This window comes from Saccharopolyspora flava, from assembly GCF_900116135.1.
Taxonomy (GTDB): Bacteria; Actinomycetota; Actinomycetes; order Mycobacteriales; family Pseudonocardiaceae; genus Saccharopolyspora; species Saccharopolyspora flava.
This window is the reverse complement of the sequence record NZ_FOZX01000004.1, coordinates 338,516-394,933: the sequence shown is the minus strand read 5'-3', so window position 1 is coordinate 394,933 and position 56,418 is coordinate 338,516. Positions and strand designations below refer to the sequence as shown.

Here is a 56,418-nt window from a genome sequence, read left to right as displayed (position 1 = left end):
CCCCGACGACGTCCTCACCCCGGAGCTCGTCAACGAGGTGTGGGTTCCGGCCTGAGCTCAGGAGTGCTGGAGGGCCTTGAACTCCGGGAGCCAGGCGTAGTTGGGGACGGCGGAGCCGTCGGGTCCGGGACGGATCGTGGCCGAGGCGTAGACGCTGTTGAGCAGCCACGGGGTGCTCTCGGCGTTGAAGTCGGCGCCGGACATCGCCTCGTCCTGGCCGATGCCGTAGGTGGCGACCGCGAGCCTGCCGGTGGCCCGGAACTCGGCCATCTGATCGGTGAGGTAGTGCTTGTTGTTCTCGAACCACGGGCTGGTGCGCAGGAACGCGTACCAGCGCTCCTTCGGGAACGGGTCCCGCAGCGCGTTGCGGATGACCTGCCAGACCGGGGTGTCGCGGGGAATCTCGTACTCGTCGGCGTAGGCGGTCGAGACCGGGTCCTCCAGGTGGTCCTTCCACAGGTGCACCAGGGAGAACTCGGTGACGAGGAAGCGCTTGTCCCCCAGCCTCGGCAGCACGTAGTCGAGGTAGGCCCGGGCGCCGTCGGGTGCGGCGACGTGCGGGTGGATGTCGGTGCCGGCGATCTCCGGCGTCTCGCGGACGAAGCGCATCCAGCGGTCGGTGCCGCTGTTGACCCACTTGCCGGGCTCGTCGAGGTGGTTCAGCGCCCCCATGTGCAGGACCGTCTTGCCGCCGTTCGGGAAGTTCCGCGTCCGGTAGTCGATGACGTGGCGGGCGATCGTCTCGTAGAAGTCGTTGATGGCCCCGTTGGTCCAGTCGTCCTCGGGGCACTCGATGAACGGCTCGTTGCCGATCACCAGGATATCGACCTGGTCCATCACCACCGACAGCACCGCGTCGACCCGGCGAAGGTCGGCGTCCATCTCCGGCGTGCCGGGGCGCGGGATCCGGTCGTGGCCATCGCGCGGGAAGTAGGGGAACTTCAACGACAGCACGGTCCGCAGGTCGCGGCGGCCCGCCTCCAGCAGCGTCTTGATCGCCCGGTGGGCCGCGGGCTCCTGCTCGTCGAACTCGGGCATCGCGGCGAACCCGCGGACCCACGTCGCCTCGGCCTCGCGCAGCTGAGCCCAGGTCATCATGCTCGGGTCCCCGTTGAAGTTCGCCCCCAGCGCCCCGTTCGGTTGCTCACCCGAGCGCAACCCCACCACCGCGGCGTTCCGCCGCACCCCCGGGCCGCCGCACGCGGACGCGGCCGCAACCCCCGCCACCGCGGACAACCGGATCAAACCCCGACGCGACAGTGATCCCATACCCCCACGTATACGCCCCTCACCCCCTCCCCACCCCGCGAATCACCAAACTCCCCGGTCAACACCCCACCCCGAACCCCCGGGTCAAAAACCGCAACATTCATCGGGTCGAAAACCGCGGTTTTTGACCGGTCGAAAACCCCGGTTTTCGACTTGAGTCGCCCGTTCGTGCGAAGTCTGGCGGGGGTGGGATCGTCGAGCGCGGAGACCCTTAACGATCGTTCAGTAATCGGATAGAGTGCGTTCCCACCTGCGTCGATGGCACCGAAGGTCCAAACCGGCACTGGCGGGGACCGATCCGATCGGTTCTCATCCCAGGCGATCGGACACGTCGAGGAGGCGCGCATGGCACCGTTGCCACCGGTCGCGTTCGCGACCGAATCCGTGCTCGCGTGGCAGCGGGTCATCTCGTCGTCGTTCGTGCCGCTGACCGTCGACGACCTCAGCGACGGCCGGTTCGCCGGAACCATCCGCGGCCGCGTCCTCGACGACGTCTTCTTCGCCCGCCTGCGGGTCACGCCGCACGAGGTGCACCGCACCCGGGCGCTCATCGACGCCTCGCAGCGGCTGTTCTACAAGGTGACGCTGATGCTGGAGGGCACCGGCGAGCTCGTCCAGGACACCCGCCGCGCGCTGATGCTGCCCGGCAGCGTCAGCGTCTACGACACCGCGCGGCCCTACGACCTGCGCTTCGCCGACCCGATCGACGCGGTCGTCGTGATGTTCCCGCGCGACCTCGTCGACCCCAGCCCCGATCACGTCCGCGCCATCACCGCCACCTCGCTCGGCCCCGAGGAAGCGCTGACCAGGCTCGTCGCCCCGCTGCTGACCGAGATCGCGCACGACTTCACCGCGCTGGAAGGACCCGCCTCCACCCGGGTGGTGCGCACCGCCGTCGAGCTCATCTCGGCGCTGCTGAGCACCGCCGCGCTCGCCCGCACCGACGACCACGACCGGGAGCACCTGTCGCTCATGCTGCGCATCCGCGAGTACATCCTGGACAACCTCGGCGACAGCGAGCTGAACCCGGAGGGCATCGCCCGCGCCGTGTTCATCTCCACCCGCCACCTGCACGCGCTGTTCCACCAGCAGGGCACCACCGTGTCGGCCTGGATCCGGGAGCAGCGGCTGGAGGCGATCCGCCGCGACCTCGCCGACCCGCTGCACGCGCACCGGCCGATCTCGGAGATCGCCACCACCTGGGGTTATCCGGACGCCTCGCACTTCTCGCGGACCTTCCGGCAGCAGACCGGCGTGGCGCCCAGCGCCTACCGCCGCGCCGCGCTGGAAGAAGCGCGGCGCGGCGGCGGGGATCAGCGGGTCAGCACCGGGTAGTCGAGGACGACGGCGCCCCCGGTGGCGTAGTTGGGCACGTCGGCCTGCACCGCCTGCCCCTCCGGGGAGGCCAGCGCGGCGGCCATCGTGGCCGCGTCCGGGAAGTCGGCCTCGAACAGCGCGAAGTACGGGCTCTCCGGCTCGGCGTGGACCTCGAAGGTGTAGCGGTGGTCCAGCATTCCCGGCAGCTTCGCCGCCAGCGGCAGGTGCGTGCCCTCGTAGTGCGCCTTGAACGCCTCCGGGTCGGTCGGGTGCGGGTACAGGACGAGGAGCTTGTGCATCAGGAGGCCTTTCCGTCGGTGGGGTCGGTGCCGAGCGCGGCGTGCCGGGCGATCGCGGCGTCCACCCGGTCGACGGTGGCGAGCATGTCGCCGTTGCGGTGCGGGTAGCTGAAGTTCTCGGTGAACTCGTCGCACAGGGTGCGCATCTGGGACATGGCGCCGAGCAGCTTCTGCAGTTGCGGCGGCGTCGGGGTGGCGATCATGGTGTTGACCCAGGTGGACAGGCCGTCGACGCGTTCCCGGCGGCGCAGCGCGACCTTCTGCGCGAAGCGCTCGTCGACCACGCCGTCCTCGATGATGGCGTCGGCGGCGACCTGCGCCTCGAACGAGGCGGAGTTGGCGCCCTGCCCGGTCACCGGGTCCACAGTGGAGTGCGCGTCGCCCAGCGACAGCACCACGGTTCCGTCCGGCAGCAGGCGGTAGTCCTCGCGCACCACCGGGCGGACCGCGCCCTGCAGCACGTCACCGGGGCGCATCAGCCGGAACCGCGACTCGTCGATGCGCTCGTAGACCGTCGGGTGGTGCTCCTTGAGCTTGTCGAGGGTGAGCCTGCGGTAGGCCTCGGGATCGTCGGATTCCTTCTGCGTCATCAGGATTTCCAGGTCGCCGCCCGGGACGTTCTCGCAGAGCAGCGCGCTGGCCCAGCCGTCGAAGGTGGTGATCGGCAGGTCCAGCAGCTCGCCGTGACCCGGCGAGATCGACATGGTCACCGCGCGCGGTTCGGTCTGCGCCACGCCGTCCCAGAAGCCGACCGCCAGGTGCCGCTGCGGCGCGGCGTAGGGCGAGACGTCGGGGCGTTCGCCGAAGTACTCGGCGAAGGAGCGCTTGCCCGCGGCGACGACGATGAGGTCGTGGTGGCGGGCCAGCTGCTCGAAGTCGCTGGGTTCGATCGAGCGCTGCTCGATGGTGCCGCCGCGCTCCTCGTACTCGGCCATCAGGCGCGGCAGGTAGATGCGGTAGTCCAGGACGCGCGAGGGCCGCAGGAAGTCGCCGCGGAACACCGGAGGCCCGTCGGGGACGTTGAGGTGGTGGTAGTGGACCTGGTACCCGTACTCCTCGGCCGGCCAGAAGTTCACGCCCATCGCCTCTTCGCGGGCGATGGTGGGCGCGTGGTGCGAGACGCTGTTCTGCGGTCGTCCCGACGCGACCTGCTCGGCGGTCTGGTTGGTGTAGATGCGGGTGCTCACCCCGGCCTGCTGGAGCAGCAGCGCGAGGTGCAGTCCCGCGGTTCCGGCTCCGATGATTCCGATGTTCGGCATCTGCGTCTCCTCGTTGAGGCGTGCCTTCGTCGCGGTCATGGTGGCCCGGTTCGCGCGATCGCGGAAGTGCGCCGGGCCGCCGTTCGCTCAGGGGCGGCTCTGCTGCGCCGGGTGTCAAGGTGGCACCCCGGACGGGCTCGGCGCTGTCCTCCCCGCGCACGGCTCTGTGCAACCCGGGCACGGCGGTCTGCGGCCGTTGCCCGGCCTCGCGCGGGTTCCTACCGTCGATCGGTACCGGAGCGGCCCCGTCCCGGGCCGCCACGACCTGGGAGCGATCGACGATGACCGCAGCCTCGGCCGACAGTGCTGTGCAGGACCTGCGCGGGTGCCTGGGACGGTTCGCCACCGGGGTGGCCGTGGTGACCTTCGACGGCCTCGCCGACGGGCGGGTGAAGCGGCACGGGTTGACGATCAACTCGTTCACCTCGGTCTCGCTGGACCCGCCGCTGGTGCTGGTCGCGATCCAGCGCTCGGTGCGCGCCCACGCCCTGCTGGCCGGGCGGCCGTTCGCGGTCAACGTCCTGGCGGCCGAGCAGCGCGACCTCGCGGTGCACTTCGCGGGCCGCCCCAACGCCGAACCCGGCTGGGTCGAAGGGCATCACGCTCCCCGGCTGGCGGGGACGGCGTCCTGGTTCGAGTGCACCCCGTGGGCCGAGCACGACGGCGGCGACCACACCCTGTTCCTCGGCAAGGTCGAGCGCTTCGACCTGCGGCCGGGCCCCTGCCTCGGCTTCGCCGACGGCACCTTCTTCACCCTCCCGGACAGCCCGAAGCTCACCGGAGGGCAGTTTTAGCCACAACTGCCCGGGATATAGGGGCGGTTTTGGCGAAAACTGTCCCGCTCCGGGGATCTTGGTATCGGGACAGTTCTGGCAAAAACTGTCGTGCTCCAGGGCCCCGGCGGTCCGGAGGGGCGTGCTCAGAGGTGGTGGCGCCGGGATCGCGCCTCCTTCTCGTAGTGATCTCGGGCCGCTCGGGTGGTGGCGCGGGTGGCGACCTCGGCGACCGGGACGTCCCACCACGCCTCCGGCGGCGGGGCCTGCTTTGCCGGGTCGGTCTCGACGTGGATCGCGGTGGGGCGCGGATCCGAGCGGGAGGCGCGCAGCGCACTGCGCAGCTCGTCGTTGGTCTCGGCGCGCAGCACGCGCATCCCGAGGCTCTCGGCGTTGGCGGCCAGGTCGACCGGCAGCGGTGCGCCGGTGAAACCGCCGTCGGCGGCGCGGTAGCGGTAGGCGGTGCCGAAGCGCTCGGCGCCGACGGATTCCGAGAGCCCGCCGATCGAGGCGTAGCCGTGGTTCTGCACCAGCACCACGTTGATCTTGATGCCCTCCTGCACGGCGGTGACCAGCTCGGTCGGCATCATCAGGTACGTCCCGTCGCCGACCAGCGCGAACACCTCGCGTGCGGGGTCGGCCAGGCGGGCGCCGATCGCGGCCGGGATCTCGTATCCCATGCAGGAGTAACCGTATTCGACGTGGTACTGCCGAGGGTCCTTGGCGCGCCACAGCTTGTGGAGGTCGCCGGGCATCGACCCGGCCGCGTTGATCACCACGTCCCGCTCGTCCAGCACCTCGTCGAGCGCGCCGATCACCTCGGCCTGACCGGGCCTCTCGTCACCGGCTCCCCGGGTCACCGACTCGACGACCGCGGCCCACCTCCGCGCTCCGGCGCGGGCCCGCTCGGCGTGGTCGGCGGCCACGCGGTGGTCTCCCAGGGCGCGGGCGAGTTCGCGCAGGCTCGTGCGGGCGTCGCCGACGACCGGGAGGGCGGCCTGCTTGCAGGCGTCGGTCGCGGCGATGTTGACGTTGACGAACCGCACGCCGGGATCGGCGAACAGGGTGCCGGAGGCCGTGGTGAAGTCCGAGTAGCGGGTCCCCACCCCGACGACAAGATCCGCGTCGCGGGCCAGTTCGTCGGCGATCGCGGTGCCGGTGTGCCCGATCGCGCCCATCGCGCACGGGTGGTCGTGGCGCAGCGAACCCCGCCCGGCCTGGGTCTCGGCGACCGGGATTCCCGTGCTGCCGGCGAGTTCGGCGAGGTCGTGCTCGGCGCCGCTGTGGTGCACTCCCCCGCCCGCGATGATCAGCGGCCTGCGGGCGCCCCGGATCGCCTCGGCGGCCTCCGACACCGACTCGGGATCGGCGGCCGGGCGGTGCACCCGCCACACGCGCTCGGCGAAGAACTCCTCCGGCCAGTCGAACGCCTCGGCCTGCACGTCCTGCGGCAGCGCGAGGGTCACCGCGCCGGTCGCCACCGGGTCGGTGAGCACCCGCACGGCCTCCAGCGCCGAGGGCATCAGCGCCTCGGGGCGCCAGACGCGGTCGAAGTAGCGGGAGACCGGGCGCAGGCAGTCGTTGACCGAGATGTCGCGCGCGTGCGGCACTTCCAGCTGCTGCAGCACCGGATCGGCGGGCCGGGTGGCGAAGACGTCGCCGGGGAGCAGCAGCACCGGCAGGTGGTTGATGGTGGCCAGCGCCGCGCCGGTGACCAGGTTCGTCGCGCCCGGGCCGATGGAGGTCGTCACGGCGAAGGTCGACATCCGGTTGCGCTGCCGAGCGAAGCCGACCGCGGCGTGCACCATCGACTGCTCGTTGCGCCCCTGCAGGTAGGGCATCTCGTCGCCGGACTCCAGCAGGGCCTGCCCGATCCCGGCGACGTTGCCGTGCCCGAAGATGCCCCAGCAGCCCTCGATCAACCGCTGCCGCACGCCGTCGCGCTCGGTGTGCTGGCGGGCCAGGAACCGCAGCAGCGCCTGCGCGACGGTCAGCCTCCGCGTCGTCATCGTTCCTCCACTTCGGACGGATCCCGGTAGAACGGCAGGCGGGCGTCGACCGGCTGGTCGGCCCAGGTCTCGCGCACCCACGCGTGCGCGGGGTCGTCGCAGATCAGCCAGGCGCGCTCGGGCGAGGGACCGGCCATGACGTTGAGGTAGTACATGTCGTAGCCGGGCACCGCCATCGACGGGCCGTGCCAGCCGTCCGGGATCAGCACGACGTCGCCGCTGCGCACCTCGGCGAGCACGTCGGTGTCGCTGCCCGGGCCCGACGGGGACACCCGCTGGTAGCCGATGCCGGGTGTGCCGCGGACTTCGGCGATCTCGAAGTAGTAGATCTCCTCCAGCCGCGACTCGCCCGCGCGGTCCTCGTCGTGCTTGTGCGGCGGGAACGACGACCAGTTGCCCGCCGGGGTCAGCACCTCGACCGCGATCAGCCGGTCGGCCTCGAAGACGTGCGCGGCGCCGAAGTTGTTGACCTGCCTGCTGGCCTGCCCGGCGCCCCGCAGCTCCACCGGCACACCGGAGGCGGGACCGTAGCGCGCGGGCAGCCGGTTCCGGCAACGCGCCCCGGTCAGCGCGAACCGGCCGCCGGTCCCGCTGTCGATGCGCACCCGGGCGTCCCGGGGCGCGTAGGCGAAGTCGCTGACGCCGGCGAACACGCTCGCCCTCCCGGCCAGCTCGAACGTCCGGTCGTCGCAGGTCACCGAGCAGGAACCGCTGAGCGGCAGCACGATCCACTCGCTGTCGCCGGTGTCGAAGGTGTGCGAGCGCCCGGGCGGCAGGTCCAGCACGCGCAGCGAGCAGTGGTCCCACCCGGCCGTGCCCGGGTCGACGCAGGTGCGGTACTCCTCGCGCGCCGTTTCCCCGTCGACGAGGTGAAATCGCTTGTCGCTCACCGGTTCTCCCTTCCGCGCAGCAGGTCGACCGCGGCGTCGACCGCGCCCGCGACGTCGTCGTCGTGCGGGTAGAGCAGGCCGCGTCCCACGACGAGCCCGCGCACGTTGGGCAGTTGCAGCGCCGCGTCCCAGCGGCGCCGGGTGGCCGCGGGGTCGTCGGGGACCTCGCCGCCCAGCAGCACCGTCGGCAGCGTGGTGGCCTCCAGCGCCCGCCCGATCTGGTCGAGCTCGTCGACCACCGGCACCTTCAGCCAGGTGTAGGCCGAGGTGCCGCCGAGGCCGGAGGCGATGGCGATCGAGCGCGCCACCGCCTCGGCCGACAGGTCGTTGCGCACCCGGCCGCCGACGCGCCGGGCCAGGAAGGGTTCGACCATCGCGACCAGACCGCGCGCGGCGAGCTCGTTGACCGCGTTCGCCGCGCCCTGCGCGGTGTTCAGCGATCCCGGGTCGTCGAGGTCGATCCGCAGCAGCAGCTTGCCCGCGTCGAACCGCATCCGGTGCAGGTCCTCGGCGCGGTGGCCGGTGAACCGGTCGTCGAGCTCGAACGTCGAACCCACCAGGCCTCCCCGGTTCATCGAGCCGATGACGACCTTGTTCTCCAGCTCCCCGAGCAGCAGCAGGTCCTCCAGCACGTCGGCGGTACCCAGGACCCCGTCCACGCCCGGGCGCCGCAGCGCGGTGCGCACCCGGTCCAGCAGGTCCGCGCGGTTGGCCATCGCCATCGGGTTCCCGCCCGCCGCCAGCGCTCCGCGCGCGGGGTGGTCGGCGGCCACGATCAGCACGCGACCGGACTCGCCCAGCAGCGGCCGCCTGACCCGGGCCGCGGCGGCCTCGGCGATCATCTCGGGATGTCTGGCACGGGTCTCGATCAGCTCGGCGAGGGTCAACCCGTCCACCCTGGTCATGCGCTCAACGCCGGGTTCTGCGCCAGAACCTCCTCGACCTCGTGCGCGTAGGGCATCGCCGAGGAGCACGCGAGCCGGCCGGCGACCAGCGCACCGGCGGCGTTGGCGAAGCGCGTGGTGCGCGCCAGCGGCCAGTCGTGCAGCAGCCCGTGGCACAGCGCGCCGCCGAAGGCGTCCCCGGCGCCGAGCCCGTTGACCACGTCGACCGGGACCGGTGGCGCGACCGTGCTCTCCTCGCGCGTGCGCGCGAGGACGCCGCGCGGGCCCTGCTTGACCACCGCCAGCTCGACGCCGAGGTCCAGCAGGAGTTCGGCGGCCCGCTCCGGGTCGCGGGTGCCGACCGCGACCTCCACCTCGTCGAGGTTGCCGACCGCGACCGTGACGTGCTCCAGCGCCTCCCGGTACCAGCGGCGCGCGGCCCCGCTGTCGGGCCAGAACATCGGCCGCCAGTCCAGGTCGAAGACGGTGGTCCCGCGCTCGGCCCGGTGCCGCAGCGCCGCCAGCGTCGCGCTGCGGCTGGGTTCCTCGGCCAGGCCGGTGCCGGTCATCCAGAAGATCCGCGCGTCGGCGATCGCGGGCAGGTCCAGCTCGTCGGCGTGGATCTCCAGGTCGGGGGCCTTGGGGCGGCGGTAGAAGTACAGCGGGAAGTCGTCCGGCGGGAACAGCTCGCAGAAGGTGACCGGCGTCGGGTACTGCTCGACGGCGCTCACCCACCGGTCGTCGACGTCGAAACCGCGCAGCGCCTGGTGGACGTACTCGCCGAACGGGTCGGCCCCGGTGCGGCTGATCACGGCGCTGCGGTGACCGAGCCGGGCGGCGGCCACCGCGACGTTGGTGGCGGTGCCTCCGAGGTACTTGCCGAAGGATTCCACCTGCGGCAGCGGAACTCCGGTCTGCAGCGGGTAGATGTCGACCCCGATCCTGCCCATCGTGATCACGGTGAACCGTTCGCTCATCGCACGAACCCTCCGTCGGGTCAGCGGCCGCGCCGCGGCCGGAGCACGGACGGTTCCTTGTCTACGGGTGCGTCAGATCACTGTCAACGATTTGTCAGCACATACGGACTTAGTGACGTCGTGGGTTCTTGCTAGTGTTGCGCGGTGACCGCCGTGCGACACCGATCCCAGGAACCGCAGTGGGATCCGGCCAAGCAGATCTCGGTCGACCACCGCAGCCCCGTCCCGCTGTACTTCCAGGTGGCCAGCCAGATCGAGGAGGCCATCGCCTCCGGAGCGCTGCCGGTGGGCGCGCGCCTGGACAACGAGATCGAGCTGGCGGGCAACCTCGGGCTCTCCCGGCCCACCATCCGCCAGGCCATCGGCTCGCTGGTCGACAAGGGGCTCGTGGTCCGCAAGCGCGGCGCGGGAACCCAGGTGGTGTTCAACCACGTCAAGCGCTCGCTGCAGCTCAGCAGCCTGCACGACGACCTCACCGCGCTCGACGCCGCGCCCTCCACCCGCGTGCTGGTCAACGAGCTGCGCACGCCTCCCCCGGAGGCGGCCCGCGCGCTGGGACTGTCCGAACAGGACCAGGTCCTGCACCTGGAGCGGGTCCGGCACGCCCGCGGCGAGCCGATCGCCCGGCTGCGCAACTACCTCCCGGCCGGCCTGCTGGCCCCGACCGACGAGGACCTCACCGACCGGGGCCTCTACCAGCTGCTGCGCGCCGCGGGCGTCCACCTGCACGCCGCGCAGCAGACCATCGGCGCGCGCACCGCCACCGACGAGGAGGCCGCGCTGCTCGACGAGCCCACCGGGGCCGCGCTGCTGACCATGCAGCGCATCACCCACGACCACACCGGCGCCATCGTCGAGTTCGGCACCCACACCTACCGCGCCTCGCGCTACACCTTCGACCTCACCCTCCGCGGCGACACCTGAGCCCCGGGCGCTCGCTCGGCGGCCCGTCTAGCGGGCGCCGCCGAACGGCGCAGGGCGTTGCGGCAACTCCCCGAACGCACGCGTGCGGGAAGCGTCATGCACACTGATCGCGCCGGTGCCCGAGTTCGCGGGCGCGGCTGCCGAGGAGGAGCTTGTTGCTGTGACCGACGTGCCCGAGGAGGAGCCCCGCGTTCCGCTGCGCGACCAGGTCCACGACGAGCTGCAGGCCCGCATCAGCGACGGCCGGTTGCGTCCCGGCGACCGGCTCTTCGAGCAGGAGCTGGCCATCGAGTTCGGCGTGTCCCGCGTGCCGGTGCGGGAGGCGATCCGGATGCTGCAGAGCGCCGGGATGGTCGAGGTCCGGCCGCGGCGGCGCGGCGTGTTCGTGCGCAGCCTGGACCGCCAGCAGCTGGAGGAGCTCTTCGACGTCCGCGAGGCGCTGGAGGCGCTGGCCGCCCGGCTCGCCGCCGAGCGCAGCGAGTCAGCCGACGTCGAGCACCTGGGCGAGCTGGTCGCGCGCGCCCGGGAGGCGCTGGACGATCAGGACACCGACGCCATGTCGGAGGCCAACACCGAGTTCCACGACAAGCTCGTCGCGCTGTCCCGCAACGAGCTCCTCGCTTCGATGCTCGAACCGCTGCACGGCAGGCTCGCCGCGCTGTTCCGGTTGAACCTGGAGCCGGCGCGGGTCTGCCGCGAGCACGAGGAGCTCTACGCCGCCATAGCGTCCGGCGACGCCGAGCGGGCCGCCGAGCTCGCTCGCGGGCACGTGCGCGCGAGCCGCACGATGGTGCTCGAGCGCATGGTGCTCTGACCGCTTCGCCGAACCCTTGACCTGCGGAACTCCACCGCCGTAGGTTACGTATACATTTGAATATACTTTTGCATCGTGGAATTTCAGGGGAGGTAGCGCGGTGGCTCAGCCCTACGATCTGGTCTTCCGGGCTCGGCGGCTCATCGGACCGAACGGCGAGACCTCGGGCAGCGTCGGCATCCGCGACGGCCGCATCGCCGTCGTCGACGCGCACGACGCCGACCTGGCGGCCGAGCGCGTCGTCGAGCTCGCCGACGACGAGGTGCTGCTGCCCGGCCTGGTCGACACGCACGTGCACGTCAACGACCCGGGCCGGACCGAGTGGGAGGGCTTCGAGACCGCCACCCGGGCGGCCGCCGCGGGCGGCGTGACCACCATCGTCGACATGCCGCTCAACAGCCTGCCGCCGACGGTCGACGCGGACGCGCTCGAGGTCAAGCGCACGACCGCCGCGCCGCAGGCGCACGTGGACGTCGGCTTCTGGGGCGGCGCGATCCCCGGCAAGCTCGACGAGCTGCGGGGTCTGCACGAGGCCGGGGTGTTCGGCTTCAAGTGCTTCCTGCTGCACTCCGGGGTCGACGAGTTCCCGCCGCTGAACTCCGCCGAGCTCGACACCGCGCTGCGCGAGCTGGCCTCCTTCGACGCGATGATGATCGTGCACGCCGAGGACTCCGAGGCCATCGAGCAGGCGCCGACCCCGCACGGCGAGGATTACGGCGACTTCCTGGCCTCCCGCCCCAAGGGCGCCGAGAACCTCGCGATCGCGCAGGTCATCGAGCTGGCCCGGCGGATCGGGGCGCGCGTGCACATCCTGCACCTGGCCTCCGCCGACGCGCTGCCGCTGATCGCCTCGGCCCGCGCCGACGGCGTCCGCGTCACCGTCGAGACCTGCCCGCACTACCTGAGCTTCACCGCCGAGGAGATCCCCGACGGCGCCACCCAGTTCAAGTGCTGCCCGCCGATCCGCGAGGCCGCCAACCGCGAACTGCTGTGGAAGGCCCTGGCCGACGGCACCATCGACTGCGTGGTCAGCGACCACTCCCCCTGCACGCCCGAGCTCAAGCGCCTCGACATCGGCGACTTCGGCGTGGCCTGGGGCGGGGTGTCGAGCCTGCAGCTGGGCCTGCCGGCGATCTGGACGCAGGCACGCCAGCGCGGGTACTCGCTGGCGGACGTGGTGAGCTGGATGGCGCGCAAGCCCGCCGAACTCGCCGGGATGCGCACCAAGGGCTCCATCGCCGTGGGCAACGACGCCGACCTGTGCGTGTTCGCCCCGGACGACGCCTTCGTCGTCGACGTCGCCAAGCTGGAGCACCGCAACCCGGTCTCGGCCTACCACGGCCGCCCGCTGGCCGGCGTCGTCCGCAGCACCTGGCTGCGCGGCACCCAGATCGCCGGTGACGGCGCCGACACCCCCCCCGAGGCGAGCTCCTCACCCGCGGCGAGGTGTGACCCTCACCAGACGACAGTTCTGGTGAAAACCGCCCCCTGCCAACGCTCACCGTGACAACGACCGTTGGCAGGGGGCAGTTTTAGTGAGAACTGTCCAGGCAAAACGGACATGATCATGGGGCAATTCAGGCAAAAACTGTCCCCACAGGAGGGACGCACCCCACGCGACGCGAAGCCGGGCCCCGAGGATCGGGACCCGGCTTCGCCGCGCTCAAGGCCGTCAGGACGGCGGCCAGTTGGTGAACTCCTTCGGGCGCGGGGGCGCGTAGGTGCGGACCTTGGAGGTCTTCAGGCCGAGCCGGACCAGGGATTCCGCGATCGTCACCGCCGCCGTGACGCCGTCGACCACCGGGACGCCGGTGCGCTGCACGACCTGCTCGGAGAGCCCCGCCATGCCTCCGCAGCCCAGGCAGATCGCCTCCGCGCGGTCCTCGCGCACCGCGCGCACCGCCTCCTCGGCGATGGCCTCCACCGCGGCCCGCGGGTCGCGCTCCAGGTCCAGCACCGCCAGCCCGCTGGCGCGCACCGACGCGCACCGGTCGCTGAGACCCGCTGCGCGCAGCCGGTCCTCGATCAGCGGGACCGTGCGGTCGAGGCTGGTCACGACCGAGTAGGTGCGGCCCACGAACTGCGCGGTGGTGGCCGCGGCCTCGGTGATGTCCACGACCGGCACGTCGAAGAGCTCCTGCAGCCCTTCCCTGCCGTGCTCGCCGTAGCCCGCCTGGATGATCGCGTCGAACGGCTCGGGGTAGGCGCGCACCGCCTCCATCACCGCGACGGCCGCGAGGTAGCTCTCGTAGTTGCCCTCGACCGATACCGCGCCGAAAGACGGTGTCAGCGGCACGATCTCGGTTCCGGGGGCGGCCACCGAGGCCGCCTGCTCCCCGATCGACTCGGTGATGGAGGTGGTCGTGTTGACGTTCACGACGAGGATGCGCATGGACTCGACTTTCTCGAAATGAGCTTGCTGCGGCGGATCATTCGGCCGCGACGGCGATGGACTCGCCGTCCACGTCCCGGGCGTCGGGTCTGCGGTCACCGATGATCGCGTAGATGATGGCGCCCAGGATCGCCCCGATGAACCAGGAGAACCCGCCGACCGCGCTGAACGCCGGGACCAGCGCCAGCACCACCGCGATCGCCGCGGCCGGCACGAACGCCCACACCGCCTTCGGGTTGTAGCCGCCGGAGTAGTGGTACTCGCCGTCGGCGGCCTCGGTGTAGAGCTCGGGGACGTTCACGCGGGTCTTCCGGATCAGCCAGTAGTCGGCCATGATCACGCCGAACAGCGGGCCGAGCAGGGCTCCGAGGCCGCCCAGGAAGTAGTTCACCACGACCGGGCTGTCGTAGAGGTTCCAGGGCAGGATGACCAGGCCGATGATCGCGCTGACCACGCCCGCGCGGCGGAAGTTCAGGTGCTTCGGGAACAGGTTGACCAGCACGTAGATCGGGGCGACGAAGTTCGCCAGCAGGTTCACCGCGATGGTGAGCACGATCAGCGCGAGCGAGGCCAGCGCCAGCAGGTAGGTGTTCGGGATCGTCTGCACGATGTCGGTCGGGCTGGTGATCACCCGTCCGTTGATCTTGAACTGGGCTCCGCTGAGCACCACCACGATCCCGGCGAAGAACAGCATGTTCACCGGGATGCCGACCAGGTTGCCGAGCACGATCGACCGGCGGCTCTTGGCCGAGCGGGTGAAGTCGCAGAAGTTGAGCACGAAGGTGCCGTAGATGACGACCCACAGCGCGGCGCCCTGCAGGATCCGCAGCCACATCGCGCCCCCGGTCAGCGGCTGCGCGGTGGACATCGAGATGGAGAAGTCGGCGCGGGCGAACATCCAGATCGCCAGGCCCAGCATGGTGATCAGCGTCGTCGGCGCGGCCACCGCCATGTACCTGCGGATGACGTGCATGCCGTAGCTGACGATGAGGACCTGCACCGCCCACAGCGCCAGGAACGTGATCCAGCCGAGCAGCGAAAGACCCAGCACCGACTGGCCTTCCAGCGATTTCAGGCCCGGGAACAGCGCCACCAGCAACGCGTCGAGCACCGAGGAGGCGAGGTAGGTCTGGATGCCGAACCAGGCGATCGCCACGACGCCGCGCACCGCGGCCGGGATCTGCGCACCCCGGGTGCCGAAGGCGATGCGGCTCATCACCGGGAACGGGACGCCGGCCTTGTGCCCCATGTAGCCCGACATCGTCAGCAGCAGGAACAGCAGCGCGGAGGCCAGCACGAAGGCGGCCAGGATGCCCCAGACGTTGAGCCCGAGCGCGAACAGCCCGATCGCGAAGGCGTAGTTGCCGAGGCTGTGAACGTCGTTGGCCCACAACGTGAAGACGTTGTAGGCGCCCCAGCGGCGGCCGTCCTTCTTGGTCGGGGCGAGGTCGTAGCTGTACAACCGCTCGCTCGAGGCGGGAGGGATGTCCAGACCGGATCTGTCGTTCGTGGCAGTCACTAGCCGCCTCCTAAGCCCCCACTCCGCGACACCGACGGAATGGGCTCAGTTTCGCGATGCGAAAGTATACGTGAGAGTTGGGAAGACCGTAAGCGGTGTTCACGACCTCGTCAACACTCCCCGAACGATCAGTCGGGTGTGATCTCCTCCGCTCCCGCCGGGGCTTCCGCGCGACGCCGCCGTTGCTTATCCTGCAGCCAACCCCGGTTTTGTATACATGGATTGTGCAGGTCATGGGCCTGCACTGGGGTCGGGGTGGTTGTCGAGGAGGAGCCAGCTTGAACTCGCCGTCGTACTTCGCGCCTGCCGGTGGGTTGCCGCCGCAGACCGATCTGCTCACCGACCGGGCGATCGTGACCGAGGCCTACACCGTGATCCCGCGCGGCGTGCTGCGCGACATCGTGACCAGCAACTTCCCCGGCTGGAGCGCCACGCGCGCCTGGATCCTGGCCAAGCCCGTGACCGGGTTCGCCACGACCTTCGCCCAGAACATCGTCGAAGTCGCCCCCGGCGGCGGCAGCGAGCACCCCGAGCCCGAGGCCGGTGTCGAGTCCGTCGTGTTCCTCATGACCGGAACGTTGCGGCTCACCGTCGACGGCGTGGTGCATGTGGTCGAGCCCGGTGGGTACGCCTACCTCGCCCCCGGCGCGACCTGGTCGCTGACCAACCCCGGCACGGGCCACGCCACGTTCAACTGGGTCCGCAAGCCCTACGAATTCGTCGACGGCATCGACGTGCCCGCCTCGTTCGTCACCCGCGAACAGGACATCACCCCGACCCCCATGCCCGACACCGACGGCACCTGGGCCACCACCCGCTTCGTCGACCCCGACGACCTCGCCCACGACATGCACGTCAACATCGTCACCTTCCAACCCGGCGGCACCATCCCCTTCGCCGAAACCCACGTCATGGAACACGGCCTCTACGTCCTGCAAGGCAAAGCCGTCTACCGCCTCAACAACGACTGGGTCGAAGTCCAAGCAGGCGACTACATGTGGCTCCGCCCCTTCTGCCCCCAAGCCTGCTACGCAGGCGGCCCCCACCCCTTCCGCTACCTCCTCTACAAAGACGTCAACCGCCAAATCCGCCTCACCTAACCCCACCCCCCAACACCATCACCCCCAGGGACAGGGCAGTTTTCATGAAAACTGTCCCGTCCCTGGTGAGGGGAAGTTTTCATGAAAACTGTCTCGTTCGTGGGGTGGTGACAGTTTTCATGAAAACTGACACCACCCCACCCACACGACGCTCGTGACCAGCACAAACAGGCCACGGACCCGGGTTGGGTCACCCACTCACCTTCCGAGGGGGAGGGAAGTTTTTCATGAAAACTGTCACCACCGTCTCGATCGTGGGTGGGTGCAGTTTTCATGAAAACTGTGTCCTCTCAGGGGAGTTGTTGGGGTCGGGGGTTAGTCGAGGACTGCGGTGACTTCGAGTTCCGCGAGGTGTTCGGGGACGTCGAGGGCAGTGGTGCCGAAGAGGGAGGCCGGGGGTTTCGCCGCGGTGCCGAGGGATTCGGCGGCGCGGGTGATCCCGTCGACGACCTCCGGCATCTTCTCCGGGCTCCAGTCGACGACGTGCAGGGTCAGCTTGGCGACGTCGTCGAAGGTGGCGCCCGCGGCGGCCAGGGCCTTGGCGGCGTTGCGGTAGCACTGCGCGATCTGCTCGGCGAGATCCCCTTCCCCGACGACCGCGCCGTGCTCGTCCCAGGCGACCTGGCCGGAGATGAACACCAGCTTCGACCCGGTGGCGATCGAGACGTGCCGGTAGAGGTCGACCTCGGGCAGTCCCGGGGCGTTGGTGGTGGTGATGGCCATGCCGTTCCTCCGTGCTCTCTTGTGGTTACCGGGAAACCGTAGGAGAGTGTGCGCTGACGTGGAAGAACGCACTTTTTCGTAACCGAGGAACCTCATGGTGACCAAGCAGTTCAGCGGCTCGGCCGACGAAGCGGATCTCCGGCGAGCGGACTCGCTGGCGCGGGAGATCTTCTCCGACGTCGCCAACAAGTGGGCGCTGCTCATCATCGAAGCGCTCGGCGAGCGGACGCTGCGGTTCAGCGAGCTGCGCACCGCCGTCGAGGGCATCAGCCACAAGATGCTCACCCAGAACCTGCGGATGCTCGAGCGCAACGGGCTCGTCGGCCGCACGGTGCACCCGACGGTGCCGCCGCGCGTCGACTACGCCCTCACCGAACCCGGCCGGGGCCTGCTGGTCACGGTCGACGCCATGTGCGAGTGGACGCATCGGCGCCTCGCCGACATCGACGAGGCGCGCCGCCGCTTCGGCGGGTGAGTCAGAACGTGTCGGTGCTGAAGCGGACCTCGCTGGTGAGGGGGCGCCGCGAACGCGGGATCGAGTCGGCGACGAGCAGGTAGGAGTTCTTCACCAAGTCCCGCAGGAGATCGTCGTCGACCTCCTCGCCCGGCCAGACGCTGATCCAGTGCCGCTTGTTGAGGTGGTACCCGGTGGTGATGTCGTCGTAGCGCTGGACGAGGGCGGTGACGTCCTCCGGCGCGCACTTCACGGTGGCCAGCGGCGTGCCGCGCAGCTGCATGCTCAGCAGGAACATCTTGCCGCCGACCTTGTACACCTCGCAGTCGGGCCCGAACGGGTGCTCCAGCTCCGCTGCGAGCAGACCGCCGGCCGCCTCCTCCGCGACGTCCTGCAACCGCTGCGCCTCCACGCGTGTCCTCCTCGCCACCGTTCGTTACCGCATCGGGTCCGTTCGTGCGGTCTTCGCCCGCTCTCGTCCCACTGCGCTGGTCCCGGAATCGGGAATAAGCTTAGTTTCAGACCTTGGAGCGGGAGATCCGCCAGCGCGGAATCCGTCGATTCCCGGTCGGCTTGGTGAGGAGACCAAAGGCGGTCTTTGATGGCAGACGTGCACCGGCTCGACCCGATCTCGCGCGTCTCCGGCACCACGACGGTGTACGGGGCGTGGGAACGATTCGTGCAGGGCGAAGACGACATCCGCGGCGTGCGGCCCGAGGTGGCGATCTCGTGGCACCGCTGCCGCGACCAGTACCGGGTCGATCCCGGCCTCAAGGAGGCCCCGATCGCCGTGGCGGAGGTCGACCACACCCTCGAGCACGACGTGGTGTTCGCCGACCTGGGGTTCCGGGCCGCTTCGGTGGCGCACGAGGTCGCCAACGTCGGCGGGATCGTCACGGTCACCGACGCCACCGGGCGGGTGCTGGCCGAGTGGGGCGATCCGGCGACCCGCAAGCTGGCGGCCGACGCGAACCTCGCGACCTGGTTCTGCTGGTCCGAGCAGGCCACCGGCACCAACGGCATGGGCACGGCGCTGGAGACGCACACGCCCGTGATGATCCGGGGAGCCGAGCACTGGTGCCAGGCGTTCCACGAGTGGACCTGCGCGGGCGTGGCCGTGCGGGACGTGGTGACCAAGGACCCGATCGCGGTCCTCAACATCTCCTGCTGGCGCGGTGACCTGCCCTCCCCCGCCGGCGCCTGGCTGGCCAACGCCGCCACCCGCACCCAGGCCACGCTGCGCCAGCGCGCCCAGGACGGCAGCGCCGAGCTGATCGCGGCGTTCAACCACGCCCGCTCCCGTGCGGGCGTGTCGCTGGCCGCGGTCGATCCGGCGGGCCGGGTGGTCATCGCCGACGACACGGCGAGCGTGCTGCTGGGCGTGCCGAGCTGCACCCCGGCGAAAGATCCGGCGGTGCGCTGGAATCCGGGGTTGCCGGAGTTCATCAGCGCCGCCCGCTACGCCGCGAAGCAGGCGTCCCGCAACCCCGACTGGGTCGGCTCGACGCAGCTGTTCACGCACCTGTCCGACGAGCCGACGCCGGTGACGATGCACCCGGTGTTCCTGGCCGGGCACCTGGTCGGCAACCTGGTGTTCTTCGGCGTCTCGGAGGGCGAGCAGCTGCCGCGCGGCGAGGGCGCGCACCAGCACGGTCCGCCGCAGCGGATCGTGGGGACCCGGGAGAACCGGATGGTGCTGCTGCGGCTGCCGGAGATCTCCTTCGCCGAGTCCGACGGCAACGACGTCTGGCTGACCACCGATCAGGGGAAGTTGCGGGCGGCTTCGGGCGGTCTCGACAAGTTGGAGAGCGAGCAGGGCGACGCCGGATTCCTGCGGGTGCACCGCCGCTACGTGGTGAACCTGGGGCGCATCCGCGAGGTGGAGCGCCGCTTCAAGGGCGAGTTGGTGCTGGTCATGGACGACGACGAGAACACGATGGTGCCCGTTTCGCGGCGCAACGCCCCTGCGGTGCGCCGGGCTCTGGACATCTGAGCGGATGGCCGGGGAGGTGGTGTTGCGTTGCCGGAGAACCCCGACTCGGTGGCCGTCACGCGCAACTACGACCAGGCGCTGCGGCATCACGAGCGCACTCGTGAACATCCGGCGGCAGGGGGCAGCAACCTGGACTGGTGGCCGCATCGGCTGAACCTGGAGATCCTTGCCAAGCACCATCCTGGGCGGAATCCGCTGGGTGAGGACTTCGACTACGCCGCCGAGTTCGCGACTCTGGACTTGGATGAGGTCGCGCGTGACATCGACCGGGTGCTCACCACCTTGCAGGACTGGTGGCCCGCCGACTTCGGGCATTACGGGCCGCTGGTGCTGCGGATGGCGTGGCACTGCGCTGGGACGTATCGGGTCGCTGACGGGCGGGGTGGATCCACGTCGGGGATGCAGCGGTTCGCGCCGTTGAACAGCTGGCCGGACAACCGGAACCTGGACAAGGCCCGCCGGTTGTTGTGGCCGGTCAAGCAGAAGTACGGCCGCAAGCTCTCCTGGGCCGACCTGATGGTCTTCGCCGGGAACCGGGCCCTGGAATCGATGGGGTTCCGCACGCTCGGGTTCGCGGGTGGTCGGGAGGACGTGTGGGAGTCCGACGCCGACATCTACTGGGGACCCGAACGCACCTGGCTCGGCGACGAACGCCACACCGGCATCCGCGACCTGCAACAACCCCTCGCCGCCGACGAGATGGGCCTGATCTACGTCGACCCGCAAGGACCGGCGACACTACCCGACCCCATCGCCGCGGCACGGGCTATCCGGGACACCTTCGCCCGCATGGCCTTCAACGACACCGAAACCGTGGCGTTGATCGTCGGCGGCCACACCTTCGGCAAGACCCACGGCGCCGCCGACCTCTCCCACCTCGGCCCCGAACCCGAAGGAGCCGGCCTGGAGCACCAAGGCCTGGGCTGGTCCAGCGACCACGGCACCGGCAAAGGCCCGGATGCGATCTCCACCGGCTTGGAAGGCAGCTGGACGCCCAACCCCACACGCTGGGACAACGGCTTCCTGGAAACCCTGTTCGCCTACGACTGGGACGTCGAGCTCAGCCCCGCCGGGCTCTGGCAATGGGTCCCGCGCGGCGACCAGGGCCACGGCACCGTCCCCGACGCCCACGACCCGCTCAAGCGCCACACGCCGACCATGCTCACCACCGACCTCGCCCTGCAGGAGGACCCGGCCTACCGGCAGATCGCCATGCGCTTCCTCGCCCGGCCCGACGAGCTCGAAGACGCCTTCGCCCACGCCTGGTTCAAGCTCACCCACATCGACATGGGCCCCATCCAGCGCTACCTCGGCCCGCTCGTGCCCGACGAACCGATGATCTGGCAGGACCCGGTCCCCGCCGTCGACCACGAGCTCATCGACACCGACGACATCGCCCAGCTCAAACACCGCGTCCTGGACACGGGCCTGCCGGTGTCGCACCTGGTGTTCACCGCCTGGGCCTCCGCCTCGACCTACCGCGACAGCGACAAGCGCGGCGGCACCAACGGCGCCCGCATCCGCCTCAAGCCCCAACGCGACTGGGAGGCCAACGATCCCGAGATCACCGGCCCCGTTCTCGATGCCCTGGAACGCATCCAGTGCGACTTCAACGCGGAACAGACCGGGGACAAACGGATCTCGCTCGCCGACCTCATCGTGCTCGCCGGATGCGCGGCCCTCGAGCACGCGGGCGCACCGGTTCCGTTCACACCGGGACGCACCGACGCCACCCAGGAGTGGACCGACGTCGACTCCTTCGCCGCCCTCGAACCCCGCGCCGACGGCTTCCGCAGCTACCTCGGTAAGAAACCTCCACTGCCCTCCGAATACCTCCTCATCGACCGAGCCAACCAACTCACCTTCACCGCCCCCGAGATGACCGCACTCATCGGCGGACTCCGCGTCCTCGGCGCCAACCACCGCAATTCACCGCTCGGCGTGCTCACCGACCGGCCGGGCACGCTCAGCAACGACTACTTCGTCAACCTCCTCGACATGGACACCGAATGGGTCGCCACCGGCGGCACCTTCGAGGGACGCGACCGCGGCAGCGGTGCCGCTCGGTGGCGTGCGAGCCGCGTCGACCTCGTCTTCGGGGCGAACGCCGAACTCCGCGCGATCTCCGAGGTCTACGCCAGTGACCAGGGCACATTCCTGCGCGACTTCGCCGCCGCGTGGGACAAGGTCATGAATCTCGGTCGCTTCGGGGTCTGAGCGGTAGGCCTCGCCCTGCGAGCGGTGCGGGCCCCCGGCCCGGCGGCGTCGAGTGTCCGCCACCCGGCACCCGGCGTAGTGTCCGATTCCGTTACGGGCCAAGTGGTTTGGCCCTCGCCGGGCGCTCGAACCGCTGTTCCCCCTGTCGCGCGCACCGGCCTGTCGCGAACGGATTCACAAGGAGGTGATCTCCGGTGACGACAGCCAAGGAACGCACCGATCTGCTCACCGAGGTCGGCCTGGACTCGCAGAACGGCGCAGCCCTGGGCCGGGTGCTCGGCACCGGCAACATCCAGCGGGCCACCGAGCGGGCCGACGGCACGATGGAGGCCACGGTTCGCATCCTGCCCGACGAGATCGTCTGGGACCCTTCGATTCTCGTCCTCCCGCACGGCGGCGACCTCGAGCTGACGCTGATCAACGACGACCTCAACACCCACTGCGCGCTGCTGCCCAGCAACGGCGACCGCAAGTTCATCTGGCTGGTCAACCACTCCAAGGGACGCGCGAAGCTCAACCTCGACGGGCCCGGCTACTACTGGTTCTCCTCGCCCACCGGCAACGACGAGGGGCGCGGCCTGACCGGCGCCATCGTGGTGCTCGGTGAAGTGCCGCCGGAGGCCCGGCTCGACCGTCCCGACCAGATGCGCCCGTAGGAGGACGACGATGACTCTCGAATACGTCGACGCCGGCGAGGCGATCGATCACGGCACGCTGAGCTCGGTGCCCCGCAACGCGCCCGACGTGGGTTTCCGCGTCGGCTACGACCGGCTGCTCGATGCCCGGTCGGAGTCGCACAACTGGTTGACCTACTACGGCGCCTACGACGGGCAGCGCTACAGCCTGCTCGACCAGATCAACACCGACACCGTCAAGCGCATGGGACCGGCCTGGATCTTCCAGGCGGGCACGGCGGGCATGATCGCGGGCGCGTCGACCTACGCGTTCGAGGCGACCCCGCTGGTCGTCGACGGGGTCATGTACGTCTCGGGCTGGGACGGCTGGGTGTGGGCGCTGGACGCCAAGACCGGCGACCAGCTGTGGCGCTACAAGCACGCCGTGCCCTACGACGTGTCGCTGTGCTGCGGCAACGTCAACCGCGGCGTGGCGGTGGCCAAGGGCAAGGTGTTCACCGTGACGCCCAACGCTCACCTGCTGGCGCTGGACTCGGTGACCGGGGAACGCGTGTGGGACAAGACGATCGGCGACGTGCGGGCGGGCGAGAGCGCCTCGCTGGCTCCGCTGGTCGTCAAGGACATGGTCATCACCGGCAGCGCGGGCGGCGAGTTCGGGGTGCGCGGCCACATGGACGCCTTCGACCTGGAGAGCGGCCAGCACCGGTGGCGCTGCTACACCGTCCCCAAGCCCGGTGAGCCCGGGTCGGAGACCTGGCCGGCGGACGGCGAGGCGTGGGCGCGCGGCGGGGCGAACCCGTGGATCACCGCGACGTTCGATCCCGACACGAACCTGCTCTACGCCGGGACCGGCAACCCGGCGCCGGACTTCGACGGCGCGGTCCGCGAGGGCGACAACCTCTACACCGACAGCATCATCGCCGTCGACGTCGACTCGGGCACCATCCAGTGGCACTACCAGTGCACCCCGCACGACGTGTGGGACTACGACTCGACGATGGAGAACATCCTGTTCGACCAGGGCGGGCGCAAGATGCTCGGCCACTTCGACAAGAACGGGTACTTCTTCGTGCTCGACCGCACCAACGGGGAGCTGGTGTCGGTCACGCCCTACGTGGACCGGATCGACTGGGGCACCATCACCCGCGACGGCAAGGTGACCCCGCGCAAGTACCCGGACGCCGAGGGCGAGCCGGTGCACTTCTACCCCGGCCCTGCCGGGGCGAAGGAGTGGACGCACGCCGCCTACAACCCGGGCACGGAGCTGTTCTACGTCCCGGTGCAGGACGTCGGCGCCACCGCGACGCGGCGTCGCCGCGAGTTCCGCGAAGGAATTCCCTACTGGGGCGCGGGTGTTCAGGTCGATGCCGACGACATGCGCGGCTCCATCAGCGCTTTCGACTCGGAGGGCAACGAGAGGTGGCGCTGGCGCAACACGTTGCCGATGTGCTCGTCGGTGCTGACCACCGCCGGGAACCTGGTCTTCGCCGGGACTCCGTCGGGTGAGTTCGTGGCTCTGGACGCCCGCAACGGCGAGAAGCTGTGGGAGTTCCAGTGCGGCAGCGGCCACCACGGCAGCCCGATGACCTACTCGGTCGAGGGCAGGCAGTACGTGGCGGTCCCGGTCGGCTGGGGCGGCTGGATCGAGGGCTTCCTGCCCGGCATGCTCGGCGCCGGCCACGGCAGCGCCCTCATCGTCTTCGCCCTCCCGGAAGAACCCGCAACCCGCTGATCACCCGATGCGTCGTTGGTGGGGAGGTTGTGGCGAAACCTCCCCACCGACGAGGCGGTCGTGAGAGGCTCCTCCCCAACCGGGGTGCAGGGGAGGGACGCGTGCCGCTCGCGCACCGCAACGGAGTGCACATCGCCTACGAGATCACCGGTGCGGGTCCTCCGCTGGTGCTGCATCCGGGCATGTTCCACACCGGTCGGCGGTGGAGCGAGGCCGGGTACACCGACGCTCTGGCCGCGACGCACACGGTGATCACCGTCGACCCGCTCGGCCTCGGCGGCAGCTCGGCCCCCGTCGACCCGGCCGACTACTCGCCGGCTCGCCGCGCCGATTCCGTCACCGCGGTGCTCGACCACCTCGGGTACGAGAAGGCCGCGTTCTGGGGATACTCGCTCGGCGCGCTCACCGGCTACGCCGTCGCCGTGCACGCCCCCGACCGGCTCACCCGCCTGGTGGCCGGCGCCTTCGACCCGCTCAACGGCTTCGAATCGGCGATCGGCCCGATGCTCCGCGCCCTGAACCTGCCCGCCGACACCGACCCGTGGCCGATCATGCGCGACGGCGCCCGCGCGAATCCCGACCACGCGGCAGTCATCGACGCCGCCGACCCGGCCGCCCTGCACGCCAACTACGAGGCGTTCCGCCACGAGCCGGGTCTCCACGAGTCACTGGCGAAGAGCCCGGTACCGCTGCTGATGTACGCGGGCACCGCCGACGCCTGGCACGACCCCATGCGCACGTTCGCCGAACGCACCGGCACTCCGTTCGTGTCGATGCCGGACGCCGACCACATCCGGGCCTGGCGCAACAGCGCAGAAGCCCTCGCCTTCGTCCACCCGTTCCTGACGGGCTAACGATTCCGCGCGCGGTGGGCGGCGACCTTGTGGCGGTTGAGGCAGGTCGGGGAGCAGAAGCGGCGGCGTCCCGTCGGGGATGAGTCGGCGTAGACGTCGACGCAGCGGGCGGCCTGGCACGTGCCCAGGCGGCTCTCGTCGTGGTGCAGCAGCCAGCCGAGCAGGCAGGTGCTCAGCGCGGCGGGCAGGACGTCGGCGCTGGACTCGACGGCCCAGGTCAGCCCGTGGGTGGTCATGACCGGGATCGGCCGGATCGCCCGCAGCAGCCCGTTGAGCTCGACGAGCGGGCGTTCGGCGGCGAACACCCGGAACAGCGCGTTGGCGGCGGACACCGGGTCCGTCGAGGCCGACCACCCCAGCACGGTCGCGACGTCCGGGTACGGCGCCCCCTGCTCCCCAGCGGCGGCGCGCGGTTCGTCGGCGAACTCGTTCACGAACTCCACGAGCTCACCCAGGTCGAGCACAGGAACAGCCGGCACATCCCCAGGCTAACCGACACATCACTTCCTGCCGGTTACGTCGGCATGTAACCTGCTGAACCATGTCCACGGGTTACATCGACGTCAGCGTGCTGCCCGCGTTCCTGGCGGCCGTGGCGATCCTGCTGCTGGCGCCCGGACCCGACATGGCGTTCATGGTCGCCACGGGTCTGCGCGACGGACTCCGCGGAACGACCAGGGCAGCTCTGGGCATCACCGCGGGCGTGAGAGCGTCTACGTGGTGCTCACCGCCCTCGGCCTCGGCGCCTTCCTCGCAGCCACGCCGAGCCTCGTCACCGCCCTGCAGCTCGGCGGAGCCGCGTACCTCGCCTACCTGGCGTGGACGACCTGGCGCACCGCCGCAGCCCCGGTGGAGATCGCGACGACCCCCACCCGCGCGTTCCGGAAGGGGTTCCTGGTCAACATCGCCAACCCGAAGATCGCTCTGTTCTTCACCGCGTTCCTCCCCCAATTCCTCGGCGACGCGGAGAAGAACCCGACCCTCCAGCTCCTGCTGCTCGGATTCCTCCTGCAATCCCTGGGCCTGCTCACCGACCTCGCGATCGGCTGCGCAGCCGGAGCCGTCCGCGACCGGCTCCTCCACCGCCCACGCCCCCGCACCCTCCTCAACCACCTCGCAGCAACCACCTACGCGACGCTGGGTGTCACGCTGCTGGCCAAGACGCTCCGCTAACCGACGGAGAGTCCCGAACCACCCGAGGGTGAGGCGTGGTCCGCAAGACCCGCTTTCCCACTCTGCAATTGTCAAACAACAGTCGTGCCCTGTTGGGATATGCCGGGATGCCCCCACGGAGGCCGGCTGCCCGGTCGACTCATGTCGCTGCCTCAAGCCCGGGAGCCCGCGCACGTGGTCGGCTCATGACGTTCCGGATGATTTCTCGGGTGGAAGATCTCGCTGCTCCACCAAGTCGGGACGTCCGTGTCGTCACCGCCTTGACAGGCGAGGACGACACGACTCCCCCGTCATCGATGTTGGTGGGCCGATGATCGGTCAATGCCGCGTCGGTGACGCTATCTGCGGAAACGGCGGTCAGCGCCTCGGTTTTCGAACTCATGTACCCATGATGCGCCAACGCATTCGAAAATGCGAGCGAATGGCCATCACTGGATCGGGTGGTCGCCTCATCGCAGTCGAAAGCACGTGACATGAGACGTCTTTCACGCGGCGCGATCACGAGGAAGACTCTCGCAGGAACGAGCAGGTATGACCCCCGACCTAGGATGCGCCGATGGGAATTCGCACGCCGCGACGGACGGCTGTCCTGCAGGGCGTAGCCGAGACAGCGGTGTCGGCGCAGACCGACCGAGTGGTCCGAGTCGGGGTCGACGGGGTAGATGGCGCGGGGAAGACCGTTTTCGGCGACGAACTCGCCGAGCGCGTCGAAGCCCTCGGGAGACCGGCCGTTCGGGCCAGCGTCGACGACTTCCACAACCCCAGGCACGTGCGCCACCATCGAGGCCGCGCGTCACCAGAAGGATTCTTCCTCGACTCCTACGACTACGACTCCCTGCGCGAGGCCCTGCTCGACCCGCTGTCACCGGGTGGCGATGGGCGCTACCGCACAGCCGTGTTCGACCACGAATCCGACCAGCCGGTTGAGGAGACCTGGGCGCGAGCACCTGTCGACGCCGTTCTCATCGTCGATGGCATCTTCCTCCACCGCCCCGAACTGCTCGGCTACTGGGACCATTCCGCGTTCCTGCACGTCGATTTCGAGGTCTCGATACCTCGTGGCGCGCAGCGAGGGTACGGCGACGCGGACCCGCTGGCGCCGAGCAACCGGCGATACGTCGAGGGCCAGCGCCTCTACTTCGAACTGTGCCGCCCCACCGAGCACGCCTCCGTCGTCATCGACAACAACGACCTCGCCGAACCTCGGATCATTCGCGGAAGACCACCGGTCCGGGCGTGAGTCAGGGGGCTACGGCGTGGCCTGTTTCTGGGGAGATGACTCCTGGGCAGAGGCCTTGGGTGCTGAGGGTTTCGGCGATGCGCGGGATGGCGGTGAGGGTGTTGGGCGGCCAGTCGTGCATGAGGATGACCTGGCCGTCGGTGAGGCTCGCGTTGGCCGCGACGATCTCGTCCACCGTGGCGTTGTTCCAGTCCTGGGAGTCGACGTCCCAGATGACCTCGGTGAGCCCGTGGGCGGCCTCGACCTCGTGCAGGGTCTCGTTGGTCTCGCCGTAGGGCGGGCGGAACAGGACCGGGCTTCCGCCGCCGGCCGCTGAGATCGCCTGCTGCGCGCGGGAGATCTCCGAGTCCATCTCGGACCGGCTCAGCTCGGTCATGTGCGGGTGGGTGTAGCTGTGGTTGCCGACCTGCATGCCCGCCTCGACCTGCGCGGCGACCAGCGACGGGTTGGCGTCGGCGTGGTCACCCTGGTTGAACATCGTTGCGCGCAGCCCGTTCTCGAGGAGGGCGTCGAGCAGCTGGGTGGTGGTCTCGCCGGGTCCGTCGTCGAAGGTGAGTCCGACGTACCCCGAGCATTCGGGTGCCGATTCGGCCGCCGGGGCGACCACCACCGCTGCCGCCAGGACCGCGCTCACGGCGCAGGCTCGCGCTCTCGCTGACATGTTCACCGCATCCTCTCGACGACGCCGACGGAAGAGCCACCAGCGAGTATGCGGTGCCGCCGACCGCCGGTCAACGAGAGTTTTTCGAAACACTTTCGGCCGCAAGGATTCTCGCGCGCCGAAGTGAATCGTGTCCATCAGCGGGATTACGCGCGGCGAGCAACCCGGCGCCCGCTTCGATCACCACCCTGATGCCAGACATTTCCGAAACTTTCTTCCGCCTGGCGGGGTGTCCGCCAAGTACCCCTTGTGGCGATTTGTCCCGATGGCTACCGTCGCTAAAACTTACACCGTTAGTTATCTGGGTCACAGCAGATCCGGATCAACACCTCGGAGGACGACCGGATGGCCGCCACCGCGACAAGCGCGCGCCGCGTCGCGCTCGCCAGCCTCATCGGCACCACCATCGAGTGGTACGACTTCTTCATCTACGGCACCGCCGCAGCGCTGGTGTTCAACCAGCTGTTCTTCCCCGAGTTCGACCCCGTCGTCGGCACCGTCGCGGCCTTCGCGACCTTCGCCGTCGGCTTCATCGCCCGCCCCATCGGCGGCGTGCTGTTCGCGCACTACGGCGACAAGCTCGGCCGCAAACCCATGCTCATCGCCTCGCTGATGCTGATGGGCTTCGCGACGCTGCTCATGGGTCTGCTGCCGACCTACGCCACCATCGGCGTGTGGGCGCCGATCCTGCTGACGCTGCTGCGCTTCGCCCAGGGCATCGGCGTCGGCGGCGAGTGGGGCGGCGCCGCGCTCATGGCCGTAGAGCACGCACCCGAGGGCAAGCGCGGTTTCTACGGGAGCTGGCCGCAGGTCGGAGTGCCCGCGGGCCTGCTGCTGGGCAACCTGACGTTCACGGTGCTGTCGGCGACGGTGTCCGACGAGGCGTTCATGGCCTGGGGATGGCGCATCCCGTTCCTGTGCAGCGCTTTGCTGATCGTCGTCGGGTTCGCCATCCGGCTCAAGATCAGCGAGAGCCCGGTGTTCGAGCAGGCCGTGCAACGGCAGGAGCGGGAGCGCGCCGAGCGGATGCCGGTGGTCGAGGTGCTGCGCCGCCACCCGAAGACGATCCTGCTCGCGGCCGGCTCGTTCCTGGCCACCAACGCGACGTTCTACGTCGGCACCACCTGGATCGTCTCCTACACCACCAAGACCCTGGACTACGAGCGCACCACGATCCTCAGCGCCAACGCCCTGCTGGCCGCGATCGACATCCCGCTGATGATGGCGTTCGGGGTGCTGTCGGACCGCATCGGCCGACGCGGCATGGCGCTCGGCGGGATGCTCATGCTCGCGGTGTTCGCCGTGCCGTGGATCATGCTGGTCGACACCGGGGTGATCGGGCTGTTCCTGCTGGCGGGCATCGTCGTGCAGGCGTGCCGGACCGCCGTGTACGGGCCGCAGTCGGCGTTCTTCTCGGAGCTGTTCAGCACCCGGCTGCGCTACAGCGGCGCGTCGCTGGCGTACCAGATCGCGGCGATCCTCGGCGGCGGCATCGCCCCGATGATCTGCACCGCCCTGTTCGCCGCCACCGGCAGCTCGCTGTCCATCGCCGGGTACGTCGTGGTGCTGTGCCTGATCTCGTTCGTCTCGACCTACCTGCTGGCCGAGACCTACAAGCGCGACCTCAACGAGACGACCGCGTCCGTGGGCTGATTTCGTGGGTGGGGGGGGGAAGTTTTCATGAAAACTTCCCCCACCACCCACCCAGAGGAACCTTCCGTCGAAACTTCCCCCGACGAACCCCGGATGCCCTGCCACCAGCACGTTCTCTCGTGGTGGGGTGGAGTTTCAGGTGATACCTCGGTTTGGGTGGCGCAGTTTTCATGAAAACTGCGCCACCCACGCGCACGAAGTGAGTCAGGCCGCGGGGACGCGGAATCCGATGGTCTGCGCGGCGCGGCGCACCTCGCCGGGCAGGGCGGAGTCGTTGACGTCGCCGAAGGACGAGCTGGCGCCGCTGAGCCCGAGGGAGCCCAGCAGGTTTCCCGCGTTGTCGTTGATCAGCGCAGCGATCGCGGTGGTCCCGGTCTTGCGCTCGTCGACCGAGATCGCGCACCCGTCGCGGCGGATCCGCTCCAGGTCCGCACGAATGCCCGCCTCGTCCACCGTCTTCCCGCTGGTGAAGGTCACCGTGCCGAACCGCGCGGCCTCCGCCGCGAGATCGTCCGCGGCGGCCAGGAAGACCTTGCCCGCGGCACCCGGGTAGAGCGGCAGCCGCTCCCCGATGGGCAGCGAGTACTGCGGGCGCCGCCCGCCTTCGACCCGGTCGATCAGCACCCGGCTCTCCTGCACGCGCACGTACAGCGAGGCGGTCAGGCCGGTGGCGGCGGCGAGCTCCTCCAGCACGGGCCGGGCGACCAGCCGCAGCGGGCTGGTCATCGCGAACGCGTGCGCGGTCGACAGCGAGGCGGGCCCGGCGGTGTAGCCGTTGGCGTGCCTGCTGGCGTAGCCGTGCTCGATGAGCACGTTGACCAGGCGTTGCGTGGTGGCCACGTGCAGCTCGCTGCGCTGGGCCAGGTCGGTCAGCCGCAGCGGTTGCTGCGCGAGCTCCAGCACTTTCAGGACTTCGAAAGCCCGGTGCACCGAGCGCATCGGGTTGCTCTTCGCGGTCGTCATGGAACCTCCTGTGAACCCGGCGAACCTATCACTGCATGAGAAGTTTCCTCATTCCCATTGACACGCGGCGCAGCGGGCTCGCACAGTGCTTCTCACTAAATGCACGTTCTTATCATAGAATGATACGGAGTCCGATCGATGAAGATCGCAGTGCTGGGCTTGGGCGAAGCGGGCAGCATCTACGCGGCCGGGTTCGCCGCCACCGGAGCGACCGTGACGGCCCACGACCCGGCCACTCCTCCGCCGCCCGCCGGGGTCACCGCCGCCGGGACCGTCGCCGACGCCGTGCGCGGAGCGGACCTGGTGATCAGCCTGGTGACCGCCGCGCAGGCCGTCGCGGTCGCCGCCGAGAGCGCGCCGCACCTGTCCGCGACCGCCCGCTACGCCGACCTCAACTCGGCGTCACCGCAGCTCAAGAGCGAGGTCGCGGCTACGCTGGGCGAGGCGGCGGACCGCTGCGCCGACGTCGCGGTCATCGGCTCGGTCCCCCAGTTCGGCGCCAAGACCGAGCTGATCATCTCCGGCCCGGCCTCCGATTCCGTCGCCGACGCCTTCCGGGGCCTGGGCGCCGAGGTCGACTCGATCGGCGGTGAGCCCGGGGCCGCGTCGCGGCGGAAGATGCTGCGGACGGTCTTCATGAAGGGGCTGGGCGCGATCATCGCCGAGGCGGTGGACGCCGGTGCCGCGGCCGGGGAATCCGAGTGGGTGCGCGCGCAGATCGCCAAGGCCCTCACCGGCGGCGAGAGCGCCCTCGACCGGCTCGACAAGGGCACCCGCAAGCACGCGCTGCGGCGGGCGCACGAGTCCCGGGACGCCGCCGACCTGCTCGCCTCGCTCGGCGTGGCGCCCGTGATGACCACGGCGACCGCGAGCCGCCACCACTCGTTCCACGAGGTCGACGACCTGACCGCGCTGCTCGACGCGTTCGCCGAGATCCCCACCGCCGCCATCGGCGACGCGCGGGAACGCCTGGGCATCATCGATCCTCGCGTGCAGTCGGTCTGGCCGGGCGCGCACATCGCGGGCCGGGCGTTCCCGGTGCTGTGCCGCCCGGGCGACAACAAGGGCATCCACCAGGCGCTCGAGCAGGTCCAGCCGGGCGACGTCCTGGTCGTCGACGGCGGCGGTGACGCCTCGCGGGCGCTGATCGGCGAGCTCATCGCGCATCGCGCGATCAACCGAGGCGTGCGCGGCATGATCATCGACGGCGCGGTCCGCGACGCCGAAGCCCTGCGAGAAGCCGGGTTCCCGGTCTGGGCCGTGGGCACCTCCCCCGCCGGTCCCTACAAGAACGGGCCGTGCCGCGCCGGGGAGGACGCCGCCGTCGGAGGTGTGGTCGTGCACCGCGGCGACATCGTCGTCGCCGACGGCGACGGCGCGATCGTCGTCCCGCTCGCCGAGGCCCACCGCTCCCTCATCGGCGCCCGGGCGGTCCTGGAGGATGAAGCCGCCCGCTACCAGCGGATCCTCGCCGAACGCACCGCCTGAACCGTCCCGTCCACCCCGCTCCAGTGCCGAAGAGGGGATCCTGAAACATGCCAATCGGCCTCATCGCGCTCGGCGCGTTCATCGCCACCATCATCGTCTGGAACGTCGCGTTCAAGCGGAACATGGGCGAAGCGATGCTGCTCGGGCTGCTGGTCACCGCCGCGTTCGCCGGGCTCGACGCCCCGGCGGCCCTGCTCCAGGGCATGCGCGGCGCGCTCGACGAGGAAGTCCTCTACGCCGCGATCGCGTTCGTGTTCATGGCCTACGTCGTCGATCGCACGGGTCTGATCCAAAAGCTGCTCGGAATCCTGAACTCGCTGTTCGGACGCGTCCGCGGCGGTCCCGTGGTCGTGGACACGATCGGTTCGGCGGTGATGGGCGCGCTGTCCGGCTCCAACTCCGGCAACACCGCCGCGACCGGTGCTTTCACCGGCCCGTGGATGATCCGCACCGGATGGACCCCGGAGCGCAGCGCGACCTTCCTCGCCGGCAACGGCGGTCTGGGCGCGGCCCTGCCGCCGAGCTCCTCGATGGTCATCATGATCGGCTTCGCCGGTCCGATGGTCGCCACCGGCGAGATCTACCTGGCCCTGCTGTGCGCGGGGATCTACCAGGTGGTCTGGCGCCTGCTGCTGATCTTCTTCTTCGTCCGCCGGGACGGCATCCAGCGCTCGCCCGCCGAAGAGCTCCAGCCGCTGCGCCATGCCCTCCGCGAGGGCGGGACCGCGCTGCTGATCGTGCTCGGCGCCCTGGTGCCGATCGCCATCACAATCGGCCCGATCGCGGGATTCCTCAGCGGCAGCACGCCGATCGGCGATGCGCTCGACGACATCGAGATCCTGACCTGGATCCCGATCCTGATCACCGTCCTGGCCCTGATCGTGGGCCGTCGCGAGCTGCCGCGCGGCGCTCGCGCCTGGCACGCGTGGATCACCGACGCGATGCCGCGCTTCACCAGCATCGGAGCGCTGCTGTTCTTCGCGGTGGCCGCCAGCGAGATCCTCGGTGAGCTGGGCCTGGCCGACGACATCGACGGCATCCTCAGCGACCTGCAGCTCAACAAGTACGTGATGGCGCTGCTGGTCGGCGTGCTGGTGGCCGTGGTGGCGGGCCCGCTGTCGTCGACGGCGACGCTCACCGCCGTCGGGCACGTGGCGCTGCTGTCGCTGGTCGCGGTCGGCGTCGACCCGGTCCTGGCGGTCACGGCGATCCTCGTGTTCGCCTCCACCGAAGGCGCCTCTCCCCCGGCGTCGGGGTCGATCTTCGTGGCGGCCGGCATCACCGGCGCGAAGCCGGAGAAGACGTTCCTGCCGCTGATCGGCTACTACATGGTCCCGATCATGCTGATCGGCTGCCTCATCGCCTGGGGCGCCCTGCCCGTCCTGCGCTGACACCCGCCACCGCGACACGAGGAGCCTCATGTCCAGCACCGCACTCACCCGCGCCCAGGCCGCGTGCCGGGCCGCGTTCACCCTCACCCTGCTGATCTTCCTGGCCCTGGCGAGCGTCCTGGTGGGCGTGCAGATCCTCGGCCTGGTCCTGGTCCAACCGGGCTGGATCAGCTGGGCCTCGGACGCGCTGTTCACCCCGAGCATCGGGGCGGCCGTCCTGTTCGGACTCGTCGCCTTCGTCAGCGGCTACCTCAACCCGGGGGCGTCCGAGGAGTGACCGGGCCGGTCCGGGCGGATCGGACGTTGCGGGCACCCGCTTGCCGCGCGCACGAGCGATGTTCGATGATCCGCCCGGACCTGAACCCCACCACAGACAGCGAGGCAGACCCGTGTCCGACGACGTCGTTGAGCTCATCCTGGCCGACCACCGCCGCTTCGAGGACCTGCTGCGCACGCTCCGCAGCACCGAGGGCGACCGCAGCACCGCGCTCGGCGACCTCGCCGCCGTGCTCGTGGCGCACGCCGAGGCCGAGGAGTCCGAGGTCTACCCGGTGCTGCGCAAGCTCTCCGCCGACGACGCCGAGGACGTCGACCACGGCGCCGAGGAGCACGCCGAGGGCCACGAAGCGCTGCTGGCGCTGATGGAGTGCGGCGAGCTCGAAGGCGACGAGTGGAGCGCGCGGCTGGAGGAGCTCAGCGAGTCGCTGACCCACCACCTCGACGAGGAGGAGCGCACCGTCCTCAACGACGCCCGTGAGGAGGTCAGCCCCGAACGGCGCGCCGAACTGGGCCGGACCTTCACCGCCAAGCGCCGCGAACTCCTCGACGCCGACTGCGGCCGCCTCGACAAGGTCCGAGCCCTCGTCCGGAGCAAGGGCCCCTCCCAGCACCACCACTGACCCCGACACCCCGCCCTCGCGTCAAAAACTGCGGTATTCGACCGGTCGAATACCGCAGTTTTTGACCGGTCGAATACCGCGGTTTTCGTCCGGGTGACCCGGGTCGCCCGGGTGTGTCGGGGTCGGGTCGGGGTCGGGTCAGGGTTGGTAGGTCTGGTCGTCGAGGCCGCTGAGGGTGGGGTCGTGGTCGACGTTGCCGACGTCGTACATCGAGGTCATCCAGTGGTAGAAGTTGTCGCCGCGGTCTCGCAGGAGGTCGTAGAGGCGGCGCAGCAGGCGGGTTCGGACCTCCGCCATCTCCGGGTGCGGGTAGCGGTTGAGCAGCTCGTCGGGGTCGGCGTGCAGGTCGTAGAGCTCGTTGACCGAGTCCGGGTTGACCACGAGCTTGTAGCGGTCGGTGCGCAACATCCGCTGCGGGTACGGGAAGTGGTGCCCGTGGAACTCGCAGACGATGTCCTCCTGCCAGTCGACCGGGTCCGAAGTGGACACCAGCGGCAGCAGGCTCCGGGAGTCCACGGCCGGTTCCGGGTCCACGCCCGCCAGGTCGAGGATGGTGGCCGTGCAGTCGAGCAGGCTGACGAACTCGTCGCGCACCACTCCCCCGGGGGCGCCCGGGACGCGCACGATGCCCGGGGTCCGGTAGATGTCCTCGTACATCGCCGGACCCTTGTCGTGCAGCCGGTGCGAGCCGGTGAACTCGCCGTGGTCGCAGGTGAACAGCACCGCGGTGTCGTCGGCCAGGCCGAGTCGCCGCATCGCGTCGAGCACGCGGCCGATCTCGTGGTCGATGAGCGCCACGTACCCCCAGTACGCGGCGATCAGCTTCCGGGTGGTCTCCAGCGGCATCGTGTCGAACGTCCAGTGGTCGCTGTAGTTGCGCTGCACCGGCGGTTTCCCGTGGAAGGTCTCGGCGACCGAGCGCGGCAGCGGGACGTCGCCGGGATCGACCAGGTCGAAGTACTCGTCCGGCACGATGTAGGGCAGGTGCGGGCCGAAGAAGCTCAGCTCCAGGAAGAACGGCGTGTCGTGCTCCCGGGCATCGGCGGCGTAGCGCTCCATCAGCTCGATGGCGCGCGTGGCCAGGTAGTGCTCGAAGGTGGCCTCCACCGGCTGGTGCAGCCGCGCGGCCAGCAGGTTCCCCGGACCGCCGTTGGGCAGCGTGCCGCGGATGCGGTCGCTGATCTCGTAGCGCGGCAGGTCGTGCTCGGCGAGGTAGGCCAGGTAGTCGGGGTGGTCGACGGGGTTGTGCCAGCCCGGCAGGTCCGGCCCGTCGAAACCGAAGTCGCCCGCCGTCTTGGCGGTGCCGACGTGCCACTTGCCGATGAGACCGCAGTTGTAGCCGTTGTCCCGCAACGCTTCCGAGAAGGTGAACTGCCCCGCGGGCAGGTCCTCGATGTAGCCGACGTTGCGCTCGTAGTTGGCCAGCAGCTTGTGCCGGAACGGTGCCTGCCCGGTGAGCAGGCTCGCGCGCGCGGGCGTGCAGATCGCCGTCGGCGTGTACCAGCGGTCAAAACGCGTTCCGGTGGCGGCGAGTTCGTCGAGGTGCGGGGTGAGACCGAGCGGGTTGCCGTAGGCGCCGAGGGTGTCGGCGCGGTGCTGATCGGTCATCAGCAGCAGCACGTTGCGGCGGCTCACGGGTTGCCCGCCGAGGTGAACAACTCGCCCGCGTAGTAGTTCTCCGGTCCGGTGCTGCGCTTGAGCTGCCCGGTGCGGGTGAAGTAGTCGTCCATGCCCGCCAGCCAGCGCCGCACGGTTCCGTCGCGGGTCAGGCGGTCGAGCTCGTCCACGCCGAGCACCTGCACGTTCGCCGCGTCGGCGCGCACCTCGGCGGGGTCCTTCTTCAGCAGGCCCGCGGTGAGCTCGACGGTGCGCTCGGGGTTGGCCGTGCGGTACCGCATCGCGTCGCGCAGCACGGCCGCGGTTCGCCGCGCCTTGTCGGTGCCCACGACCTCGTTGCCCGCGACGAACGCGGTCGGGAACTCCATCTCCCCGGCGAAATCGGAGTTCTTCGCCAGCTCGACCAGCCCCGGGACCTGCTTCTTCACGGTGTCCAGCGCCGGGTACCAGAACCCGGCCGCGTCGATGCGCTTGGCCGACAGCGCCGACACGATCGTCGAGGCGTCCATCGGCACCACCTTCACGTCGTTCTCGGTCATGCCCGCCCGCCGCAGCGCCAGGTCGAGGATCATCTCCCCCGAGGTGCCCTGCGGTACCCCGACGGTCTTGCCGCGCAGACCCGCGACGTCGGTGATGCCGGGCTGGGCGATGACGCGGTCGGCGTTGCCGAGGGTGTTGAGCGCGACGACCTTCGCCTGCCCGGACGCGGGCAGCCACATCGCGCCCGGGCCGATGTAGCCGAAGTCCAGGTCCCCGCTGCCCAGCGCCTGGATCTGCAGCGGGCCGTTGGTGAACTCGCTGACGTCGGCGGTGAGACCGTGCTTCTCCCAGAGCTTCTGGTCCTCGGCGACGGCGAGCAGGCTGGCGCCGTTGTAGTCGCCGATGTAGCCGAACCGCACCTCGCTCGCGTCCGAGGAGCCGCACCCGGTGACCGCGACGACGAGTCCGGCGAGCAGCGCGGCGAACCATCTCTTCCTGCGGGTCATGACGTCCTCTCGACGGTGTCCTGGTGGTAGACGGAGTTCCAGACCCGGTTGCGCAGCGCGGTGAACTCGGCGCTCAACCGGACCTCCTCGGTGCGCGGGTGCGGCAGGTCGACCTCGACGACGTCGTGGATCCGGCCGGGCCGGGAGGCCATCACCACGACCCGATCGGCCAGGTACACCGCCTCGTCGACGTCGTGGGTGATGAACAGGACGGTGCGCCGCTCGCGGTCCCAGGTGCTCAGCAGCTGCTCCTGGAGCTTGACCCTGGTCAGCGCGTCGAGGGCGCCGAAGGGCTCGTCCATCAGCAGGATCTCGGGGTTGACGGCGTAGGCGCGGGCGATGGCGCAGCGCTGCCGCATGCCGCCGGAGAGCGCCTTGGGCAGCACGTCGGCGAAGTCGGCGAGGCCGACGACGTCGATGAAGTGCTCGGCCCGCGCGCGCCGCTCGGCCCTGGGCACCCCGGCGATCTTGAGGCCGAACTCGACGTTGCCGCGCACCGTCAGCCACGGGAACAGCGCGTACTGCTGGAAGATCACCCCTCGGTCGGGTCCCGGCCCCGACACCGGCACGCCGTCGACGAGGGCGCGCCCGGCACTGGGATGTTCCAGCCCGGCGAGGATGTTGAGCAGCGTGCTCTTGCCGCAGCCCGACGGTCCGACGACGGTGACGAACTCGTTGTCGGCGATCTCCAGCGACACGTCGTCGAGCGCGACCAGGCGTTCGCGGCCCAGGTCGAAGGTCTTGGTGACGCCGTCCACGGCGATCTTGGGGTTCACGGCCGCTCCTGCCATCCGGTCAGCCTGCGCTCGGCCAGCAGCAGCAACCGGTCCATGACCAGGCCGAGGACGCCGATGGTGATGAGGCTGACGAAGATCGTCGGTAGGTCGTAGTAGAGCTGGGCGTTCTGCATCCGGAAGCCGAGCCCGTCCTGCGCGGCGATGAGCTCGGCGGCGACCACCGTCGCCCACGCCGAGCCCAGGCCCACGCGCATGCCGACCAGGATGAACGGCGCGGAGGCCGGGACGATCACCTTCGCGAAGATCGTGGCGTCGCCGGCGCCGAGCACCCGGGAGGCGTTGATCAGCGTCCGGTCGACGGTGACCACGCCCTGCAGCGTCGAGATGACGCAGGCCAGGAACGCGGCCAGGAAGATCACGAAGACCTTCGGGACCTCGCCGATGCCCATCAGCACGATGGCCAGCGGGATGATCGCCAGCGGCGGGATGGTGCGGAAGAACTGCACCCACGGCTCGGTCAGCGCCCGCACCGGGCGGTACCAGCCCATCAGGAACCCGGCGCCGACCGCCAAGACCGTGCCCAGCGCGAAGCCCGACAGCACCCGCGCGAGGCTGGCTCCGGTGTCGGTGAGCAGGGTGCCGTCGGCGAGCATCTCGGCGGCCCGCATCGCGACCTCCGGCGGGGCCGGGATCTTCACGCCCAGCGCCGACACCGCCCACCACACGGCCAGGCCGAGCAGGATCGAGGCGGTGTTGAGCAGCAGCGGGGAGCTGCGGCCCGGTGCCGCGCCGGGCGCGGTGCGGCGCTCGCTGAGCACTGCCATCACAGCCTCCTTCAGGCCGGGAGCGCGCGGATCGGCGCGGTTTCCGGGTGGTCGGTGAGCAGCGGTGAGCGGCGGAACAGGGCGGCCAGCGCGCCGAGGGCGCCGTCGTCGTCGGCGAGGCGGGCGCAGCGGACGCGGGGTTTCGCCGCGACCCACGGGAACAGCTCCCGTCCCGCGGTCTCGGCGACCTGCTCGACGAGAACCGGTGCCAGCCGGGCGATCTCGCCGCCGATGACGACCTCGGCCGGGTTGAACACCATCGCCACGGCCCCCAGGGCCCGGCCCAGCGCGGTGGCGGTGTCGCGCAGCACCCGCTCGACCACCGGGTCGCGGGAGCGGGCGAGGTCGTCGAGCGAGCCGACGTCGGCGCCGCGTTCCCGGCAGGCGGCCAGCACCGCCGGGACGGAGGCGACGGTTTCCAGGCAGCCGTCCTTGCCGCACCGGCAGCGCGCCCCGCCGGGCACGACGGTGACGTGGCCGAGCTCCCCGGCCAGGCCGGTGGCGCCGGCGACGATGCGGCCGCCGATCACCAGGGCACCGCCGACGCCGTCGGAAAGCCTCACGTAGAGCAGGTTCTCGGCGTCGGCGTCACCGGCGAGGGCTTCGGCGAGGGCGGCGAAGCGGGTGTTGTTGTCCACGATGACCGAGGCGCCGAAGCGCTCGGCGAAGGCGACGTCCACGTCGTCGCGGGCGGCGGCGAAGCCGGGGCCGAACGCGCCTTCCGGGGCGTGCGGTGCCGAGGAGCGCGGGTGCGGCCCGGTGACGCCGATGCCGATGCCGTGCAGCGCCCGGAAGTGCAGGCCGCGTTCGTCCCCGAGCCGGTCGATGAGGTCGAAGGCGGTCCGGATCCGCTCCGGCCAGCCCGCGCTGTCGGAGTAGGGCTGGCCGCCGGAGGCCACGACCTCGTGGGAGGCGTCGGCGATGGCCACGCGCACCCGCCGGTGCCCGAAGTCCACGCCGAGGAACTGGCCGGAATCCGGGTCCAGCGCGAGCCGCTCGGCGGGTCTGCCGCTGCCCGCCCGCTGCGCCGCGTCGGTGTCGACGACCACCACGGCGCCGTCCCGCAGCAGGTCGCGGGTGATCTCGGAGATGGTGGTGCGCGACAGCCCGACGGCGTCGGCGATCTCGCCCCGGCTCAGCGCACCCCGCTCTCGCAGCGCGCGCAGCACGCGCTCCTGATGAGTCCGGCGCACCACGGCGTGCGCCTCGCCGGGCATCCGCATGCCGCACATGCTCGAACCAGCCGATTTTTCCGGCAAGGCTCCGACAGAATCATTCCGAGGAGTGGAACCCCCTCCCACAACCACCCGATCAGGCCCCTCAAGGCGAAAACCGGAGTTTTCGACCGGTCAAAAACCGCGGTTTTCGTCGGGTCGAATACCGCAGTTTTTGTCCCGAGGACCCCTGTGGGAGAGGGAAGTTTTCATGAAAACTTCCCCCACCCACGGGGGACGGGAGCCGGAGCGCCGGCGGGGTGGGGCGTCCTAGGCCGTGCGGATGTCCTGGGCTAGGACCTGGGCGATGTTGCGCTCGGCGAGGGCCGTGATGGTGACGAAGGGGTTGACGCCCGTGGAGCCCGGGATGAGGGAGCCGTCGGTGACGTAGAGGTTGTCGTAGCCCTTCACCCGGCCGTAGCCGTCGGTCGCCTCGCCGAGGACGAGACCGCCGAGCGGGTGGTAGGTGAAGCGGTTCTCGAAGGCGCGGGTGTCGCCGAACAGGTCGTAGCGGTAGCTGGTGCCGTTGACCTCGTTGATCCGGTCGAACATCCGCTTCGCCGCGTCGATCGACGGCTGCCCCTGCTCCTCCCGCCACTGCAGGACGGCGCGGTCGCTGCCCGGGTCGTAGCGGAACGTCCCGCGCTCGGGGTTGCGGGTGATCGCCAGGTACAGGCTCGCCCACGTCTCCAAACCGGCCGGGACCGGCGCGATCTCGGCGAACACCGGGTTCACCGGGTCGTCCCAGGCGTCGATGCCCAGCGCCGGCATGCCCGATTCCAGCGGTCCGACCAGGTCCTTCATGTGGTTGGCGCGGCCGAGCATCACGTTGCCGTTGGTGCCCCAGCCCTGCCCGATCGCCTCGCCGAGACGCGGCAGCTTGCCGGTGTCGCGGGCGCGCACCAGCAGTTCGGTCGACCCGAGGCTGCCCGCGCCGAGGAACAGGTACTTCGCGGTCATCTGGTGCACGCCGAGGACGTTGCCGGTCTCGTCGATCCGCCGCACCGACAGCGAGTAGGTGCCGTCCTGCTGCTGGGAGATGTCGCGGACCTCGCTCAGCGTCTGGATGGTGACGTTGCCGGTGCCCAGAGCGGCCGCGAGGTAGCTCTTGTCGAGCGAGCGCTTGCCGTGGTTGTTGCCGTAGATGACCTCCGAGGCCAGCGCCGAGCGCGGCACCAGCCCGTCCTCCTCGCGGCGCATGTAGTCGAAGTCGTAGACGCTGGGCACGAACGTCGTCTTGTACCCGGCCTTGTGCGCGGCCTCGCGGGAGACGCGGGCGAACTGGTAGGCGTCGCAGGTCTCGAACCAGTCGGGGTCGATGCTGTTGGTGCCCAGCATCGAGTTGGCCAGCGGGAAGTACCGGCCGTACATCTCGTCGGCGTTGACCTGCGGCAGGATCTCCTCGAAGTACCAGCGCTTCGGCGTCACCGCCATCGCGCCGTTGACCAGCGATCCGCCGCCGACGCCGCGGCCGACGTAGACCGACATGTCGCCGTAGTTGACCCGGTCGAGCACGCCCGCGTACGGCTCGATGTCGCGGTTGGCCAGGTCCAGCCACAGGAACGACGCCAGCGGTGCCTCGGTGCGCTTCTTGAACCACATCGACCGGCGGTCCGGGGTGAGCATGCTGGAGAAGATGCTGCCGTCCTCGGCCGGGGTGTCCCACAACCGGCCCATCTCCAGCATCACGGTGGGCACGCCCGCCGCACCGAGGCGCAGCGCGGTGACCGCGGCGCCGTAGCCGGTTCCGATGACGACGGCCGGCGAGTGCTCGGCCGCCTGCGCGGAGTGGCGGGTGGAGATGGTGGTCAATCCGAGCGCGGAGACGGAACCGAGGGCGGCCATGCCCATGAAGCGGCGGCGGGAGGTTGAGACGCGCACACCGGACCTTTCTGTCGTTGACGCAGGCTTACAACCGTTGTCAACGATGTAAAGATCAGGGAGTAACGCCCAATCCGGCGACGAGGTGTCGGTGCAGGTAGGCGCGCAGCCGGTCGTCCGAGCGGGAGCGGGCGCTCTCGAACTGCACCAGCGACACCAGCCAGCGCAGGCAGGTCTCGGCGATCTCCTCCAGCTCGTCCTCCAGCTCCGGCTGGAACTCCAGCAGCGGCAGCAGGAACGAGCGCGACAGCTCCAGCGCCCCGGGTCCCATCGGGTCGCCGTCGAAGAGGATCGTGCCGCGCTGCGGGAACGCGATCGGCGCGAGCGCGGGACTGCTGCGGAACTCCGAGCGCGCGGCGACCATGACCTCCACGACGTAGTCCGCGGCGGTCGTCGCCTCCTCGCGGGCGCGCTCGGTCACCCGCGAGATCACCTGCACGGCAGCGGTTTCCAGCGCTTCGGCGACCAGCTGCTCCAACGTTCCGAAGTGCGCGTAGATCGTCGGCCGGGACAGGCCGGAGAGCCGGGCCACGGAGCTGATGGACAGCCCCTCGAAACCGGCGGCGGCCATCCGCTGGATCGCGGCGTCGACGATCCTGGTGTGGACATCCATCCGGGCAGTATCCACGCCCGCGCCCGCGGTCAGTCGGCGCGCCGGTCGCGATCCACGGCGGGACGCCATCCGGCGAAGCGGAACCCGCCCGGCGCGGCGGTGCCGGTGTTGGTCTCCAGGCGGCCGTCGACACCCACGCCCAGCAGCGTGATCCCGCCGCCGGGTTCCACGACGGCGGTGGGCTGGGCGGCGAGCTCTCCGCCGGTCTCGGCCCAGGGGCCACCGGCTCCGCTCGCGACGCGCACGGAGCCCGCGGCGTCGCGGGCGAGGCGGAGCAGATCGACGGGCCCGCGCGGCCCCGGGGCGACGACGCTGGGGTCGCCGATCCCGCCGGGCGCGGGCGAGCTCGTCGTCTCGTGCCAGCCCTGCGCGGTCAGCGAGCGCTCGACGAGCTCGCCGCGGTCGGTCCGCACCAGCAGGCGGACCGATCCGTCGGCCGCGCGGTCGGCGACCGGGGCACCGGCGGGCCGGGCACCGCCGATCGGCACCCGCTCCACGGTCGCGCCACCCTCGCGCGACACCTCCCAGTGCAGGACGTGCTGCCGGGTCGTGGCGAAAACGTGCGCGGCGCCGTCCTTTCCGGCCGCGAGGGCGACGTCCTGGACGTCGGTGCCGCCGAGGTCGCTCCAGCGGCCGTCGGTCTCCCGGCGGAAGCTCACGCCGCCGGTGGAGTTCTTCACGGCCAGCACGACCCGGTCCTCGGAGTCCACCACCGCGGCCGGCGGCCCCGTCTGCGACGGGTCGGACGCGGCGGGCGCGTCCACCGGCCGCCAGCGGTCGCCCGGCCCCAGCAGCAGCACGCGCGAGCCCGGCCGGTTTTGCGCCACCAGCACCGGCGGCCCCGCCCGCCGGGCCAGCAGCGACGCGCGGGACCGGATCGGTTCGGGCACCGGCAGCAGGTCGGGGCCGCGCCAAACGCCCTGCGGCGAGCGGGTCCAGCGCGCGAGACCGTGCGCGCGCACCGAGAACGCCTGCACCGAGCCGTCTCCGGAGCGCGCGGCCCACCGGCCGCTTTGGGGCAGCCGGTAGGCGCTGTTGTCGCTCCAGGTGCGGTAGATGCCCCCCTGGGCGAGCGGGTCGTGCGGCGCGTAGGCGGCGAAGGCCTCCCGCGTGGTGACCTTGTCCGCCTCGGCCAGCGGCGACGGGGTGTCGGCGACGTTGTAGTCGCGGTAGTGCAGCACCATCGGGGAGGAGGCGCGCGGCCGGTGCGCGGTGGCGGCCTCGCGGGCCAGCGCGGCCCCGGCCACGTGGTCGGGGTGGTCGTGCACGCCGACCCAGTTGGGCTGGTAGCGCGCGTCGGGCTGGTCGTCCTGCAACCGGATGACGGTGGGTTGGAAGGCGTCGAACAGCGCGGTGAGCGCCTCGACGACGGCACGCCGGTCGAACACCTGCGATTGCGGCACGGCCGCCCCCGCCGGGGCGGTCGTGGTCACGGTCAGGGCGGGATCGTCGCGCAGCCGGGTCAGGACGTGGCGGCCCTGACCGGAGTTGGCGTCCTCGGGCAGGTTGAGGAACACCAGCCGCACCTCGGGGTCGGCGCGCAGCGCGTCGACCTGGGCGAGGCGGCCGTGCCCCAGCGGGATCGTGCCGCGCACCCAGTCGTTGGGCTTGCGGGCCATCTGCGCGTAGGCGGCGCGGCTGCCTTCCTGCCGCCCGGCGCTGTAGCCGGGCTTGTCGGGCACGTCGGCCTCCCCGGCCGTGAGGTAGATGCCGGTCGTGGGCACACCGCGGCGCAACCCCTCGGCGAGGTCGGGGTTCATGAACAGCAGGTCGTCGTCGGGGTGCGCCACGACCTGCGCGAAGTGCGCCCGGGGAACCGGCGGCGGAGGTTCGGCTCCGCGCTGCTGAGGTGCTTGGCAGGCGGCCGCGATCAGCAGTGCGACCCCGATGCCGAACGCGATCAGCCTGCTCATCGCGGCTCCTCCCGGCGGCGTGCGCGGACCTGCTGGATCCCGGTGCCCGCGGCGAGCAGCGCTCCCCCGGCCGCCGCGGCCAGCCCCAGGCGCAGGCTCGGTGGCGTCCAGCTCAGCTCGACCTTCCCCTCGCCGGGCGGGCCCGGCGGGAGCACGACCTCCAGCAGCCCGGCCGGTCCGGCGTGCGCGGGCAGCGCGGTTCCGTTCCAGGTCGCGGTGTAGCCGGGCCACGCCGTCTTGGCGAACACCAGGCGCTGGGCACCTCCGTCGCGGTGCAGCACGAGCTCCTCGTCGCGGGGTCCGCGCGCGACGTCGGACAGCACGCGCGCACCGGGCGAGGCGGAGCTGAGGTAGCCCGTCCCCGTCGCGATCGGCTGGTCCCGGCGCAGCACGCTGATCCGCGCGTTGCGCTCGGCGAGGTGCCATCCCTGCGGGACGACGGGCTGGGGGATGAGCTTGTGCTGCACCACGACCGTGTCCAACAGCAGCAGGTCCGCCAACTGCACGTGCGCGCCGCGCGGCGGCCGCCACAGCGCGTCGTAGGCGCCCGGGCAGGCCGTGCCCTCGTAGCGCAGGCACAGCGCGTCGGAGAGCCTGCTGAACCCGATCCCGGTGTAGGACCCGACGCTGTCCACATCGGACAGCAGGAAACCGTTGCCGACGACGAGGTCCCGCCACATCTCCCGCGATTCCTCGCCAGGCCCGGGCGTGTTGATCCGGGAGTCGGCGATCTGCAGCACCCGCCCCTCGTAGCGACCGGCGTAGGCCGCGGTGAGCTGACCCGGCGAGCTCGGGAAGTGGTACTGCACGTTCGGCCCGTTGCCGACGAACCACAGGCACTGCAGGCAGAACGTCAGCGCCGTGCCCACCTGCAGCACCGCCAGCAGCGCCCGGTTCCCCCGCTTGCGGTGCAGCGCGACACCGGCCGCCACCAGCCCTCCGACCAGCACGGCCGCCGGCACCGCGCGGCCGAGGGTCACCAGGTCCGGGGTGCGGTCGGCGGTGAAGTACACCGACAGCAGCAGGAACGCCGCGGTCCCGGTCGCGCGCAGCCGCAGGCGGTCGCGGCGCAGCCCGGCGGTCAGCACCACGGCCAGCAGAACGGCCACGGCGAGGTAGCCGTAGTGCACCACCCGCAGCGGCCAGCGGAACATCCACACCTCGGACGGGCCCAGCGCCACCAGCAGGTACACCAGCGCGATCACCACGGGTCCGGCGAGCTCGCGGAACCGGCGGCGCAGCACCGACCAGTCGCACCAGAACGCCAGCGGGACGGCGAACCAGCAGAAGTACACCGCGGGCACGGTCACCGCCGGGATCGCCGGAACGTAGGCGGGAGCGCTGAGGTTGATCAGGTCGTCGAGGTGCGGGGCGAGCTTGCCCGTGTTGCCGACCCCGCCCGAGGTGCTCCGCCAGGTCATGTGCGCCGAGCGCACCAGCGGCAGGTACACCAGCGGCACGACCGCGCCGATCGCCACCGACACCACCAGCAACCGCCCGGCGGCCCGCCACCAGCGCTGCAGCCCGCACTCCACCAGCAGCGCGGCCAGCACCACGCACACCCCGAGCAGGCCGTAGGGGTTTCCCGCCGTCACCGCCAACGCCCCCAGCAGGAACACCCAGAAGGCGTTGGTGCGCCCGCGAACCATGCGGCGCGCGGCCAGCCACACGAACGGCACCCACACGAACGCCAGCAGCGCGGCCGGCCACTTCGCGGCGTCGAAGTGCAGCAGCGATCCGGTCAGCGGCAGCGCGGTGGCCAGGGCGCTCGCCGACCAGCGGGCGGCCCCGTACTCGCGGGAGACCAGGTAGCCGCCCAGGGCGATCGCGACCAGCGCGACCGTGCGCACCACGATCCCGGCGACGCCGACGTCCGACGACAGCGACACCCCCACCCACACCAGGGCGTTGACCGGGTTCCAGATGCCGAACAGGGTCTCGGCGGCGAGGTTGCCGCCCATGAGCAGGTTCGGGTCCAGCACCGGGGGCCAGATCCCGCTGCGCACCTGCTGGCCGAGGTGGAACCACATCGGCAGCACCTGGGTGGCGGCGTCGTCGACGAAGTAGAACCAGCCCGGCCGCAGCACCGGCACCTGCGCCAGCACCGCCACCAGGAGGCAGGTCAGCAGCGGAGCGGAGAACCGGCCGCGGTCGCGGACCCGAGCGGGCTCGCGGGGGTGCGCGTCCTCGGCCGGTGCGGCCTCGACGAGTTGAGTCACGAAGTCCTCCCCAAGGGCAGCGATTCGCCGGGACCGGGTCGGGGCGCGCGGTTCCGCGAGGTCAGGATCAGCCGGGTCACCAGGTAGGTGGCCGGGGTGGCCACCAGGCCGCCGAGCAGCGTCGCCAGCAGCGGGTGGACGCGGGCGACCTCGACCAGCAGCCACATGGTGGTCGCGCTGATCGCGAGGTTCACGCAGTTCGACGCCGGGTAGACCAGGAAGGTGCGCAGCCGCGGCCGAACCCGGAACGTGTACCGGCAGTTGAGCAGGTACGACACCGACATGGCGGTGATCGTGGCGAGCACGTGCGCCACCAGGTAGCCGATCCACAGCCACGTCGCCAGGTAGACGAGGTAGTGCACGACGGTGTTCACCCCACCCACCACCGCGAACCGGGCGAACCTGCCCGCTTCGCTCAGTCCGCGCACGACCGGCCTCCGTTGCCGCTGGCCGGGTCGGCGACCAGCGGCGGATCGGACGGCCTGCGCGGCACGACCATCCGCGGCGCCGGGGCACCACCGGCCTCCTTGACGAAGTAGGCCGGGCGCTGCTTAGACTCCAGGTAGATGCGCCCGACGTACTCGCCGACCACCCCGAGCAGCAGCAGCTGCATCCCGCCGAAACCGGTGATGCCCACGATCAGCGTCGCGTACCCGGGCGCGCCGCTGTGCCCGGTGAGCGCGCAGGCGATGACGTACACGGCGTAGAGGAAGGCCAGCAGCGTGACCGCACCGCCGAGGTAGATCGCCGCGCGCAGCGGTGTGCTGTTGAACGACACGACGCCGTCGATGCCGTAGTTGACGAGCCTGCCGAAGCTGAAGCACGAGCGGTCGTACTTGCGGGTGACGTTGCGGTACGGAACCGTCGCGGTCGGGTACCCGATCCAGGCGAACAGGCCTTTGGAGAAGCGGTTGGTCTCGGGCAGGGCCAGCACCGCGTCGACGGCGCGGCGGGACAGCACCCGGAAGTCGCCCACCCCGTCCTCGAGCCGGACGTCGGCGAGCTTGTTGACGCCGACGTAGTACAGCTTGGACAGCAGCGAGCGCACGCGCGGTTCGCCGTGCCGGTCGCGGCGGGCGACGACCTGGTCGTGCCCGGCGCCGAGCAGGGCGAGCATGTCGCCGATCAGCCACGCCGGGTGCTGCAGGTCGGCGTCCATGATGAGCACGCGCTCGCCGGTGGCCTCGCGGAGCCCGGCGAGCATCGCGGCCTCCTTGCCGAAGTTGCGGCTCAGCGACAGGTACCGGTAGCGCGGGTCGAGCGTGCTCAGCCTGCGGGCCTCGTCGAGCGTCCCGTCGCTGCTGCCGTCGTCGACGAGCACCACCTCGTACTGCCCGACGAGCGCGGGCAGCACGGCGTTGAGCTCGTCGCGGAGCTCGGCCAGTCCGCGCTCCTCGTTGAAGCACGGAACCACTACGGACAGATCCATTGATCACACTCGCGCAAGATTAACAATTCGCCGACACAACTACTCGAAATTCGATCAGTCGAGCGAGATCGTTAACGCGAGAAAAGGATCATTTCCAGGCGCCCGAGAACAAGATCCTGAATTACTCTCGAATTGTGCGGTGCGCGTGACAGAGATCGCGAAGTTGCTGCTGCGGTGGATCTTTCGACCATATGAACCCAACGTCCGACTCCCCCTCACAGCACCCCGAATCACGCTCCACACCGAACTCAACTCGCGGAATGGACTCGCGAACGAATTTCGATCAGCCCTGATCGACGTTAAATGAGAACGATCCGCAACGCACAATTCGGAGGACACGCTCACCCTTTGGCATGGATTCGGCGAGCGGCTTTCAGGCCCGCGGGCGCGGGTGGGCGAGACGCAGCACGGCCCCTGGTCCCGACGGGATCAGGGGCCGTGCGCGACCTCAGGTGGTCACCGGGCGACGAACGCGCCCAGCAGGGCCTGCACCTCGTAGACGTCGACGCCCTTGCCGAACTGCTGCGACACCGGTTCCGGCATGCTGGAGACCCAGAACTTCAGCTCGGCGTCGAGGTCGAAGGTGCCCGCGGTCTCGACCGAGAAGTGCGTGATGCTGCGGTAGGGGTACGAGTGGTACTCGATCTTGCGCCCGGTCACGCCCTGCTTGTCCACCAGGATCAACCGCCGGTCGGTGAAGATCAGCGAGTCCCGGATCAGCTGGTAGGCGGCGTGGATCTGCTCCCCCTGCGCCAGCAGCCTGCCGAACTCCTTCGCAGCCGCCTGCGGGTCCATCCCCGAGGCGTTGCCCATCATGCCACCGAACAAACCCATGCCCACTCCTTGAAGACGATCTCCCCACCACCGTACCGACATCGCCTCCACCTCCGGGACGTCTGCCATCCGGGTGCGGACGCGTCAACGCCGGCCGGTCTGCGGTGGGGAACTCGCAGAGCGGCCGGCGTTGACGAGACTGCGCGAGACCGGGGCGGGGGATGCTGGACCGGTCGGGGTGGTCAGCCGGTGACGGCGACGTGGCCTTCGGCCGCCTCGGGGGACGGGGCTTCCGGGAGGCTTTCGGAGGTGTCCTGCACCTGGGTCGAGGAGTCGGCCGGGGTTTCCTGCTCGGGCAGGACCTCGGTGCCCGAGTCCGCCGGCGGCTGCTCGGCGGGCGGCTGCTCGGCCGGGGGCTGCTCGGCCGGGGGCTGCTCGGCCGGGGGCTGCTCGGCCGGAGGTTCGGGGACCTCGGCGGCCTCGGGGTGGTCGACGACGGGAGCGTTGGTGCACTCCACGTCCTGACCCGAGCCGATCGGGGCGACGGCGCCGAGCACGCCGACGTTGTTCCCGCACAGCTGCACCGGGGCGACGCTGGTGTTGTTGTCGTTGCCGAGGTTGATGCCGTCGTTGTCCGTCGTGTCGGCCGAGGCCGGGAGGACGCCGACGACCAGTCCGGCACCGAGGGTGAGAGCCGCTGTCCAACAGCTTCTTTCGCGGAGCGTTCGCATCCGATACCTGCCTTCTCCGGGGAGGAACCGAAGTTCCCCCTGAGCGGGTGATCAAGTTCGCGCGAACACTAACCCGCCACCACCCCGGCCGCCACGCGAACTCGATCAGCGCCGCAACGGCGGTATATTCCGTTTGACCAGCGAAAATGAATGCGATGCGGAGTGAACCACGGGGCACGCATTCCGCTTGATCACCTGATGGGGTCACCTGAATGACCCGTTGAGGCGACACCGATGAGCCTTTCCGGCACGCCGGAGTACCGTCCTCTGTGGACTACCGACGCACCGGGACCCGGGGTGGGAGGCGTCCGGCAGAGCGCCTCCCACCCCGGACCTCCTATCCCCGGATCGTGGATCGCTGGCGCCCGAGGTGCTGGACCTCGATGTCGACCACGTCCCGGGGACGGAGGAACGGGCGCGGCTCCGGCTGCAGAGCCGCGACTCCGGCGGGGGTTCCGGTGAGCACCAGATCCCCCGGGTGCAACGTCATCAGGCCGCTCAGGTGGGCCAGCAGCTCGCCGACCCCGAAGACCATGTCGGCCGTGCTCCCCCGCTGCCGCGGGATCCCGTTGACCTGCGCTTCCAGCCGCAGGTCCTGCGGATCGCCGATCTCGTCGGCGGTGAGCAGCCACGGGCCCAGCGGCGTGAAGGTGTCGTGGCACTTGCCGCGCACCCACGTCGGCCCGCTGGCCAGCTGCGCGCGCTCGGTGACGTCGTTGGCCGCGACGTAACCCGCCACCGACCGCAGCGCCGTCCGCGGATCCGGGCAGGAGCGCAGCCGGGTGCCGATCACGACGCCCAGCTCCACCTCCCAGTCGGTGTGCGCGCTGCCCGGCGGCAGCACGATCTCGTCGTTGGGGCCGATGATCCCGCCGCTGGGCTTGAGGAACACGATCGGCTCGGCCGGTGGTTCGGCACCGGCCTCGGCGGCGTGGCACCGGTAGTTCAGGCCGATGCCCACCACGGTTCCCGGACGCGCGATCGGCGGGCCGAAGCGCGTCGCGGGCAGTTCCGGCAGGGCCTGCCGGCCGGCCGCGATCGCCGCGAGGCGCTCGGGGTCGGCCAGCAGGTCGCCGTCGATGTCGTGGGCGAACCCGGACACGTCGCGGACCAGGCCCGCAGCGTCCAACACCCCCGGCCGCTCGGCGCCGGGTTCGCCCACCCTGACCAGTCTCATGACCGGCCCGCTACCGCGGTCGGAGCGTCGGCGCCGGACTCGGCCAGCGCCTCGAACTCGTTGACCGCGTCGATCTCGGTGCCCATCGACACGTTGGTGACCCGCTCGACCACGACCTCCACGACCACCGGGACGCGGTGCTCGGCGACGAGCTTCTTGGCCTGCTCCAGGGCGTCGAAGATGCCGTCGGAGTCGAACACCCGCAGCGCCTTGCAGCCCAGCCCCTCGACGACCTTGACGTGGTCGACGCCGTAGCCGTTGACCTCCGGGGCGTTGATGTTCTCGAACGACAGCTGCACGTGGTAGTCCATGTCGAACCCGCGCTGCGCCTGCCGGATCAGCCCGAGGTAGGCGTTGTTGATGAGCACGTGCACGAACGGGATGTGGAACTGCGCGCCGACCGCCAGCTCCTCGACCAGGAACTGGAAGTCGTAGTCGCCGGAGACCGCGACCACGGTGGACTCGGGATCGGCCGTGGCGACACCGATCGCCGCCGGGACGGTCCAGCCCAGCGGACCGGCCTGACCGGCGTTGATCCAGTGCCGCGGCCGGTAGACGTGCAGCATCTGGGCCGCCTGGATCTGCGAGAGCCCGATCGTGGACACGTACCGGGTGTCGGGGCCGAACGCGCGGTTCATCTCCTGGTACACCCGCTGCGGTTTGATCGGCGCCGACTCGAAGTGGGTCTTGCGCAGCAGCGCGGCCTTGCGGTCCCGGCACCGCCGGGCCCACTCGCCGCGGTCGGCCAGCCTGCCCTCGCGCTGCCACTCGCGGGCGACGTCGAGGAAGACCTCCAGCGCCGCGCGGGCGTCCGAGACGATGCCGTAGTCGGGCGCGAAAACCCGTCCGATCTGGGTGGGTTCGACGTCGACGTGGACGAAAGTCCGGTCACCCCGGTAGGTGTCGAGCCCGCCGGTGTGGCGGTTGGCCCAGCGGTTGCCGATGCCGAGCACGAAGTCCGACTCCAGCAGCGTCGCGTTGCCGTAGCGGTGCGAGGTCTGCAGGCCCACCATGCCCGCCGCCAGCGGGTGGTCGTCGGCGATGGCTCCCCAGCCCATCAGCGTCGGCACGACCGGGACGCCCAGGGTTTCGGCGAACTCCACCAGCAGCGCCGAGGCGTCGGCGTTGATGACCCCGCCACCGGCGACGATCAGCGGCCGCTCGGCGGCGGCCAGCATCTCCAGCGCGTGCTCGGCCTGCGCGCGGGTGGCGCGCGGGTTGGCGACCGGCAGCGGCTCGTAGGTGTCGATGTCGAACTCGATCTCGGCCAGCTGCACGTCCAGCGGCAGGTCGATGAGCACCGGGCCCGGGCGTCCGGAGCGCATCAGCTGGAAGGCCTTCTGGAACGCGCCCGGCACCTGCGCGGGTTCCAGCACGGTCACCGCCCACTTGGTGACGGGCTTGGCGATCGACTCGATGTCGACGGCCTGGAAGTCCTCCTTGTGCAGCTTGGCGACCGGCGCCTGACCGGTGATCGCCAGGATCGGGATGGAGTCCGCCGAGGCGGAGTACAACCCGGTGATCATGTCGGTGCCCGCAGGGCCGGAGGTGCCGACGCAGACGCCGATGTTGCCCGGCTCCGCCCGCGTGTAGCCCTCGGCCATGTGCGAGGCGGCCTCGACGTGCCGGGCGAGCACGTGGTGGATGCCGCCGTGCTCCTTCATGGCGCTGTAGAACGGGTTGATCGCGGCGCCGGGCAGCCCGAAGGTCTGGGTGGCACCCTCCTTCTCCAGGATGAGGGCAGCGGCGTCCACGGTGCGCATGCGCGTCATGTTCGTCCTCGTTTCGGCGTCAGGGGCAGGTCTCGCTGCGGGAGTAGCGGATTACGCCGGTAATCGGGTCCCCGAATACCGCCGTAACCGGGTGACGGAATACCGCCGTAATCGGATCCCCGAAAACTGCCGTAATCGGGTCCCCGAATACCGCAGTAATCGGGTGACGGATTACCGGCGTATTCGGGTCACCGGGAACCGCCGTGGTCGGGGGGGTGGGGTGCGGCCGCGGTCCGTCACCTGTGCGCGGCCGCACCCCGTCGTCCCCGCGTCGGGCGGCGGGGTCAGGTGGTGCTGCGGCCGGAGAGGCGTTCGACGCCGCGCAGCAGGGCGGAGTGGTCGAGCCCGCCGTCGCCTTGGGCGCGGGCGGCGGCCATGAGCTGCGCGAGCAGCGAGCCGACCGGGACGACCACACCGGCCTCGCGGGCGGCGGCGGTGACGATGCCCAGGTCCTTGTGGTGCAGGTCGATGCGGAAACCCGGGTCGAAGCTGCGGTTGAGCATGTTCGACCGCTTCTGGTTGAGCACCGCCGATCCGGCGAGCCCGCCGCCGAGGACCTCCAGCGCGGCCTCGACGTCCACGCCGTAGGACTCGACGAACACCACGGCCTCGGACAGGGCCTGGATGTTGGCGGCGACGATGAGCTGGTTGGCGGCCTTGACGGTCTGGCCCGCGCCGCTGGGACCGACGTGCACGACGGTCTTGCCGACGTGGTCGAAGACCTCCGCCGCGGCGGCGAAGTCCTCGGCCGAGCCACCGACCATGATGGACAGAGCCGCGTTCTTGGCCCCGGCCTCACCACCGGAGACGGGGGCGTCGAGCAGCCGGAAGCCCTTCGCGGCGGCCTCCTCGGCGAGCTCGATGGTCACGTCGGGGCGGATGCTGGAGAAGTCGATGATCAGCGCGTTCGGCTTGGCGTTGGCGAACACGCCGTTGTCGCCGGTGAGCACGTCGCGGACGTCGGGGCTGTCGGGGACCATCACGCAGACGATCTCGGCCCCCGAGACGGCTTCGGCGATCGAGTCGGCCGAGCCGCCGCCCGCCTCCTTGAGCGGGCCGTACTTGTGCGGCGTGATGTTGTAGCCGGTCACGTCGTGGCCGGCGTTGGCGAGGTGCACGGCCATGGGGCTGCCCATGACGCCCAGGCCGATGAACGCGATCGAGCTCATTGCTTCCTCCTCGGGAACGCTTCGGTGTGTCAGCTGCGGCGCTCGCGCGGGAGCCAGTCGAAGGCGCCCGCCTGGCCGCCGGCCTTGTACTCCAGGCCGACCCAGCCGCGGTAGCCGCCGCGTTCGAGCGCGGCCAGCTGCTGCTGCAGCGGCAGCGACCCGGTCCCGGGTTCGTTGCGGCCGGGGTGGTCGGCGATCTGCACGTGCGCGATGCGGTCGACGTGGTCGGCGATGACCTCGTCGACGTCGTCGCCGTTGACCGCCAGGTGGTAGAGGTCGGCGAGCAGGCCGAGGTTGGTCGCGCCGGAGGCCGCCTGCACCCGGTCGATGACCGCCAGCGCGTCGGCGGCGGTGCGCAGCGGGTAGGGCTGCGGGCCGCTGACCGGCTCGACCAGCACGGTGCCGCCGATGCTGGCGGCGGCCTTGGCCGCCAGGGAGAGGTTCTCGACCGCGAGCTCGTCCTGCTGCCGGGCGGAGGCGCCGTCGACCCGGTTGCCGTAGAGGGCGTTGAAGGCCGTGCACCCCAGGCGCTCGCCGATGGCGACGGTGACGTCGACGTTGTCGCGGAACTCGCCGCTGCGCTCGGGCCAGGAGACCAGGCCGCGGTCGCCGCCGGGCATGTCACCCGCGAAGAAGTTCAGCCCGACCAGCCGCACGCCGGCGTCCTCGACGGCGCGGACGAAGGCGTCGACGTCGCGCTGCGCGGGCACCGCGGTGTCGAACGGCCACCAGAACTCGACGGCGTCGAACCCGGCGGCCTTGGCCGCGGCCGGGCGTTCCAGCAGCGGCAGCTCGGTCAGCAGGATCGAGCAGTTCACCTCGTAGGGCAGTGCGTGACTCATCGCAGCCGTCCCCTTAATTCCGTATCGCGGATGTTTGTTTCCGTTCCACAGAATAGTGTCGGCCGTCACCGGGTTTTGTCAACACTTTGTTGATTCCGCTGGAGGGAGCGTTGCCGACGATCAATCGGTACCGTGGCGGTCGTGACGCGCCCCCACGTTCTGCTCAGCGTCGCCGTCAGCGCCGACGGCTGCATCGACGACGTGAGCCCGCAGCGCTTCCCGCTGTCCAACGCCGCCGACTTCGACCACGTCGACCAGGTGCGCGCCGAGTCCGACGCGATCCTGCTCGGCGCGGGCACCGTCCGGCGCGACGACCCGCGGCTCCTGGTGCGCAGCGCCGAGCGGTGCGCCGCCCGGCTCGCCCGGGGCCTGCCGGAGCACCCGATGAAGGTCGTCGTCTCCGGCAGCGGCGACCTCGCGCCCGCGCTGCGGCTGTGGCACCTCGACGGCGCCAAGCTCGTCTACACCACCGACGCCGGAGCAGCATCGACCACTGTGGACCGATTCGCCGAAATCGCCGCGATGGGACCGGAAATCGACTTCGGGGAGATGCTTGACGACCTCGGGGCGCGGGGCGTGCGGCGGCTCATGGTCGAGGGCGGCACCTGCATCCACACCGGGTTCCTGCGCGCCGGCCTGGCCGACGAGCTGCGGATGGCGATCGCGCCGATGCTCATCGGCCAGCAGGCCGCGCCGCGCTTCCTGCACCCGGCGCTGTTCCCCGGCGGCCCGGAACGCCGCTTCCACCTCGAGGACGTGACGAAGATCGGCGATGTCGCCGTGCTGCGCTACTTCCCGAAGGTCACGTCCGAGAACGCCTGAGCCACAGCACGTCCCGGCCGAACGACCACAGGAGAGCCAGCAGCGCCAGCAGCACCGCCGTCGCGGCGTGCGGAACGACGCCCGACGACGCCGCGACCAGCACGATGCCCTGCACCGCCGCGACGGTCTTGCGCGCACGGCTCGGCGGCAGCTCCGCGCGCAGCCACCACCACCGCCACGACGCGGCGACGAACGCGTAGCGCATCAGCCCGATCACCAGCACCCACAGCCCCAGCTCCGTCGCGACGTGGACGCTGAGCACGAGGATGAGGAACGCGTCGACCTCCATGTCCAACCGCGCCCCGAAGGCCGACGTGGTGCCGGTGCGCCGGGCCACCTGCCCGTCGAGGAAGTCGCTGATCAGCGCCACGATCCCGAGCACCACCAGCAGTCCCGGGCCGACACCGTCGGCCACCAGCGCCGCGATCACCGCCGTCAGCGCCGCCCGCACCAGCGTGATCCGGTCCGCGGGGCCGAGACAGGTGGTTGCGTGGCGGAGCATCGCGCGGCGCACCAGCGCCTGGGTGCCCAGCGCGCAACCGATTCCGGCGGCCCAGCCCAGCGGCCCCAGCCCGAGCGTCGCGGCGACGGCGAGCAGCGCGAGCACCTGCACGCCCGCCCACGCCAGGTGCTCGGCGGTGTTGCGGTGGAGTTCGATCATGTCCACCCTGTTCTCGGAGGTCATCGATGGCAGAGACCGCACGGGCATTGTGGGTCACCGGGCACGGCCGGGGCGAGATCCGGCGCGCCGCGCTGCCCGGGCGTTCGCCGGATCAGGTGGCCGTGCGCACCCTGTTCTCGGCGATCAGCCGGGGAACCGAGGATCTCGTGCTGCACGGGCGAATTCCGCGCTCGCAGCACGAGCGGATGCGGGCGCCGTTCCAGGAGGGCGAGTTCCCGTGGCCGGTCAAGTACGGCTACCTCAACGTCGGCGCCGTCGAGGAGGGCCCGCCCGAACTGGTGGGCCGCACGGTGTTCTGCCTGCACCCGCACCAGACCCGCTACGTCGTCCCGGCCTCGGCGGTCAGCATCGTGCCGCCGGAGGTCCCGGCGCGGCGCGCGGTGCTGGCCGGAACGGTGGAGACCGCGGTCAACGCGCTGTGGGACGCCGCGCCGCTGGTCGGCGACCGGATCGCGGTGGTCGGCGGCGGGATGGTGGGCTGCAGCGCGGCCGCGATCCTGGCCCGCTTCCCCGG

Annotated in this window: 53 protein-coding genes and 1 pseudogene (2 of these 54 only partly in view); 22 read left to right on the top strand and 32 right to left on the bottom strand. The window is 70.7% G+C overall.

What is annotated here, in order from left to right; all coding sequences use genetic code 11:
• Positions 1–55: the end of a zinc ABC transporter ATP-binding protein AztA gene (gene aztA / locus BM424_RS15225; protein WP_425442017.1), read on the top strand. The gene continues 680 nt to the left of window position 1, outside the view; only the last 55 of its 735 coding nucleotides appear in the window; its start codon lies beyond the left edge, outside the window; the stop codon is at positions 53–55.
• A gap of 2 nt (positions 56–57) precedes the next feature.
• Here aztA and BM424_RS15220 read toward each other — a convergent pair whose 3' ends face one another.
• Positions 58–1,098: a hypothetical protein gene (locus tag BM424_RS15220; protein ID WP_245775867.1), complete on the bottom strand. Its 1,041-nt coding sequence runs from the start codon at positions 1,096–1,098 to the stop codon at positions 58–60.
• Between the two features lie 516 nt (positions 1,099–1,614).
• On the opposite strand from BM424_RS15220, the gene BM424_RS15215 reads away from it, so the two are divergent.
• Positions 1,615–2,604, top strand: a complete 990-nt coding sequence (locus BM424_RS15215) for an AraC-like ligand-binding domain-containing protein (protein ID WP_093417937.1) — start codon at positions 1,615–1,617, stop codon at positions 2,602–2,604.
• On the opposite strand, the gene BM424_RS15210 is transcribed toward BM424_RS15215, so the two are convergent.
• Together BM424_RS15210 and BM424_RS15205 are read right to left on the bottom strand one after the other, a co-directional pair.
• Entirely contained in the window at positions 2,583–2,885 is a 303-nt protein-coding gene (locus tag BM424_RS15210) for an EthD family reductase (protein ID WP_093417934.1), read from the bottom strand. The two genes, BM424_RS15215 and BM424_RS15210, sit on opposite strands and share 22 nt — an antisense overlap.
• The gene (locus BM424_RS15205; RefSeq protein ID WP_093418291.1) at positions 2,885–4,144 is read right to left on the bottom strand and encodes a styrene monooxygenase/indole monooxygenase family protein; all 1,260 of its coding nucleotides are present in this window, start codon (positions 4,142–4,144) and stop codon (positions 2,885–2,887) included. The genes BM424_RS15210 and BM424_RS15205 overlap by 1 nt, the downstream gene beginning before the upstream one ends.
• A 281-nt stretch (positions 4,145–4,425) precedes the next feature.
• Here BM424_RS15205 and BM424_RS15200 point away from each other — a divergent pair, with 281 nt between their 5' ends.
• Positions 4,426–4,938, top strand: coding sequence for a flavin reductase family protein (locus BM424_RS15200; protein WP_093417931.1), 513 nt, complete (start codon positions 4,426–4,428; stop codon positions 4,936–4,938).
• Positions 4,939–5,063: 125 nt separating this feature from the next.
• Here BM424_RS15200 and iolD read toward each other — a convergent pair whose 3' ends face one another.
• From iolD to iolC, 4 genes are read right to left on the bottom strand one after another with little or no spacing between them, the layout of a single operon-like run.
• Complete coding sequence (gene iolD, locus BM424_RS15195; protein ID WP_093417929.1) at positions 5,064–6,926, bottom strand: 3D-(3,5/4)-trihydroxycyclohexane-1,2-dione acylhydrolase (decyclizing); 1,863 nt, start codon at positions 6,924–6,926, stop codon at positions 5,064–5,066.
• A complete protein-coding gene (iolB, locus tag BM424_RS15190; RefSeq protein WP_093417926.1) occupies positions 6,923–7,816 on the bottom strand; it encodes a 5-deoxy-glucuronate isomerase in 894 nt (297 codons plus the stop codon). The genes iolD and iolB overlap by 4 nt, the downstream gene beginning before the upstream one ends.
• On the bottom strand, positions 7,813–8,721 hold the full coding sequence (locus BM424_RS15185; RefSeq protein ID WP_093417923.1) for a Cgl0159 family (beta/alpha)8-fold protein: 909 nt from the start codon (positions 8,719–8,721) through the stop codon (positions 7,813–7,815). Before BM424_RS15185 ends, iolB begins: the two co-directional genes overlap by 4 nt.
• A complete protein-coding gene (gene iolC / locus BM424_RS15180) occupies positions 8,718–9,677 on the bottom strand; it encodes a 5-dehydro-2-deoxygluconokinase (protein WP_093417920.1) in 960 nt (319 codons plus the stop codon). The genes BM424_RS15185 and iolC overlap by 4 nt, the downstream gene beginning before the upstream one ends.
• A 144-nt stretch (positions 9,678–9,821) precedes the next feature.
• Between iolC and BM424_RS15175 the strand changes: the two genes are divergently transcribed.
• The 3 genes and pseudogenes from BM424_RS15175 (at position 9,822) to allB (ending at position 12,867) form a co-directional block, all read left to right on the top strand.
• Positions 9,822–10,601 (top strand): GntR family transcriptional regulator, encoded by a 780-nt coding sequence (locus tag BM424_RS15175; RefSeq protein WP_093417918.1) that lies wholly within the window; start codon positions 9,822–9,824, stop codon positions 10,599–10,601.
• 115 nt (positions 10,602–10,716) lie between these two features.
• Complete coding sequence (locus BM424_RS15170; protein WP_425442016.1) at positions 10,717–11,415, top strand: GntR family transcriptional regulator; 699 nt, start codon at positions 10,717–10,719, stop codon at positions 11,413–11,415.
• A 118-nt stretch (positions 11,416–11,533) separates the two neighbouring features.
• Positions 11,534–12,867, top strand: a pseudogene (gene allB / locus BM424_RS15165) (allantoinase AllB).
• 220 nt (positions 12,868–13,087) lie between these two features.
• Here allB and BM424_RS15160 read toward each other — a convergent pair.
• Positions 13,088–13,807 carry an aspartate/glutamate racemase family protein gene (locus BM424_RS15160; protein ID WP_093417915.1) on the bottom strand — a complete coding sequence of 240 codons (720 nt, stop codon included), beginning with the start codon at positions 13,805–13,807 and terminating at the stop codon, positions 13,088–13,090.
• A gap of 37 nt (positions 13,808–13,844) precedes the next feature.
• Positions 13,845–15,326 carry an NCS1 family nucleobase:cation symporter-1 gene (locus tag BM424_RS15155; protein WP_093417912.1) on the bottom strand — a complete coding sequence of 494 codons (1,482 nt, stop codon included), beginning with the start codon at positions 15,324–15,326 and terminating at the stop codon, positions 13,845–13,847.
• Between the two features lie 233 nt (positions 15,327–15,559).
• Between BM424_RS15155 and BM424_RS15150 the strand changes: the two genes are divergently transcribed.
• A complete protein-coding gene (locus BM424_RS15150) occupies positions 15,560–16,426 on the top strand; it encodes a bifunctional allantoicase/(S)-ureidoglycine aminohydrolase (protein ID WP_217649712.1) in 867 nt (288 codons plus the stop codon).
• Between the two features lie 315 nt (positions 16,427–16,741).
• Here BM424_RS15150 and BM424_RS15145 read toward each other — a convergent pair whose 3' ends face one another.
• Positions 16,742–17,149, bottom strand: coding sequence for a RidA family protein (locus tag BM424_RS15145; RefSeq protein WP_093417906.1), 408 nt, complete (start codon positions 17,147–17,149; stop codon positions 16,742–16,744).
• Between the two features lie 94 nt (positions 17,150–17,243).
• Here BM424_RS15145 and BM424_RS15140 point away from each other — a divergent pair, with 94 nt between their 5' ends.
• Positions 17,244–17,624 carry a winged helix-turn-helix transcriptional regulator gene (locus tag BM424_RS15140; protein WP_093417903.1) on the top strand — a complete coding sequence of 127 codons (381 nt, stop codon included), beginning with the start codon at positions 17,244–17,246 and terminating at the stop codon, positions 17,622–17,624.
• Position 17,625: 1 nt separating this feature from the next.
• On the opposite strand, the gene BM424_RS15135 is transcribed toward BM424_RS15140, so the two are convergent.
• Complete coding sequence (locus BM424_RS15135; RefSeq protein WP_093417900.1) at positions 17,626–18,015, bottom strand: MmcQ/YjbR family DNA-binding protein; 390 nt, start codon at positions 18,013–18,015, stop codon at positions 17,626–17,628.
• A 189-nt stretch (positions 18,016–18,204) separates the two neighbouring features.
• Between BM424_RS15135 and BM424_RS15130 the strand changes: the two genes are divergently transcribed.
• The 5 genes from BM424_RS15130 to BM424_RS15110 all read left to right on the top strand — a co-directional run bounded on the left by BM424_RS15130 (position 18,205) and on the right by BM424_RS15110 (position 25,034).
• Positions 18,205–19,596 (top strand): DNA-binding protein, encoded by a 1,392-nt coding sequence (locus BM424_RS15130; RefSeq protein WP_093417897.1) that lies wholly within the window; start codon positions 18,205–18,207, stop codon positions 19,594–19,596.
• Positions 19,597–19,623: 27 nt separating this feature from the next.
• Positions 19,624–21,813, top strand: coding sequence for a catalase/peroxidase HPI (gene katG, locus BM424_RS15125; protein ID WP_093417894.1), 2,190 nt, complete (start codon positions 19,624–19,626; stop codon positions 21,811–21,813).
• Positions 21,814–22,007: 194 nt separating this feature from the next.
• Positions 22,008–22,469, top strand: coding sequence for an MSMEG_3727 family PQQ-associated protein (locus BM424_RS15120; protein ID WP_093417891.1), 462 nt, complete (start codon positions 22,008–22,010; stop codon positions 22,467–22,469).
• Between the two features lie 10 nt (positions 22,470–22,479).
• A complete protein-coding gene (locus tag BM424_RS15115) occupies positions 22,480–24,180 on the top strand; it encodes a PQQ-dependent dehydrogenase, methanol/ethanol family (protein WP_093417888.1) in 1,701 nt (566 codons plus the stop codon).
• A gap of 101 nt (positions 24,181–24,281) precedes the next feature.
• Positions 24,282–25,034, top strand: a complete 753-nt coding sequence (locus tag BM424_RS15110) for an alpha/beta fold hydrolase (RefSeq protein ID WP_093417886.1) — start codon at positions 24,282–24,284, stop codon at positions 25,032–25,034.
• Here BM424_RS15110 and BM424_RS29210 read toward each other — a convergent pair.
• Positions 25,031–25,513, bottom strand: coding sequence for a CGNR zinc finger domain-containing protein (locus BM424_RS29210; RefSeq protein ID WP_217649711.1), 483 nt, complete (start codon positions 25,511–25,513; stop codon positions 25,031–25,033). The two genes, BM424_RS15110 and BM424_RS29210, sit on opposite strands and share 4 nt — an antisense overlap.
• Before the next feature lie 238 nt (positions 25,514–25,751).
• Between BM424_RS29210 and BM424_RS15100 the strand changes: the two genes are divergently transcribed.
• Positions 25,752–26,207: a LysE family translocator gene (locus tag BM424_RS15100; protein ID WP_342742621.1), complete on the top strand. Its 456-nt coding sequence runs from the start codon at positions 25,752–25,754 to the stop codon at positions 26,205–26,207.
• Between the two features lie 556 nt (positions 26,208–26,763).
• Entirely contained in the window at positions 26,764–27,447 is a 684-nt protein-coding gene (locus BM424_RS15095) for a nucleoside/nucleotide kinase family protein (protein ID WP_093417880.1), read from the top strand.
• Between the two features lies 1 nt (position 27,448).
• On the opposite strand, the gene BM424_RS15090 is transcribed toward BM424_RS15095, so the two are convergent.
• Positions 27,449–28,108 carry a polysaccharide deacetylase family protein gene (locus tag BM424_RS15090; protein WP_093418283.1) on the bottom strand — a complete coding sequence of 220 codons (660 nt, stop codon included), beginning with the start codon at positions 28,106–28,108 and terminating at the stop codon, positions 27,449–27,451.
• 345 nt (positions 28,109–28,453) lie between these two features.
• Between BM424_RS15090 and BM424_RS15085 the strand changes: the two genes are divergently transcribed.
• Positions 28,454–29,761, top strand: coding sequence for an MFS transporter (locus BM424_RS15085; protein ID WP_093417877.1), 1,308 nt, complete (start codon positions 28,454–28,456; stop codon positions 29,759–29,761).
• Positions 29,762–29,965: 204 nt separating this feature from the next.
• Here the strand turns inward: BM424_RS15085 and BM424_RS15080 are convergent, their stop codons facing one another.
• Positions 29,966–30,724: an IclR family transcriptional regulator gene (locus BM424_RS15080; protein ID WP_093417874.1), complete on the bottom strand. Its 759-nt coding sequence runs from the start codon at positions 30,722–30,724 to the stop codon at positions 29,966–29,968.
• A 138-nt stretch (positions 30,725–30,862) separates the two neighbouring features.
• Between BM424_RS15080 and BM424_RS15075 the strand changes: the two genes are divergently transcribed.
• The 4 genes from BM424_RS15075 (at position 30,863) to BM424_RS15060 (ending at position 34,502) form a co-directional block, all read left to right on the top strand.
• Complete coding sequence (locus tag BM424_RS15075; RefSeq protein WP_093417871.1) at positions 30,863–32,212, top strand: RraA family protein; 1,350 nt, start codon at positions 30,863–30,865, stop codon at positions 32,210–32,212.
• Positions 32,213–32,259: 47 nt separating this feature from the next.
• Positions 32,260–33,603 carry a TRAP transporter large permease subunit gene (locus BM424_RS15070; protein WP_093417869.1) on the top strand — a complete coding sequence of 448 codons (1,344 nt, stop codon included), beginning with the start codon at positions 32,260–32,262 and terminating at the stop codon, positions 33,601–33,603.
• A 28-nt stretch (positions 33,604–33,631) separates the two neighbouring features.
• On the top strand, positions 33,632–33,880 hold the full coding sequence (locus tag BM424_RS15065; protein WP_093417866.1) for a hypothetical protein: 249 nt from the start codon (positions 33,632–33,634) through the stop codon (positions 33,878–33,880).
• Positions 33,881–33,992: 112 nt separating this feature from the next.
• Positions 33,993–34,502 (top strand): hemerythrin domain-containing protein, encoded by a 510-nt coding sequence (locus BM424_RS15060; protein WP_093417863.1) that lies wholly within the window; start codon positions 33,993–33,995, stop codon positions 34,500–34,502.
• 138 nt (positions 34,503–34,640) lie between these two features.
• Here BM424_RS15060 and BM424_RS15055 read toward each other — a convergent pair whose 3' ends face one another.
• From BM424_RS15055 to BM424_RS14975, 17 genes are all read right to left on the bottom strand, one after another.
• Entirely contained in the window at positions 34,641–36,137 is a 1,497-nt protein-coding gene (locus BM424_RS15055; protein ID WP_093417860.1) for a sulfatase family protein, read from the bottom strand.
• On the bottom strand, positions 36,134–37,105 hold the full coding sequence (locus tag BM424_RS15050) for an aliphatic sulfonate ABC transporter substrate-binding protein (protein WP_093417858.1): 972 nt from the start codon (positions 37,103–37,105) through the stop codon (positions 36,134–36,136). Before BM424_RS15050 ends, BM424_RS15055 begins: the two co-directional genes overlap by 4 nt.
• A complete protein-coding gene (locus BM424_RS15045; protein ID WP_093417855.1) occupies positions 37,102–37,896 on the bottom strand; it encodes an ABC transporter ATP-binding protein in 795 nt (264 codons plus the stop codon). Before BM424_RS15045 ends, BM424_RS15050 begins: the two co-directional genes overlap by 4 nt.
• On the bottom strand, positions 37,878–38,666 hold the full coding sequence (locus BM424_RS15040; RefSeq protein WP_093417852.1) for an ABC transporter permease: 789 nt from the start codon (positions 38,664–38,666) through the stop codon (positions 37,878–37,880). The genes BM424_RS15045 and BM424_RS15040 overlap by 19 nt, the downstream gene beginning before the upstream one ends.
• 11 nt (positions 38,667–38,677) lie before the next feature.
• A complete protein-coding gene (locus BM424_RS15035) occupies positions 38,678–39,889 on the bottom strand; it encodes an ROK family transcriptional regulator (RefSeq protein WP_245775866.1) in 1,212 nt (403 codons plus the stop codon).
• Between the two features lie 261 nt (positions 39,890–40,150).
• On the bottom strand, positions 40,151–41,731 hold the full coding sequence (locus BM424_RS15030; RefSeq protein WP_483880139.1) for a GMC oxidoreductase: 1,581 nt from the start codon (positions 41,729–41,731) through the stop codon (positions 40,151–40,153).
• An 85-nt stretch (positions 41,732–41,816) separates the two neighbouring features.
• Positions 41,817–42,374 carry a TetR/AcrR family transcriptional regulator gene (locus BM424_RS15025; RefSeq protein WP_175548105.1) on the bottom strand — a complete coding sequence of 186 codons (558 nt, stop codon included), beginning with the start codon at positions 42,372–42,374 and terminating at the stop codon, positions 41,817–41,819.
• Positions 42,375–42,403: 29 nt separating this feature from the next.
• Positions 42,404–44,287 (bottom strand): PIG-L family deacetylase, encoded by a 1,884-nt coding sequence (locus BM424_RS15020; protein WP_093417845.1) that lies wholly within the window; start codon positions 44,285–44,287, stop codon positions 42,404–42,406.
• The gene (locus tag BM424_RS28850; protein WP_093417842.1) at positions 44,284–46,506 is read right to left on the bottom strand and encodes a hypothetical protein; all 2,223 of its coding nucleotides are present in this window, start codon (positions 46,504–46,506) and stop codon (positions 44,284–44,286) included. Before BM424_RS28850 ends, BM424_RS15020 begins: the two co-directional genes overlap by 4 nt.
• Entirely contained in the window at positions 46,503–46,934 is a 432-nt protein-coding gene (locus BM424_RS15010) for a GtrA family protein (RefSeq protein ID WP_245775865.1), read from the bottom strand. Before BM424_RS15010 ends, BM424_RS28850 begins: the two co-directional genes overlap by 4 nt.
• Positions 46,922–47,935 (bottom strand): glycosyltransferase family 2 protein, encoded by a 1,014-nt coding sequence (locus BM424_RS15005; RefSeq protein WP_093417840.1) that lies wholly within the window; start codon positions 47,933–47,935, stop codon positions 46,922–46,924. The genes BM424_RS15010 and BM424_RS15005 overlap by 13 nt, the downstream gene beginning before the upstream one ends.
• A gap of 456 nt (positions 47,936–48,391) precedes the next feature.
• On the bottom strand, positions 48,392–48,769 hold the full coding sequence (locus BM424_RS15000) for a PH domain-containing protein (RefSeq protein ID WP_093417838.1): 378 nt from the start codon (positions 48,767–48,769) through the stop codon (positions 48,392–48,394).
• A gap of 182 nt (positions 48,770–48,951) precedes the next feature.
• Positions 48,952–49,440 (bottom strand): hypothetical protein, encoded by a 489-nt coding sequence (locus BM424_RS29205; protein WP_217649710.1) that lies wholly within the window; start codon positions 49,438–49,440, stop codon positions 48,952–48,954.
• 337 nt (positions 49,441–49,777) lie between these two features.
• Positions 49,778–50,617: a fumarylacetoacetate hydrolase family protein gene (locus BM424_RS14990; protein ID WP_093417837.1), complete on the bottom strand. Its 840-nt coding sequence runs from the start codon at positions 50,615–50,617 to the stop codon at positions 49,778–49,780.
• On the bottom strand, positions 50,614–52,389 hold the full coding sequence (gcl, locus tag BM424_RS14985) for a glyoxylate carboligase (protein ID WP_093417834.1): 1,776 nt from the start codon (positions 52,387–52,389) through the stop codon (positions 50,614–50,616). Before gcl ends, BM424_RS14990 begins: the two co-directional genes overlap by 4 nt.
• 284 nt (positions 52,390–52,673) lie before the next feature.
• Complete coding sequence (locus BM424_RS14980; RefSeq protein ID WP_093417832.1) at positions 52,674–53,558, bottom strand: 2-hydroxy-3-oxopropionate reductase; 885 nt, start codon at positions 53,556–53,558, stop codon at positions 52,674–52,676.
• Between the two features lie 29 nt (positions 53,559–53,587).
• Positions 53,588–54,400, bottom strand: coding sequence for a hydroxypyruvate isomerase family protein (locus BM424_RS14975; RefSeq protein ID WP_093417829.1), 813 nt, complete (start codon positions 54,398–54,400; stop codon positions 53,588–53,590).
• Between the two features lie 141 nt (positions 54,401–54,541).
• On the opposite strand from BM424_RS14975, the gene BM424_RS14970 reads away from it, so the two are divergent.
• Complete coding sequence (locus tag BM424_RS14970; RefSeq protein WP_093418276.1) at positions 54,542–55,222, top strand: RibD family protein; 681 nt, start codon at positions 54,542–54,544, stop codon at positions 55,220–55,222.
• Here the strand turns inward: BM424_RS14970 and BM424_RS14965 are convergent.
• Entirely contained in the window at positions 55,203–55,883 is a 681-nt protein-coding gene (locus BM424_RS14965) for a CDP-alcohol phosphatidyltransferase family protein (protein ID WP_093418273.1), read from the bottom strand. The genes BM424_RS14970 and BM424_RS14965 overlap by 20 nt on opposite strands.
• A 26-nt stretch (positions 55,884–55,909) precedes the next feature.
• Here BM424_RS14965 and BM424_RS14960 point away from each other — a divergent pair, with 26 nt between their 5' ends.
• A protein-coding gene (locus BM424_RS14960; protein ID WP_093417827.1) for a zinc-dependent alcohol dehydrogenase crosses the window boundary here: on the top strand, positions 55,910–56,418 show its 5' portion. It continues 442 nt past the right edge of the window; the window shows 509 of its 951 coding nt (coding positions 1–509); the start codon lies at positions 55,910–55,912; the stop codon falls past the right edge of the window.

Excerpts from the sequence above, each read along its gene's own strand:
- BM424_RS15220 (WP_245775867.1), bottom strand. The coding sequence starts at position 1,098 with ATGATGACCTGGGCTCAGCTGCGCGAGGCCGAGGCGACGTGGGTCCGC.
- BM424_RS15215 (WP_093417937.1), top strand. The coding sequence starts at position 1,615 with ATGGCACCGTTGCCACCGGTCGCGTTCGCGACCGAATCCGTGCTCGCG.
- BM424_RS15210 (WP_093417934.1), bottom strand. The coding sequence starts at position 2,885 with ATGCACAAGCTCCTCGTCCTGTACCCGCACCCGACCGACCCGGAGGCG.
- BM424_RS15205 (WP_093418291.1), bottom strand. The coding sequence starts at position 4,144 with ATGCCGAACATCGGAATCATCGGAGCCGGAACCGCGGGACTGCACCTC.
- BM424_RS15200 (WP_093417931.1), top strand. The coding sequence starts at position 4,426 with ATGACCGCAGCCTCGGCCGACAGTGCTGTGCAGGACCTGCGCGGGTGC.
- iolD (WP_093417929.1), bottom strand. The coding sequence starts at position 6,926 with ATGACGACGCGGAGGCTGACCGTCGCGCAGGCGCTGCTGCGGTTCCTG.
- BM424_RS15185 (WP_093417923.1), bottom strand. The coding sequence starts at position 8,721 with ATGACCAGGGTGGACGGGTTGACCCTCGCCGAGCTGATCGAGACCCGT.
- iolC (WP_093417920.1), bottom strand. The coding sequence starts at position 9,677 with ATGAGCGAACGGTTCACCGTGATCACGATGGGCAGGATCGGGGTCGAC.
- BM424_RS15160 (WP_093417915.1), bottom strand. The coding sequence starts at position 13,807 with ATGCGCATCCTCGTCGTGAACGTCAACACGACCACCTCCATCACCGAG.
- BM424_RS15150 (WP_217649712.1), top strand. The coding sequence starts at position 15,560 with ATGGGCCTGCACTGGGGTCGGGGTGGTTGTCGAGGAGGAGCCAGCTTG.
- BM424_RS15145 (WP_093417906.1), bottom strand. The coding sequence starts at position 17,149 with ATGGCCATCACCACCACCAACGCCCCGGGACTGCCCGAGGTCGACCTC.
- BM424_RS15140 (WP_093417903.1), top strand. The coding sequence starts at position 17,244 with ATGGTGACCAAGCAGTTCAGCGGCTCGGCCGACGAAGCGGATCTCCGG.
- BM424_RS15130 (WP_093417897.1), top strand. The coding sequence starts at position 18,205 with ATGGCAGACGTGCACCGGCTCGACCCGATCTCGCGCGTCTCCGGCACC.
- BM424_RS15115 (WP_093417888.1), top strand. The coding sequence starts at position 22,480 with ATGACTCTCGAATACGTCGACGCCGGCGAGGCGATCGATCACGGCACG.
- BM424_RS15095 (WP_093417880.1), top strand. The coding sequence starts at position 26,764 with ATGGGAATTCGCACGCCGCGACGGACGGCTGTCCTGCAGGGCGTAGCC.
- BM424_RS15090 (WP_093418283.1), bottom strand. The coding sequence starts at position 28,108 with ATGTCAGCGAGAGCGCGAGCCTGCGCCGTGAGCGCGGTCCTGGCGGCA.
- BM424_RS15085 (WP_093417877.1), top strand. The coding sequence starts at position 28,454 with ATGGCCGCCACCGCGACAAGCGCGCGCCGCGTCGCGCTCGCCAGCCTC.
- BM424_RS15080 (WP_093417874.1), bottom strand. The coding sequence starts at position 30,724 with ATGACGACCGCGAAGAGCAACCCGATGCGCTCGGTGCACCGGGCTTTC.
- BM424_RS15075 (WP_093417871.1), top strand. The coding sequence starts at position 30,863 with ATGAAGATCGCAGTGCTGGGCTTGGGCGAAGCGGGCAGCATCTACGCG.
- BM424_RS15070 (WP_093417869.1), top strand. The coding sequence starts at position 32,260 with ATGCCAATCGGCCTCATCGCGCTCGGCGCGTTCATCGCCACCATCATC.
- BM424_RS15065 (WP_093417866.1), top strand. The coding sequence starts at position 33,632 with ATGTCCAGCACCGCACTCACCCGCGCCCAGGCCGCGTGCCGGGCCGCG.
- BM424_RS15050 (WP_093417858.1), bottom strand. The coding sequence starts at position 37,105 with ATGACCCGCAGGAAGAGATGGTTCGCCGCGCTGCTCGCCGGACTCGTC.
- BM424_RS15045 (WP_093417855.1), bottom strand. The coding sequence starts at position 37,896 with ATGGCAGGAGCGGCCGTGAACCCCAAGATCGCCGTGGACGGCGTCACC.
- BM424_RS15040 (WP_093417852.1), bottom strand. The coding sequence starts at position 38,666 with ATGGCAGTGCTCAGCGAGCGCCGCACCGCGCCCGGCGCGGCACCGGGC.
- BM424_RS15035 (WP_245775866.1), bottom strand. The coding sequence starts at position 39,889 with ATGCGGATGCCCGGCGAGGCGCACGCCGTGGTGCGCCGGACTCATCAG.
- BM424_RS15030 (WP_483880139.1), bottom strand. The coding sequence starts at position 41,731 with ATGGGCATGGCCGCCCTCGGTTCCGTCTCCGCGCTCGGATTGACCACC.
- BM424_RS15025 (WP_175548105.1), bottom strand. The coding sequence starts at position 42,374 with ATGGATGTCCACACCAGGATCGTCGACGCCGCGATCCAGCGGATGGCC.
- BM424_RS15020 (WP_093417845.1), bottom strand. The coding sequence starts at position 44,287 with ATGAGCAGGCTGATCGCGTTCGGCATCGGGGTCGCACTGCTGATCGCG.
- BM424_RS15005 (WP_093417840.1), bottom strand. The coding sequence starts at position 47,935 with ATGGATCTGTCCGTAGTGGTTCCGTGCTTCAACGAGGAGCGCGGACTG.
- BM424_RS15000 (WP_093417838.1), bottom strand. The coding sequence starts at position 48,769 with ATGGGTTTGTTCGGTGGCATGATGGGCAACGCCTCGGGGATGGACCCG.
- BM424_RS29205 (WP_217649710.1), bottom strand. The coding sequence starts at position 49,440 with ATGCGAACGCTCCGCGAAAGAAGCTGTTGGACAGCGGCTCTCACCCTC.
- BM424_RS14990 (WP_093417837.1), bottom strand. The coding sequence starts at position 50,617 with ATGAGACTGGTCAGGGTGGGCGAACCCGGCGCCGAGCGGCCGGGGGTG.
- gcl (WP_093417834.1), bottom strand. The coding sequence starts at position 52,389 with ATGACGCGCATGCGCACCGTGGACGCCGCTGCCCTCATCCTGGAGAAG.
- BM424_RS14980 (WP_093417832.1), bottom strand. The coding sequence starts at position 53,558 with ATGAGCTCGATCGCGTTCATCGGCCTGGGCGTCATGGGCAGCCCCATG.
- BM424_RS14975 (WP_093417829.1), bottom strand. The coding sequence starts at position 54,400 with ATGAGTCACGCACTGCCCTACGAGGTGAACTGCTCGATCCTGCTGACC.
- BM424_RS14965 (WP_093418273.1), bottom strand. The coding sequence starts at position 55,883 with ATGATCGAACTCCACCGCAACACCGCCGAGCACCTGGCGTGGGCGGGC.